The 57390-nt window shown below is 66.5% G+C and carries 56 protein-coding genes (2 of these 56 only partly in view); 42 read left to right on the forward strand and 14 right to left on the reverse strand.

Features of this window, described 5'->3' with window-relative positions; translation table 11 throughout:
• Nucleotides 1-573, forward strand: the 3' portion of a protein-coding gene (locus tag J2S45_RS04265) for an FtsK/SpoIIIE family DNA translocase (protein ID WP_307634643.1). 2004 nt of this gene lie to the left of the window's left edge; the window shows 573 of its 2577 coding nt (coding positions 2005-2577); its start codon lies off the left edge, out of view; it ends in the stop codon at nt 571-573.
• Nucleotides 574-588: 15 nt separating this feature from the next.
• Here J2S45_RS04265 and J2S45_RS04270 read toward each other — a convergent pair whose 3' ends face one another.
• Nucleotides 589-1647: a CapA family protein gene (locus J2S45_RS04270; protein ID WP_307634644.1), complete on the reverse strand. Its 1059-nt coding sequence runs from the start codon at nt 1645-1647 to the stop codon at nt 589-591.
• A gap of 4 nt (nt 1648-1651) precedes the next feature.
• Here J2S45_RS04270 and pgsA point away from each other — a divergent pair, with 4 nt between their 5' ends.
• The 8 genes from pgsA to miaA all read left to right on the forward strand — a co-directional run bounded on the left by pgsA (nt 1652) and on the right by miaA (nt 8050).
• Entirely contained in the window at nt 1652-2467 is an 816-nt protein-coding gene (gene pgsA, locus J2S45_RS04275; protein ID WP_307634645.1) for a CDP-diacylglycerol--glycerol-3-phosphate 3-phosphatidyltransferase, read from the forward strand.
• Nucleotides 2454-2939 carry a CinA family protein gene (locus J2S45_RS04280; protein WP_270974233.1) on the forward strand — a complete coding sequence of 162 codons (486 nt, stop codon included), beginning with the start codon at nt 2454-2456 and terminating at the stop codon, nt 2937-2939. The genes pgsA and J2S45_RS04280 overlap by 14 nt, the downstream gene beginning before the upstream one ends.
• A 110-nt stretch (nt 2940-3049) precedes the next feature.
• Entirely contained in the window at nt 3050-3421 is a 372-nt protein-coding gene (locus J2S45_RS04285; protein ID WP_270974235.1) for a helix-turn-helix domain-containing protein, read from the forward strand.
• Nucleotides 3418-3630 (forward strand): DUF3046 domain-containing protein, encoded by a 213-nt coding sequence (locus J2S45_RS04290; protein ID WP_270974237.1) that lies wholly within the window; start codon nt 3418-3420, stop codon nt 3628-3630. Before J2S45_RS04285 ends, J2S45_RS04290 begins: the two co-directional genes overlap by 4 nt.
• Before the next feature lie 308 nt (nt 3631-3938).
• Nucleotides 3939-4985, forward strand: a complete 1047-nt coding sequence (recA, locus tag J2S45_RS04295) for a recombinase RecA (RefSeq protein ID WP_270974239.1) — start codon at nt 3939-3941, stop codon at nt 4983-4985.
• A complete protein-coding gene (locus J2S45_RS04300; protein ID WP_270974240.1) occupies nt 4985-5530 on the forward strand; it encodes a regulatory protein RecX in 546 nt (181 codons plus the stop codon). The genes recA and J2S45_RS04300 overlap by 1 nt, the downstream gene beginning before the upstream one ends.
• A gap of 61 nt (nt 5531-5591) precedes the next feature.
• Nucleotides 5592-7121, forward strand: a complete 1530-nt coding sequence (miaB, locus tag J2S45_RS04305) for a tRNA (N6-isopentenyl adenosine(37)-C2)-methylthiotransferase MiaB (RefSeq protein WP_307634646.1) — start codon at nt 5592-5594, stop codon at nt 7119-7121.
• Nucleotides 7118-8050 (forward strand): tRNA (adenosine(37)-N6)-dimethylallyltransferase MiaA, encoded by a 933-nt coding sequence (gene miaA / locus J2S45_RS04310; protein ID WP_307634647.1) that lies wholly within the window; start codon nt 7118-7120, stop codon nt 8048-8050. Before miaB ends, miaA begins: the two co-directional genes overlap by 4 nt.
• On the opposite strand, the gene J2S45_RS04315 is transcribed toward miaA, so the two are convergent.
• Nucleotides 8011-8622 carry a class I SAM-dependent methyltransferase gene (locus tag J2S45_RS04315; RefSeq protein WP_270974244.1) on the reverse strand — a complete coding sequence of 204 codons (612 nt, stop codon included), beginning with the start codon at nt 8620-8622 and terminating at the stop codon, nt 8011-8013. The genes miaA and J2S45_RS04315 overlap by 40 nt on opposite strands.
• Nucleotides 8623-8704: 82 nt before the next feature.
• Here J2S45_RS04315 and hflX point away from each other — a divergent pair, with 82 nt between their 5' ends.
• Together hflX and J2S45_RS04325 are read left to right on the forward strand one after the other, a co-directional pair.
• The gene (gene hflX, locus J2S45_RS04320; protein WP_407702502.1) at nt 8705-10144 is read left to right on the forward strand and encodes a GTPase HflX; all 1440 of its coding nucleotides are present in this window, start codon (nt 8705-8707) and stop codon (nt 10142-10144) included.
• Nucleotides 10141-12087 (forward strand): ATP-dependent DNA helicase, encoded by a 1947-nt coding sequence (locus J2S45_RS04325; RefSeq protein ID WP_307634648.1) that lies wholly within the window; start codon nt 10141-10143, stop codon nt 12085-12087. The genes hflX and J2S45_RS04325 overlap by 4 nt, the downstream gene beginning before the upstream one ends.
• Here the strand turns inward: J2S45_RS04325 and lexA are convergent.
• Nucleotides 12065-12757 carry a transcriptional repressor LexA gene (gene lexA / locus J2S45_RS04330; protein WP_270974250.1) on the reverse strand — a complete coding sequence of 231 codons (693 nt, stop codon included), beginning with the start codon at nt 12755-12757 and terminating at the stop codon, nt 12065-12067. The two genes, J2S45_RS04325 and lexA, sit on opposite strands and share 23 nt — an antisense overlap.
• A gap of 189 nt (nt 12758-12946) precedes the next feature.
• Here lexA and J2S45_RS04335 point away from each other — a divergent pair, with 189 nt between their 5' ends.
• Nucleotides 12947-13546: a LysM peptidoglycan-binding domain-containing protein gene (locus tag J2S45_RS04335; protein WP_270974252.1), complete on the forward strand. Its 600-nt coding sequence runs from the start codon at nt 12947-12949 to the stop codon at nt 13544-13546.
• Nucleotides 13547-13724: 178 nt separating this feature from the next.
• Entirely contained in the window at nt 13725-14171 is a 447-nt protein-coding gene (gene nrdR, locus J2S45_RS04340) for a transcriptional regulator NrdR (RefSeq protein WP_270974254.1), read from the forward strand.
• Nucleotides 14172-14183: 12 nt separating this feature from the next.
• On the opposite strand, the gene J2S45_RS04345 is transcribed toward nrdR, so the two are convergent.
• The 3 genes from J2S45_RS04345 to J2S45_RS04355 all read right to left on the reverse strand — a co-directional run bounded on the left by J2S45_RS04345 (nt 14184) and on the right by J2S45_RS04355 (nt 19566).
• On the reverse strand, nt 14184-16061 hold the full coding sequence (locus J2S45_RS04345; protein ID WP_296931066.1) for an AMP-binding protein: 1878 nt from the start codon (nt 16059-16061) through the stop codon (nt 14184-14186).
• Nucleotides 16062-16123: 62 nt separating this feature from the next.
• Nucleotides 16124-17329 carry a phosphoglycerate dehydrogenase gene (serA, locus tag J2S45_RS04350; protein ID WP_296931098.1) on the reverse strand — a complete coding sequence of 402 codons (1206 nt, stop codon included), beginning with the start codon at nt 17327-17329 and terminating at the stop codon, nt 16124-16126.
• Nucleotides 17330-17343: 14 nt separating this feature from the next.
• Entirely contained in the window at nt 17344-19566 is a 2223-nt protein-coding gene (locus J2S45_RS04355; RefSeq protein WP_307634650.1) for a HelD family protein, read from the reverse strand.
• A 143-nt stretch (nt 19567-19709) separates the two neighbouring features.
• On the opposite strand from J2S45_RS04355, the gene J2S45_RS04360 reads away from it, so the two are divergent.
• Nucleotides 19710-20726, forward strand: a complete 1017-nt coding sequence (locus tag J2S45_RS04360; RefSeq protein ID WP_307634651.1) for a PAC2 family protein — start codon at nt 19710-19712, stop codon at nt 20724-20726.
• A gap of 4 nt (nt 20727-20730) precedes the next feature.
• Here the strand turns inward: J2S45_RS04360 and J2S45_RS04365 are convergent, their stop codons facing one another.
• A complete protein-coding gene (locus tag J2S45_RS04365) occupies nt 20731-21555 on the reverse strand; it encodes a spermidine synthase (protein WP_307634652.1) in 825 nt (274 codons plus the stop codon).
• 39 nt (nt 21556-21594) lie between these two features.
• Between J2S45_RS04365 and dinB the strand changes: the two genes are divergently transcribed.
• From dinB to dnaE, 23 genes are all read left to right on the forward strand, one after another.
• Nucleotides 21595-22869, forward strand: coding sequence for a DNA polymerase IV (dinB, locus tag J2S45_RS04370; protein WP_307634653.1), 1275 nt, complete (start codon nt 21595-21597; stop codon nt 22867-22869).
• Between the two features lie 28 nt (nt 22870-22897).
• Nucleotides 22898-23266 (forward strand): DUF3040 domain-containing protein, encoded by a 369-nt coding sequence (locus J2S45_RS04375; protein WP_270974268.1) that lies wholly within the window; start codon nt 22898-22900, stop codon nt 23264-23266.
• A gap of 242 nt (nt 23267-23508) precedes the next feature.
• A complete protein-coding gene (gene mraZ / locus J2S45_RS04380) occupies nt 23509-23940 on the forward strand; it encodes a division/cell wall cluster transcriptional repressor MraZ (RefSeq protein ID WP_270974270.1) in 432 nt (143 codons plus the stop codon).
• Nucleotides 23941-24022: 82 nt separating this feature from the next.
• Complete coding sequence (gene rsmH / locus J2S45_RS04385) at nt 24023-25027, forward strand: 16S rRNA (cytosine(1402)-N(4))-methyltransferase RsmH (RefSeq protein WP_270974272.1); 1005 nt, start codon at nt 24023-24025, stop codon at nt 25025-25027.
• Nucleotides 25024-25413, forward strand: coding sequence for a hypothetical protein (locus J2S45_RS04390; RefSeq protein WP_270974274.1), 390 nt, complete (start codon nt 25024-25026; stop codon nt 25411-25413). The genes rsmH and J2S45_RS04390 overlap by 4 nt, the downstream gene beginning before the upstream one ends.
• A gap of 8 nt (nt 25414-25421) precedes the next feature.
• A complete protein-coding gene (locus J2S45_RS04395; RefSeq protein ID WP_296931046.1) occupies nt 25422-27305 on the forward strand; it encodes a peptidoglycan D,D-transpeptidase FtsI family protein in 1884 nt (627 codons plus the stop codon).
• Between the two features lie 6 nt (nt 27306-27311).
• Nucleotides 27312-28802: a UDP-N-acetylmuramoyl-L-alanyl-D-glutamate--2,6-diaminopimelate ligase gene (locus tag J2S45_RS04400; RefSeq protein WP_296931043.1), complete on the forward strand. Its 1491-nt coding sequence runs from the start codon at nt 27312-27314 to the stop codon at nt 28800-28802.
• Nucleotides 28799-30196: a UDP-N-acetylmuramoyl-tripeptide--D-alanyl-D-alanine ligase gene (locus J2S45_RS04405; RefSeq protein WP_296931040.1), complete on the forward strand. Its 1398-nt coding sequence runs from the start codon at nt 28799-28801 to the stop codon at nt 30194-30196. Before J2S45_RS04400 ends, J2S45_RS04405 begins: the two co-directional genes overlap by 4 nt.
• Nucleotides 30197-31282: a phospho-N-acetylmuramoyl-pentapeptide-transferase gene (gene mraY, locus J2S45_RS04410; protein WP_307634654.1), complete on the forward strand. Its 1086-nt coding sequence runs from the start codon at nt 30197-30199 to the stop codon at nt 31280-31282.
• A complete protein-coding gene (gene murD / locus J2S45_RS04415) occupies nt 31279-32748 on the forward strand; it encodes a UDP-N-acetylmuramoyl-L-alanine--D-glutamate ligase (protein ID WP_307634655.1) in 1470 nt (489 codons plus the stop codon). The genes mraY and murD overlap by 4 nt, the downstream gene beginning before the upstream one ends.
• Nucleotides 32726-33964 (forward strand): FtsW/RodA/SpoVE family cell cycle protein, encoded by a 1239-nt coding sequence (locus J2S45_RS04420; RefSeq protein ID WP_307634656.1) that lies wholly within the window; start codon nt 32726-32728, stop codon nt 33962-33964. Before murD ends, J2S45_RS04420 begins: the two co-directional genes overlap by 23 nt.
• Nucleotides 33964-35073, forward strand: coding sequence for an undecaprenyldiphospho-muramoylpentapeptide beta-N-acetylglucosaminyltransferase (gene murG / locus J2S45_RS04425; RefSeq protein WP_307634657.1), 1110 nt, complete (start codon nt 33964-33966; stop codon nt 35071-35073). Before J2S45_RS04420 ends, murG begins: the two co-directional genes overlap by 1 nt.
• Nucleotides 35070-36401 (forward strand): UDP-N-acetylmuramate--L-alanine ligase, encoded by a 1332-nt coding sequence (gene murC / locus J2S45_RS04430; RefSeq protein WP_307634658.1) that lies wholly within the window; start codon nt 35070-35072, stop codon nt 36399-36401. Before murG ends, murC begins: the two co-directional genes overlap by 4 nt.
• Nucleotides 36398-37465, forward strand: a complete 1068-nt coding sequence (locus tag J2S45_RS04435) for a cell division protein FtsQ/DivIB (protein WP_307634659.1) — start codon at nt 36398-36400, stop codon at nt 37463-37465. Before murC ends, J2S45_RS04435 begins: the two co-directional genes overlap by 4 nt.
• Before the next feature lie 113 nt (nt 37466-37578).
• Nucleotides 37579-38769, forward strand: coding sequence for a cell division protein FtsZ (ftsZ, locus tag J2S45_RS04440; protein ID WP_270974297.1), 1191 nt, complete (start codon nt 37579-37581; stop codon nt 38767-38769).
• A 64-nt stretch (nt 38770-38833) separates the two neighbouring features.
• A complete protein-coding gene (locus tag J2S45_RS04445; RefSeq protein ID WP_307634660.1) occupies nt 38834-39613 on the forward strand; it encodes a polyphenol oxidase family protein in 780 nt (259 codons plus the stop codon).
• Between the two features lie 37 nt (nt 39614-39650).
• Nucleotides 39651-40064, forward strand: coding sequence for a cell division protein SepF (locus J2S45_RS04450; protein ID WP_296931011.1), 414 nt, complete (start codon nt 39651-39653; stop codon nt 40062-40064).
• Complete coding sequence (locus J2S45_RS04455) at nt 40064-40348, forward strand: YggT family protein (protein ID WP_296931008.1); 285 nt, start codon at nt 40064-40066, stop codon at nt 40346-40348. The genes J2S45_RS04450 and J2S45_RS04455 overlap by 1 nt, the downstream gene beginning before the upstream one ends.
• A 207-nt stretch (nt 40349-40555) precedes the next feature.
• Nucleotides 40556-41149, forward strand: coding sequence for a DivIVA domain-containing protein (locus J2S45_RS04460; protein ID WP_296931005.1), 594 nt, complete (start codon nt 40556-40558; stop codon nt 41147-41149).
• A gap of 54 nt (nt 41150-41203) precedes the next feature.
• On the forward strand, nt 41204-41665 hold the full coding sequence (gene lspA, locus J2S45_RS04465; RefSeq protein ID WP_307634661.1) for a signal peptidase II: 462 nt from the start codon (nt 41204-41206) through the stop codon (nt 41663-41665).
• The gene (locus J2S45_RS04470) at nt 41662-42591 is read left to right on the forward strand and encodes an RluA family pseudouridine synthase (RefSeq protein ID WP_307634662.1); all 930 of its coding nucleotides are present in this window, start codon (nt 41662-41664) and stop codon (nt 42589-42591) included. Before lspA ends, J2S45_RS04470 begins: the two co-directional genes overlap by 4 nt.
• Nucleotides 42588-43049 (forward strand): GNAT family N-acetyltransferase, encoded by a 462-nt coding sequence (locus tag J2S45_RS04475; RefSeq protein WP_307634663.1) that lies wholly within the window; start codon nt 42588-42590, stop codon nt 43047-43049. Before J2S45_RS04470 ends, J2S45_RS04475 begins: the two co-directional genes overlap by 4 nt.
• Before the next feature lie 82 nt (nt 43050-43131).
• Nucleotides 43132-46677, forward strand: coding sequence for a DNA polymerase III subunit alpha (dnaE, locus tag J2S45_RS04480; RefSeq protein ID WP_307634664.1), 3546 nt, complete (start codon nt 43132-43134; stop codon nt 46675-46677).
• 38 nt (nt 46678-46715) lie between these two features.
• On the opposite strand, the gene J2S45_RS04485 is transcribed toward dnaE, so the two are convergent.
• Genes J2S45_RS04485 through J2S45_RS04510 form a run of 6 tightly spaced genes read right to left on the reverse strand, consistent with a single transcriptional unit; the run spans nt 46716 to nt 50725 of the window.
• A complete protein-coding gene (locus tag J2S45_RS04485) occupies nt 46716-46925 on the reverse strand; it encodes an RNA-binding S4 domain-containing protein (protein WP_296930992.1) in 210 nt (69 codons plus the stop codon).
• A 40-nt stretch (nt 46926-46965) separates the two neighbouring features.
• A complete protein-coding gene (locus tag J2S45_RS04490; protein WP_307634665.1) occupies nt 46966-47511 on the reverse strand; it encodes a DedA family protein in 546 nt (181 codons plus the stop codon).
• Between the two features lie 18 nt (nt 47512-47529).
• Nucleotides 47530-47919, reverse strand: coding sequence for a Fur family transcriptional regulator (locus J2S45_RS04495; RefSeq protein ID WP_296930986.1), 390 nt, complete (start codon nt 47917-47919; stop codon nt 47530-47532).
• A 27-nt stretch (nt 47920-47946) separates the two neighbouring features.
• Nucleotides 47947-48870: a metal ABC transporter permease gene (locus tag J2S45_RS04500; RefSeq protein WP_407702503.1), complete on the reverse strand. Its 924-nt coding sequence runs from the start codon at nt 48868-48870 to the stop codon at nt 47947-47949.
• A gap of 8 nt (nt 48871-48878) precedes the next feature.
• Nucleotides 48879-49661 carry a metal ABC transporter ATP-binding protein gene (locus tag J2S45_RS04505; protein ID WP_307634667.1) on the reverse strand — a complete coding sequence of 261 codons (783 nt, stop codon included), beginning with the start codon at nt 49659-49661 and terminating at the stop codon, nt 48879-48881.
• Nucleotides 49658-50725: a metal ABC transporter substrate-binding protein gene (locus J2S45_RS04510; protein WP_307634668.1), complete on the reverse strand. Its 1068-nt coding sequence runs from the start codon at nt 50723-50725 to the stop codon at nt 49658-49660. The genes J2S45_RS04505 and J2S45_RS04510 overlap by 4 nt, the downstream gene beginning before the upstream one ends.
• 201 nt (nt 50726-50926) lie before the next feature.
• Between J2S45_RS04510 and J2S45_RS04515 the strand changes: the two genes are divergently transcribed.
• The 3 genes from J2S45_RS04515 to dusB are packed head-to-tail and all read left to right on the forward strand — an operon-like array spanning nt 50927 to nt 54794.
• On the forward strand, nt 50927-52321 hold the full coding sequence (locus tag J2S45_RS04515) for a glycine--tRNA ligase (protein WP_307634669.1): 1395 nt from the start codon (nt 50927-50929) through the stop codon (nt 52319-52321).
• Nucleotides 52321-53505, forward strand: a complete 1185-nt coding sequence (locus tag J2S45_RS04520; protein WP_307634670.1) for a YibE/F family protein — start codon at nt 52321-52323, stop codon at nt 53503-53505. Before J2S45_RS04515 ends, J2S45_RS04520 begins: the two co-directional genes overlap by 1 nt.
• A 59-nt stretch (nt 53506-53564) precedes the next feature.
• A complete protein-coding gene (gene dusB / locus J2S45_RS04525) occupies nt 53565-54794 on the forward strand; it encodes a tRNA dihydrouridine synthase DusB (protein WP_307635428.1) in 1230 nt (409 codons plus the stop codon).
• Between the two features lie 45 nt (nt 54795-54839).
• Here dusB and J2S45_RS04530 read toward each other — a convergent pair whose 3' ends face one another.
• Entirely contained in the window at nt 54840-55865 is a 1026-nt protein-coding gene (locus tag J2S45_RS04530) for a hypothetical protein (RefSeq protein WP_307634671.1), read from the reverse strand.
• A 47-nt stretch (nt 55866-55912) separates the two neighbouring features.
• Here J2S45_RS04530 and J2S45_RS04535 point away from each other — a divergent pair, with 47 nt between their 5' ends.
• A complete protein-coding gene (locus tag J2S45_RS04535) occupies nt 55913-57157 on the forward strand; it encodes a deoxyguanosinetriphosphate triphosphohydrolase (RefSeq protein WP_307634672.1) in 1245 nt (414 codons plus the stop codon).
• An 88-nt stretch (nt 57158-57245) separates the two neighbouring features.
• Nucleotides 57246-57390, forward strand: partial view of a DNA primase gene (dnaG, locus tag J2S45_RS04540; protein WP_307634673.1) — the beginning only. Its footprint extends 1793 nt past the window's final position; 145 of the gene's 1938 nt are visible here — the first part of the coding sequence; the start codon lies at nt 57246-57248; its stop codon lies beyond the right edge, outside the window.

The raw sequence follows: 57390 nt of genomic DNA on the forward strand, positions 1-57390 counted from the left end.
CCCGTCTACCGCGAGGACGTGATCCCGAAGGCCGAAAAGCGCGTCATCGACGAGGACATCGGAGACGACCTCGACATCCTTTTGCAGGCCGCCGAGCTGGTGGTCACCACCCAATTCGGCTCAACCTCCATGCTCCAGCGCAAGCTGCGTATCGGTTTCGCCAAGGCGGGGCGCATGATGGACCTGCTCGAAGCACGCGAGGTGGTCGGCCCCTCTGAGGGATCGAAGGCCCGCGAGGTGCTTGCCACCCCTGAGCAGCTGCCCACGGTGCTGGCAATGATCCGAGGCGAGGACGTCTCGCTGCGCGAGCCGGCACAGGGGGAGGACCGCTACGCTGACGCCGACTTCGGCGACGCGGACGTGGCACGCGAACCCGATGCCGAATCGCGTCCCTACGCCCACGGCAACGCCGGCGCGGGCGTGGACCTGGACGAGGGAGACGGCGAGGACATCGCCCCGACGGAGCGCACGGTGGTTTTGGACAACGACCGCTACGCCACCGATCCGCTCGCCTACGAGCCGCAGGAGGACGAACCCGACGAGGATGCCTGGCAGCTCACCGGACGCGACTGACGCTCATCTTCCGCACTACTCGCGCGAGTTCGTGACGGTGGCCCCGGTGACCTGCGGCGGGTCGGTCCGCTCAGGTCCGGAGGACTCCATGACGGGGTAAGTCACCTCGGCACGCGCGGCGATCTCCTGCTGCGACAGCCGTAGATCCTTGGGATACTCGCCCTCCGTCAGGGGCCGGAGCGGGCGCAGCTTCTCGCCGGCTAACCGGTCCTGGGTCACCGCCATCCAGTCGACGTCGACGACGCCCGCCCCGTCGTCGTTGGCCTCGATCGTGGCGGTAGTGAGCAGGCCCGTCGTCACGCGATAGCCGTGGTTCTCCACCGTCTGACCCGAGACCTGGTTGCCCATCGAGTAGACCACCCACATGCCGTTACCCCGTGGGCCACCAGGAAGCTTGGCGAGCGGCTCGGGGACGTGAGAGTGGTTTCCGAAGATGAGGTCGACCTCGCCGGAGTCGGCGAGCAGTGTGGCGATGTCGACCTGTTCGTCGATCGGCTCCGAGACGTATTCGGTTCCCCAATGCATGGACACGACGACGATGTCGGCGCCGAGCTCCCGCGCCCGCTTCGCGTCCTCCACGATGGTCTGTACGGGCGAGCCGAGGGAGCCGACCACGTTCCACGAATAGGGGTGATCGGCCGGGATCGGGATGCCGTTGGTCAGCGTGGTGGCGGCGATGTGGGCGATCTTGACGGTGTGGTGGCGTCCCTGCACGGTGTAGAACTGGATCTGCCCCGCCTCCTCCTCGGTGCGCGCAGCTCCGGCCCAGCCGAGCCCGGCGTCCGTGAGTGCCTCGATCGTGGTCTCGACCCCGCCGAAGCCCCGATCCATCGTGTGGTTCGTGGCGAACGCGCAGCCGTCGTAGCCGACGTCGGCGAGCGACTTAGCCAGGTCGTGCGGCGCGCCGAAGTTGGGATAGTTGGAGGGCATCTGATCGGCGCCGATGATGGGGATCTCAAGTGCGCAGATGGCCACGTCCGCATTCGCGATGTAGTCCCTGATCGGCTCGTAATACGGGGTGTAGTCGTAGGTTTGCCCACCGATGCGGGCTGCCTCGTTGACCGATAGGTGCAACAGGATGTCCCCGCTTGAGCTGACGGTGAAGCGCTCCGGCTCGGCCGTCGGGGTTGGCGTCGGTGTCGGGGTCGGCGTTGCCGAGGGCGCGGGGGTCGGAGTCGGCGTGGACGGCGCGGTGCTGGCTGCGCCGCAGGCGGCAAGGGCGAATGTGAGCGCAACCGCGAAAAGTGAGATGGGCTTGTTCAACGCAACCTCCAGCGAGCGTCATTCGGGAAACATGGACATGATCTACAGTAGAGGAGTGGGAGAAAAAGCTCAGGTACCTTTGGTCAATATCGCAAATGCGCTGACGGTGCTCCGGCTTGTGCTGGTGCCTGTCTTCATTTGGGCGTTTTCCGACCCCACGCCGCAGCGTAGCTGGCTGGCCTGGGCGATCTTTGCGCTGGCGGCCTTCACCGACAAGCTTGACGGGCACCTCGCCCGAAGCCGCGGCCTGATCACGAACTTCGGTAAACTCGCCGACTCGATCGCGGACAAGTTCCTCATCATTTCCGCCCTGGCCATGCTCTCGGCGCACGGGATCTTGTGGTGGTGGGTGACGATCGTGTTTATCGTGCGCGAGGTTGGCATCACGGTCATGCGCATGGTCGTGGTGAAGAAGAAGGTGATGGCAGCAGGACGCGGCGGCAAGATCAAGATGATGGCCCAGTCGATCGGGGCGGGCATGCTCATCATCCCGTGGCACTCCTTCCTGGCCTCGGGGCCGGCTACCGCGGTGATGTGGCTGGCCTACGCGCTGATTGCAGTGGCGCTGGTCTTCGCCCTGACATCGGCGGCGGACTACATGCGGGAGGCGCGGCGCATTGTCCACGACTGACGCCTTCACACGGCTCCCAGCCCTCCTCGGCTCGCTGACGGAGCGGGGCGAGACTATCGCCGTCGCCGAATCCCTGACGGGGGGACGCGTGGCCTCCGCCATCGTCTCGGTGCCGGGCGCGTCGGCGTGCTTCCGCGGCGGCGTCGTGGCCTACGCCACCCAGGCGAAGGCCGTGATCCTCGGGGTCAGCCCGCGGCGGCTGGAGGAGACGGGGCCGGTGGACGGCGTCGTCGCCGAACAGATGGCCGCGGGCGTGGCGAAGCTGTTCGACGCCGATTACGGCGTGGCGACCACGGGGGTCGCCGGGCCGGGAAGCGCTGACGGGCACGAGGCCGGTACTGTCTGGATCGGGATCCACACGCCGCGGGGCGCGACGTCGGCGCAATTCCACTTCCCGGGCAACCGTGACCAGGTGCGAAATGCGGCCGTGTCCGCCGCTTTGGGGCTTATCGAAAACACATGCGAAAAGTAAAGGGAACTCCAACGAGCCTCTCAGGGAACTTCCAGCTTCACGTGGGAATATATTCTCACGAAGCGAAGTTAGCCATAGGTGAAGAGGCTACTAGCAGAATGAGAGTAGACATGATGAATGAAGCCACCCGCACCGAGACCGTCCTGTTCCGCCGTGAACTCGGAGACGTTCTGCGGGATTATCGCCAGCGTCAGGGGCGCACCCTGCGCGAGGTGTCGTCCGGCGCGCGAGTCTCCCTCGGTTACCTGTCGGAAGTTGAGCGCGGGCAGAAGGAGGCATCCTCGGAGCTGCTGCACTCGATTTGCCGCGCACTGAACGTCCCGATGAGCCACGTGCTACGCCTCGTCGCCGATCGTATCGACGTGGCGGAGGGGCGCACCCCTCCGATGATGCGCAAGATCCAGGCGGCGCGCGCTGCCGGCGTGCGCATCCCGGACACCGCCGAGGCTCTCCTCGCCGGTGAACTCGCCCACACCCGATGAAGCATAGCGAATTCTGGGAGGCTGTCGACCGGGCGTTCCCCGATGGACGCGGTCTGGCACTCGCACAGGATCTGGTGCTGCCCGAGCTGGGGTCGCGGTCGGCGGTGGAGGCGATCGCGGACATGGATCCGCAAGAGGTCTGGCACGCCTTGCGCGTGGCGATGGATCTTCCGGATTCCTGCGAGTATCTGCATCGGAAAAGCAAATAGCCACTAAAGAGGGGCGGACCTGCGGGTTCGCCCCTCTTTAGTTGCGCCCGGAGCGGCGGGAGGCTTGGCGGGCAAGTAGCGGGTGGTGGTGCGCGACACGCGGGTCGGCTTGTCATATCGAACGCATGTTCGGCTAAAGTTATCCACGGCAACGCTTTGCGCGCATGAAGCTCCAGTTTTGGCTCATGCGTCAAGAGAATGTCGGAGGTCGGGCATATCGTTGCTGGTATGGCGCTCGGAGAGGGCGTACACCGAAAATGACCTGCTCTATCCGCCGGCCGTGACGGCCCCAATACGTGAGGAAACAGATGGCAAAGAAAGAAACAGCCGACCGCGAGAAGGCACTCGAGACCGCGCTCGGACAGATCGATCGTCAGTTTGGTAAGGGATCGGCGATGCGTCTCGGGGATGCTCCGAACGTGCGCGTGAAGGTGATCCCCACCGGATCCCTAGCCCTTGATATCGCTCTAGGCATCGGCGGACTCCCGCGCGGGCGCATCGTCGAGATCTACGGCCCGGAGTCCTCGGGCAAGACCACCGTGGCACTACATGCCGTGGCCTCCGCCCAGGCGGCCGGCGGCATCGCGGCTTTCATCGACGCCGAGCACGCGCTTGATCCGGAATACGCCAAGAAGCTCGGCGTGGACACGGACGCGCTCATCGTCTCCCAGCCCGACACGGGCGAGCAGGCGCTCGAGATCGCGGACATGCTCATCCGCTCTGGCGCACTGGACATCATCGTGGTCGATTCCGTGGCGGCGCTCGTTCCCAAGGCGGAGATTGAAGGCGACATGGGCGATTCTCACGTCGGCCTCCAGGCCCGCCTCATGTCCCAGGCGCTGCGCAAACTTACCGGAGCGCTGTCCGCCTCGGGCACCACAGCCATCTTCATCAACCAGCTGCGTGAGAAGATTGGCGTCTTCTACGGCAATCCTGAGACCACCACGGGCGGGCGGGCCCTCAAGTTCTACTCCTCGGTGCGCCTCGATGTGCGTCGCATCGAAACGCTGAAGGAAGGCTCCACGCCGGTGGGTAACCGCACCCGCGTCAAAGTCGTGAAAAACAAGATGGCCCCGCCCTTCAAGCAGGCGGAGTTTGACATCCTCTACGGCCAGGGCATCTCGAAGGAGGGCGGCATTATCGACATGGCGGCCGACTCCGGGGTGATCCGCAAGTCCGGCTCGTGGTACACCTACGAAGGCGACCAACTCGGCCAGGGCAAGGAGAAGGTCCGCCAGTTCCTGAAGGACAACCCGGAGATTGCCGACGAGATCGAGCACAAGGTCAAGGCTCAGCTCGGTATCGGCGAGTTTGCGCAGTCCCAGGAGGAGGAGCCGGCCGAGGGCGAGGAGTAGTGGTCGACTACTCGGACAATCCCCGCCCGCGCGGGCGGGGCGACTACGCGAAGCGCCGGGCCGCGCGGGCGGCGGCCCGCAGTGAGGAGGAATGGCACACCTACGCCCGCAACCTCTGCTACCGGCTGCTCGGGGCGCAGGAGCGCTCCGCCCACCAGCTACGCGAAGCGATGGCGCGCAACCTCGTCCCCGATGAGATCGCGCAGGCCACCCTTCAGGCTTTCCTGGAGGCCAACCTCGTGAACGACGAGCGCTTCGCGGAGATGTACGTGCGCTCGAAGTTCACGGGCAAGGTCACCACCAGGCGGGTCCTCACCCAGGAATTGCGCGCCAAGGGCGTGGAGGGGGAGGAGGCGGAGCGGGCGCTTGCCCAGATCTCCGAAGACGACGAGCTGGAGGCCGCCGTCGCCTTTGCGGTGAAGAAGGCGGCGGCGATGGCGGGCCTGGAGGAGGACAAGAAGCGTCGGCGCATCTATGGCGCGCTCGGCCGGCGTGGCTTCTCCCCAGAGCACATTCGCCGGGCCATCGAGGCGGCACTGGACTAGGTGCGCCATCTCGCAGGCCTGAGCGATGGGAGCGCGGCCGTTTGCGATTAGACTGGCGTCGATGACTGAACAGAAGACTTACGCGGTGCGCACCCTCGGGTGCCAGATGAATGTCCACGATTCCGAACGCCTCGCCGGCCTGCTCGACGCGGCCGGCTACGTTCCCGTGTCCGAGGTACCCGAGAAGGCGGCGCGCGCCACCGACGCCGGGGATGAAGGCGCTGACGTGCTGGTGATCAACACCTGCTCGGTGCGTGAGAACGCCGCGAACAGACTGTTCGGCAACCTCGGCCAGCTGGCGGCTGTCAAGCGCGAGCGCCCACAGATGCAGATCGCCGTGGGCGGTTGCCTCGCCCAACAGTTGCGTGGAGGAATTGTGGAGAAGGCGCCGTGGGTCGACGTCGTGCTCGGCACCCACAACCTTGACGTGCTACCGGCGCTCCTCGAACGCGCCCGGCACAACCGGGAGGCCGCCGTGGAGATTGAGGAATCGCTCAAGGTCTTTCCCTCCACGCTACCCACTCATCGGGAGTCGGCCTATGCCGCCTGGGTCTCCATCTCCGTGGGGTGCAACAACACCTGCACGTTCTGCATCGTGCCGCACCTGCGCGGCAAAGAGCGTGACCGGCGACCGGGCGAGATCCTCTCCGAGGTCGAGGCGGTTGTTGCGCAGGGCGCCATCGAAGTGACACTCCTCGGCCAGAACGTCAACTCCTACGGTGTGGGTTTTGGCGATCGCGGCGCGTTCGCCAAACTCCTGCGTGCCACGGGCGAGATCGAGGGCCTGGAACGCGTGCGCTTCACCTCGCCGCACCCGGCAGCGTTCACCGACGACGTCATCGACGCAATGGCGCAAACGCCCAACGTCATGCCCTCGCTACACATGCCCCTCCAGTCCGGGTCGGACCGGATCCTGCGGGCCATGCGCCGCTCCTACCGTTCCGAGCGCTTCCTCGGCATTCTCGATCGGGTGCGGGCCCAGATTCCGCACGCCGCCATCACCACCGACATCATCGTGGGCTTCCCAGGCGAGACGGAGGAGGACTTCCAGGCCACCCTTGACGTCGTCGAGGCCTCCCGCTTCACCTCCGCCTTCACCTTCATCTACTCGCCGCGCCCCGGCACACCGGCCGCCGACATGGCCGACCAGGTGCCCGAGGACGTGGCCAAGGACCGGCTCAACCGGCTCCTGGCCCTCCAGGAGCGTATCAGCGCCGAAGATGCGAAGAGCCTCGAGGGCACCACCGTCGAGGTCCTCATCTCCGAGGGGGCGGGCCGCAAGGACGGCGTCACCGAACGCGTGACCGGCCGCGCCGAGGACAACCGGCTCGTCCATGTCGCCCTGCCGGAGAACCTGCCCGATGCCGAGCGCCCGCGGCCGGGGGACTGCGTGCGTGCCACGATCACCCACGGGGCTCCCCACCACCTGCTCGCAGATTCGGCGCTGACGGGCTCCACGTTCTCTATTCGCCGCACGCGCGCCGGGGACGCCTGGGAGCGCGGGGCCAAGCGCCGCGCCCAGCTGGCGCAGGAGGCGGCGGGCCTTGCGCCCGTCGGGCTTGGCCTTCCGACCATCCGCCCGCGCTCGTGATCGTCGCGGTTGTGGGGCCGACGGCGTCCGGCAAGAGCGCGCTTTCGCTCGAGCTGGCCGAGCTACTCGGCGGCCCCGACCGAGTGGAGATCATCTCGGCTGACGCCATGCAGCTTTACCGCGGCATGGACATCGGCACGGCAAAGCTTGCCCTCGCCGAGCGCCGCGGCATCGCACACCACCAGCTCGACGTTCTCGACGTGGCCGACGTGGCCTCCGTGGCCGCCTACCAGCGCCAAGCGCGCCACGACCTCGAGGCTATTCGGGACCGGGGAAAGATTCCCATCGTGGTGGGCGGCTCGGGTCTGTACGTCTCCGGCCTCCTCGATGAGCTTGACTTTCCGGGCACCGACCCCGCCATCCGCGCCGAACTCGAGCACATTCACGCCGAGCGCGGCCTGGACCCGCTCGTCGAGGAGCTGCGACGGCGCGACCCCGCTAGCGCCGCGACCATCAATCTGCTCAACCCACGCCGCGTCATCCGCGCCCTCGAGGTGGCGCGCATGACGGGCGGGTCCTACACGCCCGTCTTCCCGCGCCACACGAGCCACTACGACGACGTCGTCATGCTCGGGGTGCGACGCGAGCGGCAGGTGCTCAACGACGCGATCGGGCAGCGGGCGGCGGCCATGTTTGCCGGCGGTCTCCTGGAGGAGACTCGCGGCCTTCTCGAACGCGGTTTGCGTGACGGACAAACGGCCCGCAAGGCGACGGGCTACGCGGAGGCGATCGCCGTCATCGACGGGAAGATGGGCGTAAGTGAGGCGATCGAGTCGGTCGCCAAGGCCACCCGTCGCCTGGCAAAGAAACAACGCACCTGGTTCGGGCGCGACCCTCGTATCGCGTGGGTCGACGTCGACGGCGACGTGCACGATGCGGCGGGCCGCGCTTACGACGCGATTGCCGGGCGCACCTCGAGCACCCGGTAGCCCTTCTGCGAGCCGAGCTTCGAGGCCGGGAAGCCCTGGCCGGTCAGCCACGCGGCGAGGGAATCCGCACCAAGGTTGCGCTGGACCACCAGGTAGGCCACCCCGGCGGGGTTCAGGCGCGAGAGCCACGTGCTCAGCAGCCCGTGGAGAGCCTCCTTGCCGATCCGGATAGGCGGGTTCGACCACAGCAGGTCGACGCCTGCGACGTCGGCGTCGTCGACGCCCTCGGCAACGCGGACGTTGGAAAGCCCCGCGTCCGCCGCATTCTTCGCGGTGAGGAGGCGTGCCCGCTCGTTGACGTCGACGCCGACCACCGTCGCGTCGGGGTAGGCGCGGGCGAGCGCGAGAGTGAGCGGGCCCCAACCGCAGCCGAGATCGACCACGTTGGATCCGCGGGCGAGCTCGGGCAGGGGCGCCTTATGCAGCAGCACGGCGGTGCCCTTGTCGAGGCCCTGTGGCGAAAAGATCCCCGCAGTGGTGCTCACGCGATAGTCTTCACCCAAAAGGCGCACGTCGATCTGACGCACCGAAGAATCAGAGGTGGGATGGGAAGAAAAATAGTGCTCGCTCACGGCCCTACGATACCGCGACCGGAGCGCGTTTCCCATTTTCTTCGGAGCTGATAGACAATAGTAGTAACGCAAGGAGAGACTCATTAACCACAACGACTTCATATCCCAGAAGGCAATGACGCTTCAAGAAGATCCGGCCTACGGCGGCCGCTGGGCGGGCGATTCGCTGGATCGCGAGGAGCGCTCGTCGTTGAGGCGCGTTGAGGGGCTGTCCACCGAACTGACCGACGTCACCGAGGTCGAATACCGCCGCCTTCGCCTAGAGCGCGTGATCCTCATCGGTGTGGTGGAGGACGACATGAAGGCTGGTGAGGAATCGCTGCGGGAGCTCGCAGCGCTCGCCACCACGGCCGGATCCCAGGTTCTCGACGGCGTGCTACAGCGCCGCCCGCACCCCGACCCGGCCACCTACTTCGGATCGGGCAAAGCGCGCGAGCTGGCCGAACTCGTGGCGGCCACCGGCGCGGACACCGTCATCGCTGACTCCGAGCTGAGTCCGTCCCAGCGGCGCGCGCTGGAGGACATCGTCAAGGTCAAGGTCATCGACCGCACCACACTCATCCTCGACATCTTCGCCCAACACGCCAAGCAACGCGAGGGCAAAGCCCAGGTTGAACTCGCCCAGCTCGAATACCTCCTGCCACGGCTGCGCGGATGGGGCGAATCGATGTCTCGGCAGGCCGGCGGCCGCGTGGTCGGCGGCGAAGGCATCGGATCGCGCGGTCCGGGCGAGACGAAGATCGAACTCGACCGCCGGCGCATCCGGCGGCGCATGGCCAAGTTGCGCAAAGAGATCGCCCAGATGGGCAACGCGCGCCAGACCAAGCGCGCCTCACGGCGCAAGAACCGCACGCCGTCCGTCGTCGTGGTCGGCTATACGAACGCGGGCAAGTCCTCGCTGTTGAACGTGCTCACCGACGCCTCGGTGCTCGTGGAGGACGCGCTGTTCGCCACGCTCGACCCGACGGTGCGGCGGGCGCTGACGCGCGATGGGCGCCAGTACACGCTCACCGACACGGTCGGTTTCGTGCGCAACCTACCCACCCAGCTCGTGGAGGCCTTCCGCTCAACCCTCGAGGAAGTGGCCGACGCCGACGTGTTGCTCCACGTTGTCGACGCCTCCCACGAAGACCCGGTTGGCCAGGTGACGGCCGTCCATGAGGTGCTCGCCGGCGTCGCCGGCGCGCTCGATGTGCCCGAGCTTATCGTGGCGTCCAAAGCCGATATCGCTGACCCTGTTGCGTTGGCCACCCTGCGCAGCCGATTCCCGGACTCGGTGCTGGTCTCGGCGGTGACGGGAGAGGGCATCGAGAAGCTGCGCACCCGTATCGAGGAGCTACTTCCGCACCCGCAGGTGGCCATCGACGTCGTCATTCCCTACGACCGCGGTGACCTCGTCAACCGCATCCACGAAGATGGCGAGATCCTGCATGAGTCCCACGAGCCGACCGGCACCCGCATCGTGGCGCGGGTCAATCCGGACGTGAGCGCGGCTGTGGACGCCCTGGGTGGACGCCCGTGAGCCAGCCGAAGCCGCGCGAGGTGCTCGCCCACCTTGTGGCGAGCATCGGGGGCAAGCCGCGCGAGGGCCAGGCGAAGATGGTCGACGCCGTCTACGACGCGCTGATGGAGGAGTCCCATCTCATGATCGAGGCGGGCACCGGCACCGGCAAGTCGTTCGGCTACCTCCTTCCGGCGATGATGTGGTCGGCGGAGACGGGCAAGCGCGCCACAATCTCCACCGCCACGCTTCCCCTCCAGCGCCAGATCATCACCCAGGACGCGCCCGCCGTCGCGAAAGCCATCCAGGAGACGATGGGATCGCACGTGGAGGTCGCCCTGCTCAAGGGCTGGAACAACTACGCCTGTCTTCGCAAGGTCGACGGCGGCTTCCCGGAAGAGGACGCGCTGCTCTCGCGCGCCGAAGGCGAGCTGGGAGCGACGGCGACGGGCGAGGAGGTGGTACGCGCCCGCCAGTGGGCGCTGTCCACCGATACCGGCGACCGCGACGACCTCGTGCCGGGCGTGTCCGACCGGGCGTGGAACCAGATCTCGATCCAGAAGCGCGAATGCATCGGGGAGCACTGCCCCATGCGGCAAGAATGCTTTGCGCGCCTGGCAAGGGCGAGGGCGGAGGACGCCGACATTGTGGTGACCAACCACGCCCTGCTCGGCATCCAAGCCTTCGGCACGCCGGTGTTGCCCGAGTCCGACGCCTACATCGTCGACGAGGCCCACGACCTCATCGACCGGGTGACCGGGCAACTTACCCGCGCGCTTGCCGGCTACGAGCTGCGCGGTGTGGCGCGCCTGCTGCGCACCGCCGGGCTCGACGACGAGGGGTTGGGCGACGTCGCCGAGGAGCTCGCCGAGGTGCTGTCAGAGCTCAAGGAGGGCCGGCTCACGCGCATCAGCGCCGAGCTCTCCGACACGATCGCCCGCATCATGGGCAAAGTGCAGACGGCGGGCGGGGAGGTCGCCTCCCTCTCCAGCGCCAACGAGGAGGCGAACGCGACCAAGACTGTGCTGCGCTCGCGGCTGACGGCCCTGGTGGACCTGTGCGCCGACCTGCTCTCCGACGCCGTGGCGGAGGGTCGGTTCGTGGCCTGGGTCAGCGAGTTCAATGACCAGCGCGCGCTCTACCTCGCCCCGCTTGACGTTTCGGGGGCGATCGCCTCGGGGCTGTTCGAGGACACGCCGGTGGTGCTGACCTCGGCGACGTTACAGGTGGGCGGCAGCTTCGACGCGATGGCCGGCCGAGTCGGCTTTACCTATCCCAGTCAGGGGCAATGGACCGGCCTCGACGTCGGCACGCCGTTTGACGAGCTACACCAGGGCATCCTGTACGTGGCCGAACACCTGCGCGCGCCGGGTCGCGACGGCTACGGCGAGGAGCACCTCCAGGAGATCGTGGACCTCATCGAGGCCGCCAATGGCGGGGCGCTGTGCCTGTTCACCTCGCGGGCCGGGGCGACGCGGGCGGCCGAGTACGTGCGCGAGCACCTGGATCTGCCCGTGGCGTGCCAGGGCGAGGATCAGCTACCCACGCTCCTCGAGCAGTTCGCGCAGGATCTGCGGGCGAGTCTGTTTGGCACGCTGTCGCTGTGGCAGGGCGTGGACGTGCCGGGGTCGACCTGCCGGTTGGTTATCATCGACCGCATCCCATTTCCTCGCCCCGACGATCCCCTCATCCAGGCGCGCACCCAGGCGGCCGGGCAGGCGGGGTACAACCCCTTCATGAGCGTCTCGGCCACCCACGCCGCATTGCTGCTGGCCCAGGGCGCCGGACGACTGTTGCGCCGGTGCGACGACCGGGGAGTGGTGGCCGTGCTCGATTCCCGGCTGCGTACGGCGCGCTATTCGGGATTCCTGCTTGCCTCGCTTCCGCAGATGTGGCGGACGACCGACCGGGCTGTGGTGCTCGCCGCGCTCACGCGGCTGGCTACAGGGCTCGAAGAACAGTGACCACCTTGCCCAGGATTTGGGCCTGATCACCGGGGATGGGTGCGTAGTTGGTGTTGCGGGGCAGGAGCCACACGTGCCCGTCCTTGCGTGAGAGTGTCTTGACCGTAGCCTCCCCGTCGATCATTGCCGCGACGATCTCACCGTTCTCAGCCACGGGCTGGCGGCGAACGACCACCCAGTCTCCGTCGCAGATCGCGGCGTCGATCATGGAATCGCCCGAGACGGAGAGCATGAACAGGTCGCCGTCTCCCGTGAGCTGACGGGGCAGGGGGAAGACATCCTCGACGTGCTGCTCGGCGAGGATCGGACCGCCGGCCGCGATGCGGCCCACGGCGGGGACGTTGACGGGAGCGGTGATGGCGACGTCGGAGTCGTCGAGGCGGTAGCTGGCGGTGCCGGGGACGCGGGTGCTCGTGGGGATCGCGGGTGCTGGCGGCTCGAAGCTGGCCAGCTCCAGGCCGCGATCCGTGACCTCGATGGTGCGGGGCCGGCGGGGATCGCGCGCGATGAGGTTCTCGTGCTCGAGCAGGTCGAGCTGGTACTTGACCGACGAGGACGACTTCAGGCCGACGATCTGGCCGATCTCTCGCACGGTGGGCGGAAAGCCGCGTTCGGCGATCGCCGAGCAGATGGCGCGCAAAATGGCGAGTTGGCGATCCGAGATGCTCATGGCTCCCCCTAAGCTCCAAAAATTTTTGTCGGAGCGGCCTGATTGACTTTCTTCTACAGGTTATCGGGTGAGCTAAGCGAGTTCAAACACCTGTTCTAATGCGTGTCGAACAAAAGTTCTAGACGCGGCGAGGCGAATCCGGTAGCATTCAAACAGATGTTCGACGAACGTATGTTCGAGGAGGAAGATATGACTGCACTTCAATCCGACGCTAACGTCGCTGTGCGCCCGGCACTTCGGGCGGTTCGTGCCGGTGAGCGGAAGGCTGGTGAGCGGAAGGCCGCGGTGCGTCCTGACCGGCCGGCGGAGGCATCTCGACTTCTTCGTGCCGTTCCCACTCCCGGGTCGGCCGACGTGGGGTTCGTCCGGCCGTCTCGCCCGGTCCGCCAGATCCGCCAGGTAGCCCGTACGAGTGCGTCGCGCGCGGCGGGAAGCGGGCGTCCCGTGCGCATCGCGCGTTCGGCGCAGGCGGGTACGTGGGCGGCCCGGCAGGATCGTGCTACGCGCGCTGTCGTCGTCCGCCGCCAGCGCATCATCCTCGCCCTCGGCATCGCGGCGGCGGCGATCTTCGCCTTCGCGCTGGGCATCTTTCTCTACGCGGCGCTTGGCCTTGGTCTCCAGGCGGGCGGCGTCACCACGGTCATGGCGGGGGATTCACTGTGGTCAATCGCCAGCGCGATGGGTACCGGCCTGCCCACGGAGCGGGTGGTCCATGACATCATGGCCCTCAACGCGCTTGACGGCACACACATCGCGGCCGGCTCGCAGCTCCTGTTGCCGTCCTACTGATCCTGTAGGTACGCATCATGTGTCATCGCCGGGCGCTTCGAACGGCGGGGTGTGCGACCCAGAGCCGCTTTCAGCGATCGTCATTGCGGGTTCGACCTGCCGCTATCGTGGTCCGTTGCTGGCCTGAAAGGTACCTTGGTCTTGCCGATCCTTCGGTGCGGGCGGTAGTTTTATGAACATGTTCTGTCCTTTTTGTCACTATGAAGACTCCCGCGTCATCGACACCCGCACATCCGACGACGGTCAGCTCATCCGGCGGCGCCGTGAATGCCCGCAGTGTGGGCGTAGGTTCTCTACCACGGAGACAGCCACCCTCATGGTGATCAAACGGTCGGGCGCCACCGAGCCGTTCTCGCGGGACAAGGTGATCAAGGGCGTCGGGCGGGCCTGCCAGGGCAGGCCCGTGACCAGCGATCAGCTCGCCGTCCTGGCCCAGAAGGTGGAGGAGACGATTCGCGCCTCCGGGGTGGCCCAGATCGACTCACAGGATGTCGGCCTCGCCATCCTCGAGCCGCTGCGCGAACTCGACAAGGTGGCCTACCTACGCTTCGCCTCCGTGTATTCGAACTTCGAGTCGTTGGAGGACTTCGAGCAGACGATCGCCGAACTCAAGGCCGGCAAGTAGAAGGCCCGGCGACTACTCCCGCGCCTGGCGTTCCTCGCCGGGAGTCTGGTGTTCCTCGCCGGGGGTTTCAGCTTCGGCGTCGTTGGCGGCCGCGGCGCCGGCGGCTCGGGCCGCGGCGCGCTCCTTGACGGAGGTCACATATTCGTCCAGCCGTTCGGCGCTCTTCGCCGTCGCCTCCGATACCCGCTCACGCCACTGACCCGAGACAAGCTCGAGGTTGGCAAGGCGCTCGGTTACCTTCTTGCGCATGACCTTGCCCAGTTGCGAGCGGGGAAGTTCGTCGAAGATAGCGATAGACTTGGGCATCGCGTAGTGGGAAAGCTTGTCTTCGGTCCACGCCCGTACTGCGTCCAGGTCTACGCTGGCCCCCGGCTCGAGCACGAGCGCGGCGACCACAGACTCGGAGAAGGTGTCGGTGGGCATGCCGACCACCGCCACGTCAACCACGCCCGGCATGTCGCGCACGGCCGACTCCACCTGTGAGGGGTAGACGTTGAAGCCGGAGTTAATGATCATCTCCTTGCGCCGGTCGGCCATGACGAGGAAGCCATCGTCCCAGCGCCCGAGGTCGCCGGTGAACAGCCAGCCGTCCGTGAGAGCGGCCGCCGTCTCCTCCGGGTTCTTGTAGTAACCCTGAAAGATCTGCGGGCCGCGCACCGCCAGTTCTCCGATCTCCCCGTCCGGGACCTCGACCGAGTGGTCTTCGGGGTCCACGATCTTGACCTCCGTAGAGGGGAAGGGCAGGCCGAGGGTGGAGGGGCGGCGTCGTTCGGACAGGGGAGACCCCGCAATCACGGGCGAAGCCTCCGTCATCCCGTAACCCTCGATCATGAGGCCAGCGCGGGCCTCCCAGCGTTGGGCGAGTTCCGGGTCGAGGGGCATCGCGCCGCAGACGGAGTAACGGATGGTGGACAGGTCGGCGGACTTGCCGGCGTCGATCGCGTCGAGCATCCGGGTAAACATCGGCGGCACGCCCCCAAAGAACGTCATGGGGTGGCGCCGGTGGGCGGCGAAAAGAATGTCGACGTCGAAGGATGGGGTCATGGCCTGGGTTGCGGCGAGGTTGACGCACGTGAGCATCGACAGCTGCAACCCGAAAGCGTGGAAGAAGGGAAGCACGGCGCCCACCGTCTCCTGACCGTAAGTGAGGTCTCTGAGCCACGCCTCGATCTGTTTCGTATTCGACACGAGGGCGCGGTGGCTGAGCGCCACCGCCTTCGGCGTGCCCGTGGTGCCGCCCGTCATGAGCAGGACGGCGATGTCGTCGAGCTGCGGGCCGGCGACCCTACTGAGGTCTAAAGGGGCGTTGTGGCGGACCTGGTTGTCCCACGAATGCACCCCGTCAGGCACGCGCCCGCGCAGCTTGTTGCGCTGAGCCCTGGCGGCCTTGAGTGGCATCTTGAGGAGGAACTGGGACGAGGCGGGAAGGGCTTTGGTGAGGTTGACGGCGAGGTAGGTGCGATCCTTGAAGTCGCCGTCGGCCAACAGCTTCTCCAGCGTCTGCTCCCAGCCGATCACCACTGTCGAGCCCACCAGGTCGATTTGGGTATCGATCTGGGCGGCGGGGGCAAGCGGGTTGTGCTCGGCGACCGTCACCCCGAGGAACTGCGCCGCGTAGAAGGCGACGTAGTGCTGGGGGCAGTTGGGTAAAACCACCGAGATGACGTCGCCCTTGCGCACGCCGCACATGGTCAGCACCTGGGCGGCGCGGCGTACCTCGTCGAAGACCTCCGCGTAGGTGAACTCCCGGGCGAGGAAGTCAATCGCGACCCGGTCGGGGAAGTCCCGCGTGGCGTTGACGAGTAGCTGGTCGATCGTGGTGGTGACGGGTTCGATCGTCGTCGCCACGCCGTCGGCGTAATAGGAGTGGGCGCGTGCCATCTGGTCCATCGGTGCTCCTTCCGTTTCGGGATAATGGTACCGCGCGAGGCGCGCCAGTGACTCGACTAACTCTATTCTCGCGTCAAGAGGCGCAGGCGGATGTGAGCCTTGGCGTGCTCGAGTCGCTCGAGGACGGCGGCTGGAACCTCGGAGGCGATGTCGGTGACCATGTATCCGTATTCGCCCTGGGTGGCCAACGACTGGAAGGTGACGTTGACGCCCTCGTCGGCGAAGAGCCGGTTGACGTCGGCCAGAGCGCCAGGCGTATTCCAGTGGTACCAAGCCACCCGGTGCAGAGCGGGGGCGGACGGGGCCGTGGCGATGTTGGGGGTGTTGACGGACAGCTCCGTCGAGCCCTTGCGCCAGTAGTTGAGAAGCTTGCCGGTGACGAACCCGCCGATCGACTCCTGAGCCTCGAGGGTAGAGCCGCCGATGTGCGGGGTGAGGATGACGTTGTCGAGGCCGACGAGCACGGAGGAGAACGGGTCTCCGTTCTTCAGCGGCTCGCTGGGGAAGACGTCGACGGCGGCGCCAGCTACCCGGCCGGACAGGATGGCCTCGCGCAGGGCGTCGAGGTCCATGACGTGGCCACGGGCGAGGTTGAGCAGGATGGCTCCGTCCTTGAGCTTGGCGAATTTCTCCGCGTCGAAGTAACCCGTGTTGGAGGGGCGCCCGTCGATGTGGAGGGAGACGACGTCGGAGGTGGCGAGCAGCTCGTCGAGGGAGACCTTGGTGGCGTTGCCCAGCGCGAGGCGCTCGGCGATGTCGTGGAAGATGACCTTCATACCGAGGGCCTCCGCGACCACGGACAGCTGGGAACCGATCGAGCCGTAGCCGATGATGCCCAGCGTCTTGCCGCGCACCTCGTGGGCGCCGGCGGCGGTCTTTTGCCACACGCCCTTGTGGAGGGCCGCGTTCTTCGAGGGGATGCGGCGCACCAGCAAGATGAGCTCGCCGATCGCCATCTCCACCACGGAGCGGGTGTTGGAATAGGGGGCGTTGAAGACCGCCACGCCGTGGTCGGAGGCCGCCTCGAGGTCGATCTGGTTGGTGCCGATGCAGTAGGCGCCGATCGCGGTCAGCCGCGGGCAGGCCTCGATCACCTCACGGGTGATGTTCGTCTTGGAGCGGATGCCGACCATGTCGAAGTTCTGCAGACGCTCGATGAGGTCGTCAGTGGCCAGAGAGCCGGGCACGCGTTCGACCTCGATCCCGTAGCGCCCGTAGGCTTCGTCAGCAACCTCGTGTGGATTCTCAAGAAGCAGGACCCGTGCCACCATGTACTCTTTCGCTAGAAACCCTTCGGAAGTGGGCCGCGCGTCAGGACGTCGAGTCGCCTCGTGGGGCGCGTCATGGCGACGTAGAGGTCGCCCGGCCCGTCTCCCAGAATGGCTTCCGGCTCCACCAGCACGACGACGTCGTACTCCAGACCCTTCGACATCCCCGCGGTCAACACATGTATTCTCGCCGATATCTCGAAACCGTGCCGATCGAGCGTCCAGTCCTTGAGACGCGACGTGGATTCGAGCAGGGTCCCGACGCGCTCGAGGTCATCTTTCGCGACGACGACGCCGACCGACCCGCGCTCCATCCCGAAGTCCTCATCGAGTTCGCGGCAGGCTCGGGCGACGAGCTCGATCAGCTCCTCGTCCGCGCCGCGGTGGTAGGCGAGTGCCCCATCGAGGTCGCGCGCGGCACGCATGTAGCCGACGGGATGGCCCTGAGCGGCCATGACCTCGGCGGCCTTCGACAAGATGGTGGCGGGCGTGCGGTAGGAGATGGTGAGCTTTTCCACCCGGTGATGGTTCGCGAGCGGGCCGAGCGCGTCCTCCCAGCCGCCCTCGGGGGCGCCGGAGGGGCGCTGGTCGAGGTCGCCGACGATCGTCATGGAGCGGGAGGGGTTGCGCCGCTCGATCATCCGCCACTGCATGGGGGACAGCTCTTGGGCTTCGTCGATGACGACGTGCCCGTAGGTCCACGTCCGGTCGCGCGCGGCGCGCTCGGCGAGGGTGTCGCCCGAGTCGGACTCGGCGACCCGGCGCGTCATCATGTCGGAGCTGACGATGCCCCCGCCTAGGCCCATCGCGGACATGGTGGAGCTGACGTACTCGCTGAGTCGGCGCTCCTCGGCTTCCTTGGCCGCCTTGGCGTGCCGTTCGGCGTCGGAGGCAAACTCGCCCAGGTGCTCGGCCAGCTCGTCGATGATCGGGATGTCGGCCGGGGTCAGGCCGCTGCCGCGCTCGCGGCGTAGCGCGGCTCGATCGGCGGGGCTCAACTGCGGGGCGACCCGTTCGAGGAGCTCGGGAAAGTGGTAGAGGCGCTCGAGTAGGGTCACCGGTGAGGAGGGCAGCCAGCGCAGGTTGATCTCGCGCCGGGCGTCGATGGACTCGGCGATGTCGGAGATGAGCCAGTCTGCATCCTCCACGGTGGTCTCCAACGCGGCGGCAAGCTGTTCGGCGAGGACTGTGACGAGGCGGCGGGCGTAGACCTCGCGCGCCTGGTTGTGCGGCTTGCCGGAGCGGCGGGCGCGGCGCTGGGCGTCCTCGACCATCTGCGGCGTCAGCGTGAGCCTCTTGCCATCCACCGCGAAGGACACCGGCTTTCGCAGGGGCTTTTGAAGGATCTGGCGCACCGCCCGCTTGGCGATGTCAGCCCACACCCGCCGGCCCTTGATCTGTGCCACCTCGACCGGCTCGCTCGCCGTGGGGCTGACCCCGGGCAACAGCTCCTCGATGGTCGTGGAGACGACGTCGGACTCGCCCAGCGAGGGCAGCACCTGATCGATGTAGCGCAGGAAGATCGGGGAGGGGCCGATGATGAGCACCCCGGAGCGGGACAGGCGCTCGCGGTGGGTGTAGAGCAGGTAGGCGGCGCGGTGCAGGGCTACCGCCGTCTTGCCGGTACCCGGCCCGCCCTGGACCACGAGCACGCCGGCGTCCGCGGAGCGGATCACCCGGTCCTGCTCGGCCTGGATGGTACCCACGATGTCGCCCATCTTGCCGTCGCGCGCCTGGGCCATGGCGGCCATGAGCGCGCCCTCGCCCGTGAGGTTGAGCTCGGAGGAGGTGGCCTGGTCGAGCAGTTCGTCCTCGACGCTCGTCACCTCCCGCATCCTGGTTTGGATGTGGCGGCGGCGCACCACGGTGCCCGGCTGGGCGGCGGTGGCCTGGTAGAACGGTTCGGACTGCGGGGCGCGCCAGTCTGTGAGGACGATGTGGCGTCCCTCGTCGCGAAGCGTCATGCGCCCGATGTGCGTCATCGCGCCGTCGTTGTGGTCGAGGCGGCCCATGACGAGGCGGTTTTCGACGTTGCGTAGCCGTAGCAGGTTGTCCTCGTAGTGGCTGGCAAAGGAGTCGCGCTCGGAAACCGCTCCGGGCGTGCCACGCCCGCCCTGGGCGCGCACCCGGGCGAGCTGCCCGCGATAGTACTCGCGCTGGCGGTCGAGCGCCGCGTAGGCGACGTCGACGAAGCCCTGCTCCTCGGCGATGGCCCGTTCGATGGCGGATTTGTGCACTGGATACCCCCAAGCTTTTAAGGCCTTCGATTATTCCCCTTTTCTGAACAAGATGCACGTTCGGCCGTCAGCTGAGCCGCCACGCGCGGAATATTTCGCGGCGGGCGGCGCGTTGTGAGAATGTAGGAAGAGGAGGATTGATCGTGGCACATTTCTACACACTTGAGCCAGGCATCGAAAACCTGCGCGTGCGGACGCTGGTGCTCAACCTCGTCGACCCGCTCATCGACGCCGGCAACACCGCCCAAGCCATCGATGCGACCATCAAGACGCTCGACGCGGAGCAGATCGGCTCCTTCGATCCCGATCCTCTCTTCGACTATCGCGCCCAGCGCCCTATCGTCAGCTACTCCGACGGCCGCATTGTCGGTATGGCCATGCCGCACGTCGCCCTCATGCTCGTCACCGATGTGCACGGGGAGTCCTTCCTTTACCTCGAGGGCCTCGAGCCTGACTTCAGGTGGAACGCGATGGCCGAGGACATCCTGGAGATCGTGGAGCGCTTCGGAGTGCAGAGCGTGTACTCGTTTGCCGCGATGCCAGCCCCCGTGCCGCACACGCGGCCGGTGGACATGCTCATCCGCACCACCGAGTCCGCCGGTAAACACCCGGTGGTTGAGGGTTTCGCCGAGCACTACGCCGAGCTGTCCGACGTCTTCGAGCACGCCGCGGCCGCGCGTTGCGTGCCGGTGATCAACATCCGAGTACGCGTTCCGTTCTACCTGGTGCGCGGGGAGAGCCCGTTCATCGCGGGCGCGCTCGCGGCTATCAAGATGTTGGCCGCACGCGGCGGACCGACCTTCCCGTTGGGCGACCTCGAACAGCTTGAGGATTCACAGCGCGGCGCAATGGAAGAGATGCGCGTGGAGGGCTCCGACTTCGATCAGCTTGTTCGCAAGCTGGAGGCGGACTACGACGCCTCCGACGTCGGCTTCGTCACCAACGACGAGTCTCTGCCCGTCATCCCCTCTTCGGAGGAAATCGGCGACGCCGTGGAGCAGTTCCTCGCCTCCCACGAATCCTCCCCGCTCGATCGGGTGCAGAAAACCAAGGTCGAACAGCGCGGCTTCGCCTCGGATTTGCGCCGCCTCGGCAAGGGCTTTCGCGGGGGATTCGGCCGGCTCTCGCGCGACGACGAGTCCGAGGGTGGCGAAAAGTAGCTCGTTAGCCTCGTAGGGGCGAGGCCGGCGGCCAGCCGACGTCGGCGTCGTGAAGCAGGGGTGCGCCGGCTGCCGACTCCTCCAGCCGCGCCTGCCCCACCACCACCGTTGGCAGGGGCAGGCGGCGCACGGCGCGGGACATGGTTTCGAGCGGGAGCGGGGCCTGGGAGGCGAGCAGGATGACGTTGCCGAAGCGGTGGCCCTTGACGATGGCGGGATCGGCGATCGCCGCGATATGGGCGAAGCTGATGCGGAGCGCGCGCACCTCGCGATAGACGGGGGCCAGGCCCGCTTCGCCGGCGATGTTGAGCGCGTACAGGCCCCCGTCCGCCAGCAGGCGTGCGGCATCCGCGTGGGCCTCCACCGTGGTGAGGTGGCGGGGGATGCGGCCGGCGGCGAAGGCGTCGCGCACGATGAGGTGCCACGATCCGCTATTGGTGTCGAGCGTCACGCGCGCGTCCTCAGCGCGGATGCGTAGCCGCGGCGCTGAGGGCAGGTCGATCCACTCGCGCACGAGCGTGGCGAGTTCGGGGTCGATCTCGATGGCCAGTTGGCGTGAGCCGGGCCGTTCGGCGTCGATCGCACGCGCGAGCGCGCAGCCCGCCCCGCCCAGGTGGAGGGCGCGGACGGGCCCGTCGATCATCGCATCGAGCGCGATGCGGATGTGCTGCATGTATTCGAACTCGAGGTGGGCGGGATCGAGCGGGTCGATGGCGGAGGACTCCACGCCGTCCACGTACAGGGTGAGCAGGCCGTCGCGCTCGACGATATCCACGCTCGACATGGAGGTCTGGACGCGCGTGAGTCCTGCGTTTGATTTGCGGGCCATGGCCACAGTCTAGACTCATCCTTGAAGGAGGGGAGGGACATGTCACGGGCACCGCGCTCGCCGGAGGCGAAGAAAGATTGGGGTAGCGACGATTCGCAGACCCCAATCCTTCACGTGGACATGGACGCCTTTTTCGTTTCGGTCGAATTGCTGACCAAGCCTGAGCTGGTGGGCAAGCCGGTGGCGGTGGGCGGCCAGGAACGCGGGGTCATCTCCGCGGCCTCGTATGAGGCCAGGCGTTCCGGGGTGAACTCGGCCCTGCCTGTGGCTCGCGCAAAGCGACTGTGTCCGGACCTCATCATTCTGCCCCACTCCAAAGGGCTCTACGGCGAGGTTTCCGCCCGCATCAAGGCAATCTTTGCCGAGTTCACCCCGCTGGTCGAGCCGCTCTCGGTGGACGAGGCCTTCCTCGACGTGTCCGGCGCCCGCAAGATCTTCGGCTCCCCGCTGACCATCGCCACCGAGCTGCGCCGGCGCATCTACGACCAGGAGCGCCTGACGGCCTCCGTAGGGGTGGCCGCCACCAAGCACGTGGCTAAGATCGCATCGGCCCAGGCAAAACCAGACGGGCTCCTCCTCATCCCGAAGGACCAGACGCTCCCCTTCCTCCATGGCCTGCCGGTCGGCGCGCTGTGGGGAGTGGGCGACAAGACGCGCGAGAGGCTCGAGCGCAAGGGTATTGCCACCATCGGCGACCTCGCGGCCCTCGGTGAGGCGCGCCTGCGCGGCCTGCTCGGGCAGGCCGCCGGCTCGCAGCTGTACGCCCTGGCCATGGGCAGTGACCCGCGCAAGGTGACTCCGCAGCGCAAGGAGAAGTCGATTAGCCGAGAGCAGACCTACTTCGAACCCCTCGCTACCAGGGCGGAGGGGGAGAGGGCTCTGCTTGAGCTTTCTCACGACGTCGCCCGCCGGCTTCGCCGCGCCGGCGTCGTGTCGTGGACTATCGGGATTAAGGTGCGCTCGGCCGCTGACTTCTCCACCGTCTCGCGCACCCTCACCCTCGGGGCGCCTACCGCGCTCGCCGCGGATGTTTTCGGCGCTGCGCGGCGGCTCTTTGAGGCCGCAGGGGTGCCCGACGGCGGGATCCGGTTGCTCGGGGTCCGGGCCGAGAACCTCGCTGGGCTCGAGGAGGGAATTCAGCTCGCGATCGGCGACGACGGCCGGCGTGGGAGGGCCGAAGCTGCGATGGACTCGGTTCGCTCTCGCTTCGGGGAGGGTGCGCTGGGTCCGGCGTCGTTGGTGGAGCGGGACGGACGGGCGCCGAGTTATCCGAGCGGCGAAAGCGTCGAGCGTTCGGGGGAGCGGATTTGGTAGGATGAATAGACCGATCAAGGGAGAAACCATGGCTCTTTCTGACTACGAACGCAGGATGCTCGAGCAGCTCGAGGCGCAGCTCGTCGACGACGATCCGCGGCTCGCGCAGTCCTTGGCGTCCAAGGAAAGGGAGGCCACCCAGACCTCCCTGTCTCCCAAGCACCTGGTGATCGGTCTCATCGTGGCCGTGCTGGGTCTGCTCGTGGTGCTCGGCGGAGTGGCGAGCGAGCTTGTGCCCCTGGGGGTGGCGGGCGTCGTCGTCGTGTTCGCGGGTTTGTGGTATCTGTCGGCGGGGATGACGAAGGTTTCTGGCGAGGCTAAGCCGCGCAAGCAGGCGGGGAGGTCGGACTTCATGGAAAGGCAGATGGAGCAGTGGCGTAAGCGCCAGGAGGGATAGCCCTCCACTTTCCACCACATGCGGCTTCGGCCGCATTTTCTTTGCCCCCACGCGCCCGAAATAGCGGCTTTGTCGGGTGTCTCGGCGTCGTCCGTGCCTCCGCATCGGGCCGCCTCCGAGAAAAGCCCTCCACCTGATCTTTCGCCGGTACATCCGCAAAAGATCGACACAGTGGTGCGTCATACGCTTGCATGGGGAGCAAAGTGGGGTAAAGTGGAGCCAACGGGAAAAAGGGGGTGTAGATGTTCCTTGGCACGTACGAACCGCGTTTGGACGACAAGGGCCGTCTGATCCTCCCTGCGAAGTTTCGAGATCAGCTCCAGGGCGGGCTCGTCATGACGCGTGGACAGGAACACTGCCTGTACATCTTTCCCATGTCGGAGTTCGAAAACATTCTTGACAACCTCCGCCAGGCGCCGATGACCTCGAGGGATGCACGCAACTACACCCGCGTCTTCCTCTCCGGGGCCAACGACCAGATCCCTGACAAGCAGGGCCGGGTGACCATCCCCGCCACGCTTCGCCAGTACGCCAGCCTCGACCGCGAGGTGGCGGTGATTGGATCCGGCACGCGCGTCGAGGTGTGGGACCTAGACAAGTGGAATTCGTACCTCGAATCGAACGAATCCGAGTTTGCGGATCGAGAAGACGAGCTCATCCCCGGGCTCATCTAACGGCCGGCCCTCCACCGGCGTCCTGCGGCAATTCCCCAGCTTCAGGGCGGCGGTGGGGGACCACGACACGAAAGGAACGGCAGTGGCTGACGCTTCCAACAACGCACTGCATGTGCCGGTCCTGACCCGTACCTGCCTCGACCTGCTTGCCCCGGCGCTGGAGAGCGGCGTCCTCATCGACGCCACGCTCGGCATGGGTGGACATAGTGAAGCTTTCCTCACCCGCTTTCCCAACATCTTCGTGGTCGGCATCGACCGCGACCCGGCGGCCATCCGCCTCGCCTCCGAGCGCCTCGCGCGTTTCGCGGGGCGCTTCACCGCCGTCCACACCACCTACGACGACGTGGACCTCGTCGCGTCCGAGTACGGTCAGGACGGCAAGGTTGAGGCCATCCTCATGGATCTGGGCGTGTCCTCCCTCCAGCTCGACGAGCAGGAGCGTGGCTTTTCCTATTCCGTCGACGCTCCGCTCGACATGCGGATGGATACCGACGCTCCGCGCACGGCCGCGAGCATCCTGGCAACCGAATCGAAGACCGAGATCGCGCGGATCCTGCGCGTCTACGGCGAGGAGAAGTTCGCCGGGCGGATCGCCGAGGCGATCGTGCGCCGTCGTGAGAGGGAACCGATTACCCGCACCGGCGAGCTGGCGCAGCTGGTGCGCGAGTCAATTCCCGCTCCCGCGCGCCGCACGGGAGGCAACCCTGCCAAGCGCACCTTTCAGGCTCTGCGCATCGCCGTCAACGGGGAGCTCGACTCGCTACGCCTCGCGCTTCCGCGAGCGATCGAGTCGCTCAAGGTTGGCGGCCGGCTCGCGGTGGAGTCCTACCAGTCGCTGGAGGATCGCCTCGTCAAGGACGCCTTCGCTGCGGGCACCGCGTCGACGACGCCGGCGGGCCTCCCGATCGAGCTCGAGGGTCACGGCCCCTACCTGGCGTCGCTCACTCGTGGTGCGATCAAGGCCGACGAGGCCGAGATTGCCGCGAATCCGCGAAGCGCCTCCGTCCGCCTGCGCGCCGTCGAACGCGTTGCGCCCACGCCTTCCCACCTTGTAAGCCCAGACCACCACCGGAGAGAAAACTCATGAGCATCGCCGCCGATCGCCAGCGCCTCAGCGCGCCCTCCTCTCGTCCCGTCATTGAGATGCCGGGACTGTCCGTGGTCCCCACGCCGGCACCGGCCCGAGGCTTTTGGAGCGTGGTGCTCGTGTGCCTCTTGCTGTTGGTGGCTTCGTTCAGCGTCGCATTTCACCTCAACACGCGCATGGTGCAGGGCGCATACGAGATCAAAAACATTAGTGTGGAATTGAATGAGGCCGCGGCGCGCGAGGCAACCTTGAAGAAGGACGTCATCGCCGTTGCGACCCCGCAACAATTGCGCGCTCGCGCCGAGGGGCTCGGTTTGGTCCCCGCCGTCGGCGCGCAACACATCGACCTTGAAACCGGGGTGATCACCGCTCCGGCCCAAGACTAGGGGACGCCATGTCACAGGACCAATCGGTCGCGTCCGCCGTACGCGCCGGCATTCGGCGCGGACTCGGATCCGGGAAGGGACCCGATCGCGCGGCACGCAAGGTGACCAACCGCCGGATGCGGGCGACCGCGGTGGTTGTGATGGTTCTCGCCGCTATCCTCGGCCTGCGCCTCGTCTACCTCCAGGTGGTCCAGGCCTCCACGCTTGCCGAGACGGCTCGCGAGTTCCGGTGGCGCACCTACCCGCTGGAGGCCAAGCGCGGCGACATTGTGGACGCCAACGGCGCGGTCCTCGCCACCTCCCTTGAGCGCTACAACGTGCGCGCCGACCAGACCGAGATCGCCGATTTTGTCACGCGCGACGACGAGGGCAACATCACCGGCGCGGGTGCGGCCGCCGCGGCCAAGATCCTTGCGCCCCTGCTCAAGGCCGACCCGGCTGAGCTGGGTGGTCTTCTGCTCGGGGGCGAGACGAAGTCGAAGTGGCAGCTCATCGCCTCTGACATCTCCCCGGAGGAGTGGCGCGAGATCAACGCGCTCGGCATCCGCGGCATCTACCCCGAGCGTTTCATGCAGCGCCAGTACCCCAACGGAACGACGGCCGGCACCGTGGTGGGTTACCTGGGCCAGACGGAGGAGTCGGACACCCCGAGCGGGCGGGCCGGTATCGAGCAGCAGTACGACACCCTGCTTTCCGGCACACCGGGAATGCTTCAATACGAGGTGGCGGCCGGCGGGGCCGTGTTCCCCAACTCCGAGCGTCGCGAGACTCCCGCCGTCGACGGCGGCTCGGTTCACCTCACGATCGACGCGGATCTGCAAAAGGCTACCGAGGACGCCCTCAACAAGGTGGTGGCCGAGCAGAGGGCCGAGTGGGGCACCGCCGTCGTCATCGAGGTGGGTACGGGACGCGTGCTCGCTCTCGCCGATTCGAACTCGCCCGATCCGGCCAACCTGTCGGCCTCCGACCCGGCGGACTGGAACTCGCGCGCCGTCTCCGCGGTTGTCGAGCCCGGATCCACTGGCAAGGTCGTCACGTATTCGGCCGCCATCAACGAAGGCACCATCACCCCGCTCGATCTCTTCCTCGTCTCTACCCCGATGCAGATGCCGAACGGGGAGGTCATCCGGGATAACGACGACCACCCGGCGGAGCGGCTGACGGTGGCCGGCACGCTCGCCAAGTCCTACAACACGGGCCTTATCCAGATTGGCGACACGCTCGAGGACGCGGTGCGTTACCGGTACATGACGGACTTCGGCCTGGGCTCGCGAACCGGTATCGAGCTGCCTGGCGAAAGCGGCGGCGTCGTCTACCCCTACGAGGACTGGGGCGGGCGCACACACTACACCACGATGTTCGGCCAGGCCTGGAGCGCCACCACGCTTCAGCTCGGGCAGATGATGAGCGTCATCGCAAACAAGGGGGTCTACATCCCCCTTCACATCGTCGATGGGGTGCAGAGCGTGGACGGCGAATACACGGCGACCGCCGTCGGGGAGTCCCGACAGGTCATTACGGAGGAATCCGCGCACACGATGCTTGACATGATGCAGGCGGTCACCGACCCGTATTCGACCGGCTGGCTGGCGCGCGAGGAGGGCTACAACGTGGCGGGCAAGACGGGCACGGCCCAGGTTCCGGACGCCACCGGAGCGCTCACCAAACGCGCCGGAACGTTCGTGGGCACGATCCCGGCGGAGGACCCGAAGATCATCTTCGCCTCCATCGTCTACAACGCGGCTGGTGCCGGCTATGGCGGCGATACGGCGGCGGCCGTCTTCAGCGGTACCGCCCAGTTTGCCATGCGCCAGATGAAGGTCGCCCCCTCGCAGGTTCCGCTCGTGCGCTTGCCGTGGACCGAGGCGGAACTGAATCAATCGAAGCAGTAGGGAAGAATGATGGCTCCTTCGCACACCTCGCTCGCCGATATCGCTGAGCTTTTGCATATCGCCCCCGTGGACGGATCGATCACGGGGGTATGCGCCGACAACCGGAGGGTCCGCCCGGGCGACCTATTCGTGGCGATCCACGGCGCCAGCGTCCACGCCGCCCGCTTCGCGCGTTCGGCCGTCGAGGCCGGGGCCGCCGCCGTGCTCACCGACGCCGAGGGGGCGGCCATCGCGGGCGACGTCGGGGTGCCCGTACTCGTCGTGGAGGACCCCGCGCGAGTCGCCGGACTTGTCGCCTCGTACTGTTATGGTCGCCCGGATGAGAAGCTCACCACCTTCGCCGTGACCGGTACGAACGGCAAGACCTCGACGGCCTACATGATCGACGACGCGCTGGTCCACCTCGGGCGGACCACCGGGCTCATCGGCACGGTTGAGGTTCGGATCGCGGGAGAGGCGGTGCCGGCGCAGCTGACCACGCCCCAGCCGGTCGACCTGCAGCGCATGCTCGCCAGGCTGGTTGAGCGCGGGGGCACCGACCTGGTCATGGAGACGTCCTCTCATGCCCTCGCCCAGGGGCGCACGGAGCCGATCCGCTTTGACGTGGCGGGATTTACGAACCTCACCCAAGACCACCTCGACTACCACAAGACGCTCGAAGAGTATTTCCGGGCCAAGGCGGTGCTCTTCGACTCGGACCACTGCGAGCGCGGCGTCATCACGGTCGACGACGAGTGGGGGCGGCGCCTGTACCGGGAGGTCAGCGAGCGTCGTCCCGGGGCGGCCGTGTCGCTGTCCGTGCGCGGCAACGACGCCGATTGGCGGGTCGCCTCGACGCTCGACGGGGGCGTGCAGACCATCCAACTCACCGGGCCCGCCGGAACCTTGGACACCTTCACCAGCCTGCCGGGCAGCTTCAACGTGGCCAACGCCGCGTTGGCGGCCGTGATGGTGATGGAGTCCGGCGTGAGCGCGCAGGCGCTGGCGAGCGCGCTCGGCGAGGACGGCATCAGCCCGACCATCCCGGGCCGCATGGAGGTGGTGGGGGAGCACCCCTACACGGTGGTCGACTTCGCCCACAACACTGACGCCCTTGTCAAGGCGATGACCTCGCTGCGTGCGGCGCGCGGCGGTCGGCTCGTCGTCATCACCGGCTCGGCGGGCGATCGCGACCGGGGTAAGCGCCCGAAAATGGCTGCCGCCGTCGCGGAGCACGCCGACTATCTGGTTATCACCGACGACGACCCGCACTCGGAGGATCCGGCACAGATCCGCCGCGATCTCATCGCGGGGATCCCTCAGGGCTTCGACTACGTCGAGATCGCAGATCGTGAGCAGGCCATCATCACCACGATCATGGCCTGCGGCAGCGATGACACTATTCTTATTGCAGGGCGCGGGCACGAGACCATCCAAGAGGTCGCGGACCGCGCTATCAGTATTGATGACCGCGTGGTGGCGCGGACGGCACTGACGCAGCGTATGGAGGGCGAATGATTGCGATCTCGATCGAACAGGCGGCGGCGGATGCGGGCGGTCGCACCCGCGCGCCGGCGGCGGATGACCAGGTAACCGCGGTCGTCTCCGACACGCGTCAGATCCGCGGCGGGGAACTCTTCGTGGCGATCGCAGGGGAACGCGTGGACGGATCGACGCTGGCGGGAAGCGCGATCGAGGCGGGCGCGAGCGCGGTCATGAGCGTCGACCCGGATCTCGCCCTCGCCTCCGGAGTACCCGCCGATCGGCTCATCGTCGTCGACGACGTTCTTGACGCTCTTGGCTCCCTCGCCCGTGAGAGCCTGCGCCGGGCGCGCGAGGCTAACCCGCGCCTGCGGGTGGTGGCCGTCACCGGCTCGGTGGGCAAGACCACGACGAAAGACCTGCTCGCCTCGCTACTGGCCATCCGCGGTCCGATCATCGCCCCGCCCGGATCGTTCAACAATGAGCTCGGCCTGCCGCTGACCGTGTTGCGCGCCGACGCCGACACGGCCACGCTCGTGCTCGAGATGGGCGCCGACCGCATGGGCAATATCGACTACCTGACCTCCATTGCGCCGCCGGATGTGGGCCTCGTCCTCATCGTCGCCCGGGCCCACCTGGGCCACTTTGGCGGCATCGAGAACGTGGCCAAGGCCAAGTCCGAGATGGTGACCGGCGTGCGCGAGGGCGGCACGGTTATCCTCAACGCGCTCGACGACCGGGTGCGCGCCATGGCGGAACTGACCGACAATGACGTGCTCTTCTTCGGCGACCCCGAGCTACCGGGCGTCTACGCCGAGGACGTCACCGTGGACGACGCCGGCCGGGCCTCCTTCGTGCTCGTGACCTCGACGGGCCGAGCGGCGGTGACCCTCGCCCTGGTGGGCGAGCACCACGTGGCCAACGCGCTTGCGGCCGCGGCCGTGGCCGACGTCTTCGGGATCGGCGTGGAGGAGATTGCGCGAGTCCTGTCCGTCACCGGGGCCGCCAGCCCGCACCGCATGTCCGTCTGCGAACGCGGCGGCATTCTCATCATCGACGACTCCTACAACGCCAACCCCGATTCGATGCGGGCCGGCCTCGACGCGCTCGAAAGGCTCGGCGAGGGCCGGCGCAAGGTCGCCGTGCTGGGCTCCATGCTCGAACTCGGCGAGGCCTCACAGGCTGAACACGAGGCGATCGGGCGTTACGCCGCGGCCCGCTCGGTCGACGTCGTGATCGGCGTCGGGGAGGAAACCGGCGCCCTGACGCGCGCTGCGGCGGAGGAAGGAATCCAGACCGAGAGCGCATCATCTGAGGGTGCGCTCGACGTGGCTACCACGATCCTGCGGGAAGGTGACGTAGTCTTGCTGAAGGGTTCGAATGGTTCGGGCGTGTGGCGCGTGGCTGACGCGCTGGTGGGAGAGGACTAAATGCTCGCAATTCTCATCTCGGTAGCAACAGCGCTCCTCGTGTCGCTGCTTGGCACGCCGGTGCTGGTGCGTTTCCTGCGCAAGCGCCAGTATGGGCAGTTCATCCGCGAGGATGGGCCAACCACCCACCTGGTCAAGCGCGGCACGCCCACGATGGGCGGCGTCGTCATCATCTTCGCCACCATTGTCGGCTACGCGATGGCCAACATCGCCACTGGGCGCGGCCCGAACGCCTCCGGCATCCTCCTGCTTGCCCTCATGGCCGGCATGGGCCTCATCGGCTTCCTCGACGACTTCGCCAAGATCCGCAACGAGCGTTCCCTCGGCCTGACCCCGATGGCGAAGATCGTCGGCCAGGCGGTCGTGGGTATTTCGTTTGCGGTCGCGGCGCTGCAGTTCCGCAACGACTACCATCGCACACCGGGCAGCACCCGGATTTCCTTCGTGCGCGATACGAACATCAACCTCGCCCACCTAGGTGCGGTCGCGGGCCTGATTCTGTTCATCATCTGGGCCAACTTTCTCATCACCGCGTGGTCGAACGCCGTCAACCTCACCGACGGCCTGGACGGGCTCGCGGCCGGCGCCTGCGCGATCGCCTTTGCCGGCTACGCCTTCGTCACGATCTGGCAGTCCTACCAGACCTGCACCTCGGTGGTAAACCCCGCCGCGGGCTGCTACGACGTGCGCGACCCCCGCGACCTGGCGATCGTTGCCGCGGCGATCGTAGGCGCCTGCCTTGGCTTCCTGTGGCACAACACCTCCCCGGCCGCGATCTTCATGGGGGACACCGGATCGCTCGCGCTCGGCGGCGCCTTCGCGGGGTTGACGATCCTCACTCAGACCGAGATCCTCGGCGTCTTGCTCGGCGGGCTGTTCGTCGTCATCGTCATGTCGGACGTGATCCAAATCGGGGTCTTCAAGGCCACGGGCAGACGCGTGTTCCGAATGGCCCCGCTCCACCACCACTTCGAGCTCAAGGGCTGGAAGGAGGTGACGATCGTGGTGCGCTTCTGGCTCATCCAGGCGCTCATGGTCGCCTGCGGAATCGGTATCTTCTACGCAGAATGGTTGGCACGCCAATGACTCGCACGATTCCAGGCGCGGCGCAGTTCGCGTCCACACGCGTGGCGGTACTCGGCCTGGGGGTCTCCGGCCGGGCCTGCCTTGACGCTCTGATGCAGCACACGCAGGCGATCCTGTCCGCGTGGGATGGCAAGGCTGGTGCCCGTGAGCCATACTCTCACCTCGACGGCGCTGCCGAGCCCGACCCGGTCGCACTGTGTGAGTCCCTGCTCGCCTGGCGCCCCGACCTCGTCATCATCGCCCCCGGCTTCCGTCAGGTTGGCCCCGAGTGGCAGGCGCTGGCCGCGGCCGGCGTTCCGGTGTGGTCCGAGATCGAGCTGGCCTGGCACCTGCGCGCCGCCAACGACGGCGTCTTCGCTCCTTGGCTGTGCATCACCGGTACGAACGGCAAGACGACCACCGTGACCATGACCGAGGCTATCCTGCGGGCGAGCGGGCTGCGAGCGCTCGCCGTGGGAAACGTCGGAACCCCCGCCGTCACGGCCGTCAGCGACACGAGCGACGACGCGCCCGAGGCCTTCGCCTTCGAGCTGTCCTCCTTCCAGCTTTCTGCCACCTACTCGATGGAGCCGACCGCGGCGGTGTGCCTCAACATCGCCGACGACCACCTCGAGTGGCACGGCAACTTCGAGGAGTACCGTAAGGCCAAGGCCAGGATCTACACCCACGCGCGCGTGGCCTGCCTCTATCCGGTGGGAGACGCGACAGTCCAGGGGATGGTCGACGATGCCGACGTGATGGAGGGGGCTCGCGCAATCGGGCTATCGATGGGGGTGCCCTCCGTTGGCCAGCTGGGTTTCGTGGACGCGCAGGCAGTCGACCGAGCCTTCATACCCGGGCGCCACACGCACGCGGAGGCGCTTTTCGAGGTGGCCGACATCGCCCACCTCGCGCCCGAGGGAGCTGCCCTTCCCGTTCACATTGCCAAGGACGCGCTCGCCGCGGCCGCCCTCGCCAGGTCCGTTGGGGTGACACCGGAGGCGGTTCGCACGGGACTGCGCGGCTTCGAGGGCGGCCACCATCGTATCGAGACGGTGGCGCATGTCGATGGCGTGTCCTACGTGGACGACTCGAAGGCCACCAACGCCCACGCCGCCGAGGCCTCGGTACGCGCACTGGAGAACGCCGTGTGGATCGTCGGCGGGCTGGCCAAGGGCGTGCGCTTCGAGCAGCTCGTTGGCAAGGTCAAGGATCACCTGCGCGCAGTCGTTGTGATCGGGCGAGACCAGGAACCGTGGCGCTCCGCACTTGCCGGCCTCGACTCGCCGGTTCACTACGTGGCACCGGATTCGACGACGCCGATGGAGGACGCCGTCGCCGCGGCCGCCGCCTTCGCCATCCCGGGCGATACCGTGATCTTGGCGCCGGCGTGCGCCTCCCAGGACCAGTTCATCTCCTACGCCGAGCGTGGGCAGAAGTTCGCGGCGGCGGTCGCGAGGCTGGATGGTCACGATGGCGACGCTTGAGGGCGGCGTGCTCTCCGAGCGTGAGCTTGCCCGCCGTAACGACATCCTGCGGGCCTTGGCGGTCATCATGCTCGCCACGGCCTGCCTCACAGTTCTCGGCGTCGTCATGGTCTACTCATCCACGGCGCCGAGTTCCATCCGGGCGGTCGACGTCAACCCGGATCTGACGCTCTTTTCCGTGGCGACCCGCCAGGCGTTGACCACGCTCGTCGGCGTGGTGGGCCTGGTTGTCATGGCGCTCATCCCGTACCAGGTCACGCGGAGATTCGTGCACGTCTTCCTCGGCCTCGGCTTCGCGTTGCAGCTCGGCGTACTCGTCCAGGGCGGGGGTGTGTCCGGAAACAACAACTGGCTCTCCCTTGGCTCGATCACGATCCAGCCCTCGGAGTTCATCAAGCTGGCGCTCGTGTTGTGGCTCGCCCACATGCTCTCCCGCCTCCAGCTATCCGAGATCGAGAACCTGCGCACGCTGTGGATCCCCGCGCTGGGATTCCTCGGCGCCGCGGGGCTGGTGGTCGCGGGCGGGGACGTGGGCACAGGGTTGATCTACATCCTCATTGGCGCCGGACTGTTCTTCCTGGCGGGGTTGCGGATCAAGCACCTGAGTGTGGTGGCGATCTTCGGCGCGCTCGGTGTGAGCATCCTGGTGGCGGCCAACCCCTCTCGTCTGCGACGCATCGCGGAGTTCTTTACCAACCTGTTCACGCTGCCGGACACGCATGAGCCCACCCAGTCGGACTTCTCGCAGTTCGCCTTCGGCACCGGCGGACTCACCGGCGCGGGAATCGGCGCGGGCAAGGAAAAGTGGCGCGACCTGTCCGAGGCCCACACCGACTTCATCTTCGCCGTCATCGGCGAAGAGCTCGGCCTGCTGGGGACTTTGACTGTTATCGCCCTGTTCCTTGCGCTTGGCTGGGGGCTGGTGGAGATCTGCCGAAAGCACCCCGCCAGGTACGCCCAGCTCATGGCGGCGGGTGCGGCGCTGTGGCTGTGCGGGCAGGCGCTGGCGAATATGTTCGTGGTCACGGGCCTCCTGCCCGTCTTCGGCGTGCCGCTACCGTTCATCTCCATGGGCGGATCGTCCATGCTCGCCACCCTCGCGATGGTCGGGTGTGTCATCTCCGCCGCGCTCGCCGTCCCCGGCGTTCGGGAGAGCTGGCGGGTTCGCGGTAGGCTTGTGCAACGTATACGAACCCTAGTGAGGAGCGAGCGATAATGGCAATCGTACTTGCGGGAGGGGGAACGGCCGGCCACGTCAACCCTTTGCTGGCGACGGCCAGTGCGATCACCAAGGAGCATCCGGGCACCCAGGTGGTCGCCGTCGGCACCGAGGCCGGGCTGGAAACCACCCTCGTCCCGGCCGCCGGGCTGGAGCTCGAGACGATCCCGCGCGTACCGCTGCCGCGCAAGCCCTCGGCGGACATGGCAAGGTTTCCCATGAACTTCAAGGCGGCGATCGCGGCTGCCGGCGAGGTGCTCGACCGGCACGAGGCCGAGGCCGTCATAGGCTTCGGCGGCTACGTCTCAACCCCCGTCTACCTCGCGGCCCGCAAGCGCAAGGTCCCGGTCGTCGTTCATGAGGGCAACGCCCGACCGGGCATGGCCAATAGGCTAGGCGCGCGCTTTGCGGCGACTGTTGCCCTCACCTTTCCCTCAACGCCGCTACGCGCGGCGAAAGGCATCACGGTCAGCGTGGGCTTGCCTCTCAGGCGCGAGATTGAGCGGCTGTCGGCGCGCCCCGGTGGGAGGCGCGCCGGGCGTGAGGAGGCCGCCGCGCGCTTCGGACTCGACCCGGATCAGCCGATCATGCTGGTGACGGGCGGCTCATCCGGCGCCCAGCACCTCAACGAGGTCTTCGCCGAGTCTGCCTGCGACATCCGCGCGGCCGGCATCCAGGTCATACACATCACGGGCCAGGGCAAGGGCGACGACGTCCGAGCCGCCGCGCCCGACGCCGGCTACGTCGTCCTCGACTACCTGTCCGACATGGAGAGCGCCTACGCGGTGGCAGACCTCGCGGTCTCCCGCGCGGGTGCCGGGATGGTGGCCGAGCTGTCGGCGCTCGGCATCCCGGCGGTGTTTGTGCCGCTTCCCGTGGGCAACGGCGAGCAGGCCCTCAACGCGCGCGACGTGGTCAGCGCCGGCGGGGCGATCCTCATCGATAACAAGGCCCTGACGCCCGCCAAGGTTCGCTCCGACGTCCTCCCACTTTTCGACGGTGATCGCCTCGAGACGATGGCGCAGCGCTCGACGGGCGTGTCACCGTTGAACGCGGCCAGCCGCCTGGCGAGCATCGCGATGCACGTGGCGGAGGGGGAGCGATGATGTATCACCTTATCGGCGCGGGAGGCGCGGGCATGAGCGTGGTCGGCGAGCTTCTGCTTGAGCGCGGCGAGACCGTGACCGGCTCGGATCGCCAGGATTCGGCCAACCTCGAACGTCTGAAGGCCGCGGGCGCCACCGTCTACGTCGGCCATGACGCGGCGAACGTCGACCCGACCGCCACCGTGGTCCTGTCTACCGCAATCAAGGCAGACAACCCCGAGCTGCGCATCGCCACGGAGCGCGGCCAGCAGGTCATCCACCGCAGCCAGGCGCTCGCCATCGCGGCGGCGGACAAGGACTTTGTGGCTGTTGCGGGCGCGCACGGGAAGACGACGACGTCGGGCATGCTCGCCGTGGCGCTGTCCGAATTGGGGCGTGATCCTTCGCGGGCGATCGGGGGGCGGCTCGCCGGCGGGGCATCCGGCGCGCATTTGGGGCGCGGCTCGATGTTTATTGCCGAGGCTGACGAGTCCGACGGGTCTTTCCTCAACTACCGCCCGCGCGTGGCGCTGGTGACGAACGTGGAGCCTGACCACCTCGACCACTACGGCTCGAAGGAGGCCTTCTTCGAGGCCTTCGTGGAGTTTGCCCACCGGATTGGGTTCGGGGGCCTGCTCGTGGCGTGCGCGGACAGCGACGGCGCCCTTGAGCTGGCTGAACGTGCCCGGTCGGAGGGCATCCGGGCATGGACCTACGGGCGCGGCGAGGGGCTGGAGAATCACGCCCACGTGGAGGACACGGACTCGGGTGCGCGGATCACGTTCCGCGGCAAGCCGATTGACCTGCACCTTGCCGTCCCGGGCAAGCACAACATTCTTAACGCTACCGGCGCATTGCTCGTCGGCGTGGAGCTTGGTGAGGAGCCGGCGCAGATGGCGGCGGCCCTGGCCACATTCCGCGGGACCGGGCGGCGCTTTGAGCTTCGCGGCGAGGTGGCGGGTCGGCGCGTGATCGACGATTACGCACACCACCCCACGGAGGTGCGCGCCACGCTCGAGACGGCCCGCCAGCAGACGACGGCGGGTGTGCGGGTGCTCTTCCAGCCCCACCTCTATTCGCGCACGCAGATCTTCGCCGAGGAGTTCGCTCGCGCGCTCGCACTTGCGGACTCGGTGGTGGTCACATCGGTCTACGCCGCGCGTGAGGTGCCCTCGGACGGCGCTGAGGCGAACGTCATCACCGACCAGCTACCGGGCTCGGAGCTGGTGACCGACCGCGTGGAGGCCGCGCGCCGCATCGCCGCGCTCTCCGAGCCGGGCGACATCATCTTGACGATGGGTGCGGGGGACGTGACGGAGCTGGCTGACGTCGTGCTCGAGGCGCTATGAGAGCACCTCGGCAACCGAAGAAGCCGCGCAAGCTCACCGGTGGCGCCCGCGAGCGTGACAGCGGTGGGGAGCTTCGCCAGCCGCCCCCGCGCGCGGAGGACTACATCCCCACGGCGCCGATGGTTCCGCTCGAGCTTGAGGATGAGGATCATGGCTCGGAGGAAAGCTATCTCGAGAGCCAAGCGTACGGCCGGGAGGAATCAGAGAAGGGTGACGGCGTGCCACTCTCCGGCTCCGAGGTCGGGCGGGGGCCGGGAAGGCTGAGCCTCCTGACGCAGTCCGCGCGTGCCGCGGGCGCCGAACTGGGCAGGCGGCTCGCCTCCCGGCGTTCGGATCAGGGCGACCTTCAAGCGCGTCGGACCGAGCGCAAGCGCGAGGCGCGCCGCCTCCGCCTCAAGAGGCTGGGGATCGGCGCGAGCGTCGTTGCGCTCCTGGCTCTGGCCGGGTGGGTCGCATTCGCCTCTCCGCTCCTGCGCTACGAGTATTCGGCCGACCAGATCGGCGGATACGCGGCCAACTCGATCGTCGACAAGACCGAGCTCGAGCAGCTGGTGGCAAGCCACGACGGCCAGAACCTCCTCCTGCTCGACGCGGACGCGTTGGCGGGCGACATTCGGGACATCCCGGAGATCGCCAGCGCGACGGTGACGAAGGACTACCGCCACCGCCTGCGCATCGAGATCACCGAGTCGGTGCCCGTGGCCTGTCTCGGCCCCAAGGACCAGTGCAGCGCGGTGGCGGCGGACGGGACGGAGCTGAGCGTGCCGGCCGAACTCGCTGCCAGCCTGCCCCGGATCAGTCACAGCGACGGGCTCGACCCGGCACAGGCGATCTCGGACGGACTTGGGGTGCTGAGCACGCTCGATCAGGGTGTGCTCGGGCAGGTCACCGAGGCGTCGGTCGCCAAGGGTAACCTGGTCACGCTCCACCTCACGCAGGGGCGCACGGTCTTCTGGGGCGGCCTCGAGAGGGGCGAATTCAAGGCCCAGGTGCTCGCCGTGCTCCTGACCCAGACGGCCAGCTACTTCGACGTTTCCGTGCCGGACGCGCCTGTGAGCCGATGAATCTGGCAACACACCCGCGTGGTCATTGAATTTGGCTTCCCAGATCTCTACCTTTTTCGCGAGGTTGGAGACAGAAAACTTCAAGTACAACTTGAAGTTCGGAAGGAAAACACATGTACGCTCTGAACAACTCTGCAAGCATCAAGGTTGTTGGTGTCGGCGGAGGCGGCGTCAACGCCGTCGATCGCATGATCCAGGATGGTCTTGCCGGCGTCGATTTCATCGCCGTTAACACCGACAGCCAGTCCCTGGCCAAGTCTGAGGCCGAAACCAAGATCGACATCGGGCGCGACGTCTCGAACGGCCTGGGGGCCGGCGCGGACCCGACCGTGGGTAAGCGCGCGGCTGAGGAAAACCTCGACGTGGTGGTCTCCACCCTCGAGGGAGCGGACATGGTGTTCGTCACCGCGGGCGAGGGCGGCGGAACCGGCACCGGCGCCGCACCCGTTATCGCCCGCGCCGCCCGCGAACAGGGCGCGCTCACCGTGGGCGTGGTCACCCGCCCGTTCTCCTTCGAGGGACTCCAGCGTTCGCGCAACGCCAACGACGGGATTCGTGAGCTGCGCGACGCCGTCGACACCCTCATCGTTATCCCGAATGACCGTCTGCTCGAGGTCACCGAGGAGGACCTGTCCATCATCGAGGCCTACCGTCTCGCCGATGAGGTGCTCCAAAACGGCGTGAAGGGCATCTCCGACCTCATCACGATGCCGGGTGTGGTCAACGTCGACTTCGCGGACGTGAAGACGATCATGAAGGACGCCGGAACCGCGATCATGGGCATCGGCACCGCCAACGGCCCCGACCGCGCGCTGCGCGCCACCGAGAACGCCATCTCCTCCCCGCTGCTTGAGGCGCGCATCGACGGCGCCCACGGCGTGCTCCTTGCCTTCACCTCCTCCACCGACCTTGGCCTGCGCGAGCAGTCCGAGGCGGCGCAGATGGTCAAGGAGGCCGTGGACCCGAATGCGAACATCATCATCGGCATCATCGTCGACGAGTCGCTGGGCGACGACGTGCGTGTGACCGTCATCGCTGCCGGCTTCGACGAGACCGACGACGTGTTGCGCGACCCCGCCGCACCCGTGCAGCAGGCGGCACCCACGGTTCCGGCTACGCCGGTGGTTCCCGCCGCGCCAACCGATGAGCGCACGCCCGGCCAGGCATATCAGCAAGAGCAGCCTGTTCCCACGGCCCACCGCCCCGCGGTGAGCGGAACTCCGCTCGAGGTGCCGGTGATCGACGAGCCGAAGCGCCAGCGCCCGGACCTGGACATTCCGCCCTTCCTCTTCGGCGACGAGTAGAGCCTTCCTCCAACCTGTCCCCGGCGCGCTCATGCGCACCGGGGATTTTTGGCACAATGGGAACGTGTCTTCTTCATCCCTCATCGATTGGTTCCACGGTCCGCTCCCGCCCGGCGTTCGGGCGGGTTTCACCAGCGTCCGAGGAGGGTCCTCGACGGGGGAGTACGCCTCCCTCAACCTGGGCTTCCACGTGGGCGACGACCGCGGGGCCGTGGAGGCTAACCGAAAGAGATTCGAGGGGAGCATCGGCCAATCGGTCGCCTGGATGAACCAGGTTCACGCCGACCACATCGCCGACTTTCGCGACTCGCGCCTCGAGGCGGGTTTTCTCAACGTCGGCGATGCGGACGCGATCGTCGTCGGCCGCGGGCAAGCGGCCGCCGTTATGGTCGCCGACTGCGTGCCGCTCATCCTGGTGGCGGCGAGCGGGGAGCGCGGCGCCGTCGTCCACGTCGGGCGAGCAGGCCTCGACCTCGGCATCGGCCCGGCCACCGTTGAGCGCCTCGGTGAGGACGTTATCGCGATCCTGGGTCCCTCAATCTGCGGGCGCTGCTACGAGGTCAGCTCACAACTGGCCGACGAGGTCGGTGGGCGCTGGCCGGCAAGCCGCGCCACGACGTCGTGGGGAACGCCCGCGCTGGATATCCCGGCGGGCCTGGAGACCCAGCTGCGGGAGTGCGGCGTGAGTGAGATTCACCGCTCGCCCGTATGCACCTACGAGTCTGCGGAGCACTATTCGCACCGGCGCGCCACGCACGCCCGAACCCAGACGGGCCGCTTCGTCGGAGTGCTCCAGATCGTGCGACACACCGGCGTCGTTCGCGGAAATAGCCGGTTTCTCTAATAGTTTAGAAGACAGCCAACGCGAGAGAGGTGCACCCATGGGATTGTTTGACAAGATTGCGGCAAAGGCGATGCCGGAGGACGACTACGAGGACGTCGACTACGGCGAGTACGAGGACTACGAGGACGAGGCGCACGATGATTACGAGAGCGTGAGCCCGATCCGACCCGTGGCCCAAGCACCCGAAGTCGCCCGCATCGTGACGGTGTGGGTCGCCACATTCCGCGACGCCGCGGACTTCGCTACGGAGTTCCGCAACGGCCTTCCCGTGGTGCTCAACCTTTCGGAGGCGGCAGACGACGAGCGCAAGCGTATCGTGGACTTCGCCTACGGGCTGACCTTCGGCCTCGAGGGCTCCTTTAGCAGCATCTCCGACGACGTCTTCCTCCTGACCCCGAAGTCGGTCAAGATCGACTCGTACGGCACGGAAGCCACGCGCGCCTTCTCCTGATGGGTATCGTCGGGCTACTCCTTTTCTGGGCCTGCCAGTTCTACATCCTGGTTCTCATCGGGCGGGTAGTGCTGGACTTCGTCCAGATCCTCTCGCGGGACTGGTACCCCACGGGTGGGCTTGTCGTGGTGGCCAACTTGGTCTACAAGCTGACCGACCCGCCGCTGAAATTCCTCGGCCGGTTTATCCCCCCGCTCAACCTCGGCGGGGTCAGCCTCGACCTGGGCTTTATTGTCCTGTTTATCGCTGTTCAGGTGATCCAGCGTTTCGCCTACCTGCTCTAGGTGCGCCCGTGACTTTCGTCTGTGGTGTGGGCGTTTCTCGGGGTGCCAGAGCCGCGAATTGTGACGTGATAAACGGTGAAGGTGTGTCAATACTCAATTAACCGCTAGGTATAAGTCGCGTTGGTCTAGTAGTCTAAACCGGGACGAGGGTTTATACCTGAGGTATACCTCCCGCAACTATCATTAATAAACTACGAGGTGAAGAACATGGCTCAGCTAACCGAGCACGATGTCGTCAATATGCGCTTCAACGAACCGAAGCGTGCCGAGGATGGCTTCGATAAGGACCAGGTCGATTTCTTCCTCGACGAGGTCGCCGAAACCATCGCGACCCTGACGAAGGAGAAGGCTGAGCTCGAGGCCCAGCTGCAGACGGCAAAGGCTCGCATCACCGAGCTCGAGAACCAGCTAGGCCTTTCCACTCCGCAGGCTGACCAGGCTGCGCCGTCGGACGCCACCTCCACCGCCCAGTTCGCTCAGGTCCAGCCGGCGGCCAGCGAGGTCACGGATGCCACCTCGATGCTTGCCCTCGCCCAGCGCCTTCACGACGAGCACGTGGCCAACGGCAAGGCCGAGGAGGAGCGGATCATCACCGAGGCGAACGCCGAGCGCACCCGCATCATCACCGAGGCGGAGGACATCCACAACCGCACGCTCACCAAGCTGGAGGAGGAGCGCTCGCTGCTCGAGCGCAAGATCTCCGAGCTGCGCGAGTTCGAGCGTGACTACCGCACGCGTCTGCGTAGCTACCTCGAGTCGCTGCTGCAGAATGTCGAGATGCAGAACAACTCCAACCAGTAGTTCTTGTCATGGGTGAGGAGGGCGCGTGGGTGTCCTCCTTTCCTTGTGTGTGCGATGAAGAAGATTCTTCCTTTTACTCTTGGCCTTGTCACCATTGCCATCGACCAGCTGGTCAAGCAGTGGGCGCTCGGCGCGCTCGGTGGCGGGGAGCGGATCGAGCTGCTCGGTAGCGTCCTGTCTTTGCGCCTCGTGTTTAATTCGGGTGCCGCATTCTCCTTGGGCAACTCGATGACGTGGGTGATCACGGCGATCGCCGTCGTCGTCAGCATCGGTCTGCCCTTTCTCATTGCGCGCAGCGCGCGCGTGCCCGCTATCATCCTCGGCTTTGTCTGGGGTGGAGCCGTGGGCAACCTGCTGGATCGGCTCTTCCGCGCGCCGGGATTCCCGGAGGGGCACGTGGTGGACATGATCGACTACAACGGCTACTTCGTGGGCAACGTGGCCGACATCGCGCTGGTGGCGGGCGTGGCGGCGCTCTTGTTCTACGAATTCTTCCACGCGGAGAAGGAGCAGTGAAGACCTACCTCGTTCCGGACGGGTTGGCGGGCGGTCGCGTGGACGCAACGCTCGCCACGATCACCGGCCTGTCACGTGCCAAGTGCGCCGAACTGGTCGAAGGCGGCCAGGTGCGCTTGGATGGCGCCCGGCCCAAGAACTCGACCAGGGTGGCCGCGGGGAGTGTGCTGGAGGTGGAGCTACCGGGCGAGGAACCGGTAGTGCGCGAGACGCCGGTGGACGGCATGGGCGTGATCTTCGAAGATGAGGACATCATCGTTGTCGACAAGCCCGCTGGTGTGGCCGCGCACGCCTCCCAGAATTTTGACGGCCCGAACGTGCTCGGGGCGCTACTCGCTTCGGGGGTGCGCTTGACGACGTCGGGCCCGCAGGAGCGTCAAGGAATCGTCCACCGCCTCGACGTGGGCACGTCGGGGGCGATGGTGGTGGCCAAGTCCGAACGCGCCTACTCTGGACTCAAGCACGCCTTCCGCGAGCGGCGGGTGAAGAAGATCTACCACGCGCTCGTCCAGGGCCTTCCGGATCCGATGTCCGGCACGGTTGACGCGCCGATTGGGCGCGACATGCGCCACCAGTGGAAGATGGGGATTCGCGCGGACGGCAAGCACGCGATCACGCACTACGACGTCGTCGAATCGATGGCGGGTGCCGCGCTTGTCGAGGTCCACTTGGAGACCGGGCGCACGCACCAGATCCGTGTCCACATGTCCGCCATCAAGCACCCCTGCCTGGGCGATGTCATGTACGGCGCCGATCCGGTGCAGGCGGAGAAGCTGGGGTTGGAACGCCAGTGGCTCCACGCGGTGCGTCTCGGTTTTGAACACCCGACGACCGGGCACTACATTGAATTTGAATCACAGTATCCTGCGGATCTCGAACACGCTTTGGAAATTGTCCGCGAGGGAATGTATGAGGTGCGGCCGTGAACGTGTGGGAAGTGAGCACTGAGGAGGAACTCGAGCGATGCTTCGCCATCCGCCTCGCGGTCTTCGTTGACGAGCAGAACGTGGCCGCAGAAAACGAGATCGACGCGCTCGATCTCGATCCGTCCACGCGCCACGTGCTCGCCGAGGTCGACGGTCGCGACGCCGGCACGGCGCGCCTCCTCGTGGACGGGCCGGGGCGCGTGCACGTGGGCCGCATGGCGGTACACGCGTGGACTCGGGGGACTGGGGTCGGGCGCGCGGTCATGATGAAGATTCACGAGATGGCGCTTGACTATGCCGTGGACGGCGTCACCCGATCCGAGCTGTCGGCGCAGGAAGCCGCGATGGGCTTTTACCGCAGCCTCGGTTACGAGGTGAAGAACGGGCAGCGTTACCTGGACGAGGGCATCTGGCATCAGGACATGATCCTCGATCTGCGACGCGCCGACGTGAGGTAGTTTTGCGCGTCTTCCTAGGATGAGCGCGGGCTTGCTCCGACGTCACAGTTTTTTGTCGGAGACCCTCGCTAGACTACATCCCATGGCTAAGAACTTCGCTCACCTCCACGTCCACACCGACTATTCGTTGCTCGATGGGGCTGCGAAGATTGACCGCCTGGTCAAGGAGGTGGCGGCGCTCGGCCAGCCCGCCGTGGCCATCACGGATCACGGAAACCTGCACGGCGCCTACGAACTGTACAAGGCGGCGAACAAGGCCGGGATCAAGCCGATCATCGGCCTGGAGGCTTACATGACGCCGGGCACCTCCCGCCATGATAAGACCCGCGTGTTTTGGGGTACGGAGGCTCAGCGGAGGGACGACGTGTCGGCGCGCGGCTCCTACACGCACATGACTTTGCTGGCGGAGACCACGGAGGGCATGCATAACCTCTTCCGCATGCAGTCGCTCGCCTCGATCGAGGGCACGCTGGGCAAGGCGGCGCGTATTGATCGGGAGCTGCTTGAAAAGTACCACCACGGGCTCATCGGCACCGCCGGATGCCCGTCGGGGGAGATCCAGACCAGGCTCCGGCTGGGCCAGTTCGATGAGGCGCTGAAGGCGGCGGGTGAGTTCCAGGATATCTTTGGCAAGGAGAGCTTTTACTTTGAGCTTATGGATCACGGCCTGGACATCGAGCGCCGGGTCAAAGACGATCTTCTCGCGATCGCCCGCAAGATTGACGCGCCGCTATTGGCTACCAACGATTCTCATTACGTCACCCAGGATCAGTCAACGGTTCAGGACGCGATGCTGGCCTTGAACTCGGGCTCCACGCTCATGGATCCGGATCGCTTCCGCTTCGAGGGCACGGGCTACTACATCCGCACCACGGAAGACATGTGGAATTCCTTCGGTCACCTCCAGGGTGCCTGCGAGAACACGCTGGCGATCGTGGAGCGTTGCAACGTCCACTTTGACACCACGGCGGACGGCGTGAACTACATGCCGAAGTTCCCGGTGCCCAGCGGTGAGGATGAAAAGTCGTGGTTTGTGCGCGAGGTCAATGAGGGCCTCCACCGGCGCTACGGGGAAGTCATTCCGGATGACGTGCGCAAGCGGGCGGACTATGAGATGGACGTGATCTTGCAGATGGACTTCCCGGGATACTTCCTCGTGGTCTCGGACTACATTCGTTGGGCGCGCCGCAACGGGATCCGGGTGGGCCCGGGGCGAGGATCCGGAGCAGGCTCGATGGTGGCCTACGCGCTTGAGATCACACAGCTCGATCCGATCAAGCACGATTTGCTGTTTGAGAGGTTCTTGAACCCCGAGCGCATCTCGATGCCCGATCTTGATATCGACTTCGACGATAGCAGGCGGGACGAGGTGATCGAGTACGTCGAGGAGAAGTACGGCAAGGACAAGGTCTCCCAGGTGGTCACCTTCGGCACGATCAAGGCCAAGCAGTCCCTCAAGGATGCGTCCCGGGTGCTCGGCTATCCCTACGAGATGGGCGATCGGCTGACAAAGGCGATGCCGCCGTCGGTGATGGGCAAGGACATCCCGGTCAACGAACTGTTTAACAAGGACAATCCGCGCTACGCGGAGGCGGGGGAGATCCGCGAACTGATCGAGAACGATCCGGACTGCAAGAAGGTCTACGATCTCGCCTGCGGGCTGGAGGGGATGACACGCCAGACGGGCATGCACGCCTGCGCGGTCATCATGTCCTCCAAGACGTTGACCGATGTTATCCCCGTCATGATGCGTCAGCAGGACGGGGCCATCCTCACCCAGTTCGAGTACCCCGAATGTGAGGAGCTGGGCCTGATCAAGATGGACTTCCTTGGCCTGTCAAACCTCACGGTGATCGAGGCGGCGCTGGCGAACATCCGGGTGAACGGCAAGGAAGCGCCGGATATTGACAACATCCCGCTTGACGATCCCAAGACGTACGATCTGCTTGCCCGCGGCGATACGCTCGGCATCTTCCAGCTCGATGGAGCGGGCATGCGCACCCTGCTTCGGCAGATGAAGATGGACAGCTTCGCTGATATCTCCGCCGTCTCTGCCCTCTACCGCCCGGGCCCCATGGGCGCGAACTCGCACACGAACTACGCGTTGCGCAAGAACGGTCTGCAGGAGAAGACCCCGATCCATCCCGAGCTGGAGGAGGCACTCGAGGATATCCTCGGAGTTACCCATGGCCTGATTGTCTTCCAGGAGCAGGTGATGCGTATCGCCCAGAAGCTCGCCGGTTTCACGCTCGGCCAGGCAGATATCCTGCGCAAGGCGATGGGTAAGAAGAAAGCTGAGGTGCTACAGCAGCAATTCGCCAGCTTCTCCCAGGGCATGCTTGACAACGGCTTCTCCCAGGACTCCATCGACACCCTGTGGAACATCCTGCTGCCCTTCTCCTCCTACGCCTTCAACAAGTCGCATTCGGAGGCATACGCGCTGGTCTCCTACCAGACGGCCTACCTCAAGGCACACTTCCCTGCCGAGTTTATGGCGGCGCTGCTCACCTCGAAGATGTCGGATAAGACGAAGGTGGCCACCTACCTTGCCGAATGCCGCCGCATGGGGATCAACGTGCTCGTGCCGGACGTCAACAGCTCGTTGGCGGACTACACGGCGGTGGGCGAAGAGATCCGCGTGGGTCTGAGGGCCGTTCGCAACGTGGGAACAAACGTGGTGGAGGGTATCATCAAGGCTCGCGAGGAGAAGGGCCCCTTCACCTCGTTCCAGGACTTCCTCGACAAGATCCCGCTCTCTGCCTGCAACAAGCGTTCGATCGAGTGCCTCGTCAAGGCGGGAGGCTTTGACTCGCTGGGGGAGTGCCGCCGGGCGCTCGTGGCCGTGGTGGAGGAGGCAATCGACGCCGTGATCCCGATCAAGCGCAACGAAGCCGCCGGCCAGTTCGATCTCTTTGGGGATCTGGGCCTAGGGGTTCGCGAGGGTTTCGAGGTCACCATCCCGGACATCCCCGAGTGGGACAAGCGCGAGAAGCTTAACTTTGAGCGCGAAATGCTCGGCTTGTACGTCTCTGATCATCCGCTGTCCGGCATGGAGAACTTCCTCAATCGAGCGGCGGACACCACCGTGGTCGACCTCCTTGAGTCGGACAACGTCCGTGACGGGCAGACGGTGACGATCGCGGGCATCATCTCGGCAGTCCAGACGAAGATCACGAAGAAGTCGGGTAAGGCGTGGGCGATCGCCACGATCGAGGACCGCACGGGGCCGATCGACGTCAACTTCTTTCCGGCCACCTATCAGCAGGTCTCTTCGATGCTGATCCCGGACTCGGTTGTTATCGTCGAGGCGCGGGCGCAGGTGGAGGACGAGGGGCCCGTCAAGCTGTCCGCCAGATCAATGAAGTTGCCGCCGGCGGGGGAGATCGAGATCGACTACCCGATCGACATCGCGATCGACGAGTACGCATGCAACGCCATGAACGTCGATCATCTCGCCCAGATCCTGTCCCGCTACCCGGGCAATTCGCCGGTACGCCTGCACGTATGGTGCGCCACCCGGAAAAAGATGGTGGTGGTCGAGGTGGCCAGCCAGTACTGGGTGTCCCCCGAGCCTTCGCTTTACACGGAGCTCAAGGTGCTACTGGGTCGGGACTGCGTCCTGTCGTGACGGGAGCGTAGGGCTCCTCTCCTCTTCGACGAGGTTAGCTAATCCTCGACGACCCTGACGCGGTAGCCGCCGGCCTCCACCACGTCGTCGGCGGAGAGCTTGTGGTGGCGGCGGGTTTCGACCGCGCCGTTGACAAGGACCTCGCCGGCGGCGATGAGCTCGCTGGCATGACCGCCCGTCTCCACAAGGTTTGCTAGCTTGAGGAACTGGCTGAGCTTGATGGGCAGGCGCACGGGTATTTCTTCCATGACACTATGGTGTCTCACGAGCGGCTCTGGCGCAATCGCGTCAGTCGATGGTCGCGTGTGCGGCGGGCTCATTGTGGGTGCGCCGCCAGAGCACAATGCCGACGACGAGGACGAGCAGCGCTAGGAGCGCCCACGGCGATCCCGTGGCCGCCCGGAAGGTCGCGGCCCAGACGGCCCAGCCGATCGTCGTGTAGATGAGAGCCCAGGCCAGCGCGCCCGGGATGCTCGCCACGAAGTAGCGTAGCCACGGCATGGCGATCACTCCGGCGGAGAGCTGGATGAGGGTCTGGAGGCCGACCGTGAGGAAAGAGAGCGGAATCATTGGCCAGCCGCGCCGGCGCAGCACGGCGATGGTGCGCTGGGTGGAGTCGGCGTGTATCTTGTCGTATACACGCAGTCGCCAGCCGGCGTCGGGCCGCCCGCGCGTCATGATGAAGGAGCCCATGTAGCGCCCGATCCAGTAGATCGCCTGCGAGCGAGAGAACGCGCCGAAGAGGAAGAAAAGGTAGACGAACGCGACCGGGCCACTTTGGACGAATCCTGCTATCGCGTCGAAGATCTGCACGAGGTCTACTTTACGCGACACTCAGCAAAATAGGAAAGCCTAACGTTCGGCGTTGGCGGCGCAATTGGCGCACAGGCCGTAGATTTCGATGTCGTGGGAGACGTCTGTGAAGCCGTTGTCCTTAGCGACACTCTTGGTCAGCTCCTCGAGCTGGGGGATGAAAAGCTCCACGGTTTTCCCACAGTTGCGACACAGGAGGTGATGATGATGGCCGTCGTCGGCGCAGTGGCGGAAGAGCTGGACGTCGCTGCCTTCCTGGCGCAACACGTCAACGGTTCCCTGCTCGGCGAGGGCCTGAAGGTTGCGGTAGACCGTGGCCAGTCCGACCTTCTCGCCACGCTCGAGGAGGAGCTCATGGATGCGCTGGGCCGGCAAGAACTCCTCAGTCTCAGAGAGCAAAGTGGCAAGGGCGTTGCGTTGCCGTGTCATTCTCATAGGAAACCTCCACCTTTCATCTTAGCGTAAGTGCGCTTGCTCGCAGGGCGCATCTGTGCCACCGACCTCCACGTCGGGCACGTGGTGGGGGTGAGGGTGGCGGTGGACGTCGCGCCGAAGTGCCCTCATGACCAGCGGCCGGAGCGCGACGACGACGGCGTACAGCGCCACGGCTAGCACGACGATGGTGGCGCCGGGGGACCAGGGCTTGATGTAGGTGACCACCAGCCCGGTGACGGCGACGACGACCCCGATCGCCATCGCTGCCCGCATCGTGGCCTTGAACGAACGCGAGATGGACTGGGCGATGGCCACCGGGATTACCATCAGCGCGGAGACGAGGAGGGCCCCGACGATCCGCATGGCGAGGGCGACGGTGAGCGCCGCCGTCACGGAGATGAGAATGGACAGCAACCCGGTGGGTAGCCCCGAGGCGCGGGCGAATTCCTCATCGTGGCACAGTGCGAAGAGCGCTGGGCGTAGTCCGATACCGACGGCAAGAATGAGGATTGTCAACCCGATCGTGAGGTAGGTGTCGGTCTGGGTCACGGTGGAGATCGAGCCGAAGAGGTAGGCGTTGAGGTTCGACGTGGTGCCACCCGCAATGCCGATGAGGAGCACGCCTCCGGCGATACCGCCGTAAAAGAGCATGGCGAGCGCGACGTCGCCGGAGGCGTGGCCGCGCGTGCGCATCCACTCGATGAGGAGCACGCCGATCACGGAGGCGAGGATAGCGCCCGGGACGGCCCACGCGTCCTTGTCGATCGCGCCGGCCGCGCTGGCGGCCAGCCAGCCGAGCGCAACGCCAGTCAGGGCCACGTGCCCGATCCCGTCTCCAAGAAGGGTCAGGCGGCGCTGGACGAGGTAGGTGCCCACCACCGGGGCGGCGAGCCCGACGAGCACCGCGACGATGAGTGCGCGCTGCATGAAGGTGGAGGAGAGCATATCGACGATCACAGGGGGCCTCCCATCCATGGGGATCGGTAATGTGGGGCGTCATCCCCGTGGCGGTGGACGTGGTCGTGCCCGGGCAGGGCGTGGTGGCCCGAGCCGTGCAGGTCGCTCACGTCGGCGGTGTGCTCGAGTACCCGCCCGGCGTCGAGGATGAGGGCCTCGTCGACCAGCTCGCGATACTCATGGACCTCGTGAAGGACGAGGATGATCGTCTTACCCCTGACCTTCTGTGTCGACAGCGTTGCGAGGATGGTCTCGCGGGAGGAGGAGTCGACGCCGGCGAAGGGCTCGTCGAGGATGATGAGGTCCGGGTCGCGCACAAGCGCGCGGGCTGTGAGGATGCGCTGTTGCTGGCCGCCGGAGAAGGTCTGGACCGACTCGTCGGCGCGCTCGGCCAGCCCGACCGTCTCGAGCGCGGCCATCGCTGCGTCGCGACCGCCGCGCCGGGGGCGCAGCCGGCTGCCGTAGACGAGGCCGCCCATGACGGTCTCGAGGGCGGTTGCGGGGACGCCGGAGGTCGCCGTCGTGCGCTGGGGAGCAAAGCCGATACGGGCCCAGTCAACCTTGCGTCGGGAGGCGAGGTTCGTGCCAAAAAGCGTGATCGTGCCGGCGGATGTCGGGATGGCCCCGACCAGTGCACGCACGAGCGTGGACTTGCCGGAGCCATTCGCGCCAAGTACGGCGAGGGTGCGACCCTGCGCGAGTTCAAAGTCAATCCCCAAGAGGATGTGAGCGGACCCGAGCTGAACGTGCAGGCCACTCGCGCTTACCGCTGTTGTCATGAACACCCCATGGAGCTACGAAGCAGGCTGATGTCCTGCTTCAACACGTCGATGTAGTCCATGTTAGGGTCACGCTGGGTTGCGGCGGGGTCGAGGACGTCGACCTTGAGACCAAGGTCATCGCCGATGGCCTTAGCTGTCTTCGTCTCGCCGTCCGAGGTGGCGAAGACCGTGTTGATGTCGTGTTCTGTGACGATGTCCTGGATCTCGCGGATGCGCGCCGGGGAGGGCTCAATCTCCGGGTCGAAACCGGCGATTCCGATCTGGTTCAGCCCTGCCTCGAGGGCTAGGTAGGAGAATGCCTTGTGGGAGACGAGGAAGGAATCGGTGCGGCACTGGGTGGCGTCGATGCCCTTCAGCTCGTCGACGAGGGCCTGCAGGTCGGCCTTGACGGCCTTCGCGTTGGCCTCGTATGTGGCCCTGTTCGCCTCGTCGAGACCGGCGAGCTTCTCGGCAACCGTGTCCGCGGCAAGGATCATGCGGGCCGGGTCGGTCCAGAAGTGCGGGTCGTGGGTGCCGTGGTCGTGGCCGTCGCCCTCTTCGTGGTCGTGAGCTTCGTGGTCGTGAGCCTCGGCGTCGTGGTCGGCGTGGTCGGCGTCGTGGTCGGCGTGGTCGGCGTCGTGGTCTGCGTGGTCGTGATCTTCGCCGTCGTGCGGGTCGGTGCCGAGCGCGTCGAAGGGCAGGAGATTTACGGATTCGCCGATGTTTACGGCGGAGACGCCGGAGGCCGTGATCGCGTCGTCGATGGCGGGGGAGAGCTTGGCGATGTAGAGGACGAGGTCCGACTGGGACAGCTCGGCGACCTCCTTCGGCGAGAGCTCGACGCCGTGGGCATCGGAGCCCGGCGGGGTCAGGTCCGTGATTGCCACGTGGTCGGCCCCGATCCGCTCGGCCAGGTAGCTCAGCGGGTAGAACGACGTCGTGACCTTGAGCGCTCCGGCGGAGGAGGCGCTACTGGAGGAAGCGACGCTGCTGGGGGAGCCGGCACCGTTGGAGCCGGACGAACATGCGCCGAGCGCGAGGGCGCCGGCGAAGAAAAGGGGAGCGATTTTTGACAGCTTCATGGATAGCATTATCAACCCACTTGAGAATGACAGTCAATATCTGGTGATGCCTTACACAAGGGCGGACTCCGTGCAAACGCGGCGCGCATCATAGAATGCAAGCGAACCTTTGTCTGGCCACCGGGTTTCCGGTGAACCGCGGCAGCCAGCCGCGGATAGTGATCCACGCCATCCGGGTGTGGCTAAGAAAGGAGCGCAACAGTGGCCAAGCAGGCACCTTCGCGTCTCGATCAAGCAATTTCCCTCGCGAAGCGGCGCGGCTTCGTCTTCCCCTCGGGAGAAATCTACGGCGGCACGCGTTCCGCGTGGGACTACGGGCCGCTCGGCGTCGAGCTTAAGGAAAACGTCAAGCGCCAGTGGTGGAAGCGCAACGTGCAGGGTCGCGCCGACGTCGTCGGTCTGGATTCGTCCATCATCCTCCCGCGTCAGGTCTGGCACGCCTCCGGCCACGTGGACACGTTCTCCGACCCCCTCGTCGAGTGCCTCGAGTGCCACAAGCGCCTGCGCGAGGACGAGCTCATCGAGCAGTACGCCGCCAAGCACGAGGTGGCCGAAGCCGACGTGACGATGGACGACGTGGTGTGCCCCAACTGCGGTAACCGCGGCAAGTGGACCGAGCCGCGCGCGTTCTCCGGCATGCTTAAGACCTTCCTCGGCCCCGTCGACGACGAGGCCGGGCTTCACTACCTGCGCCCCGAGACCGCCCAGGGAATCTTCGTTAACTTCAACAACGTCATGACGTCGGCGCGCATGAAGCCCCCGTTCGGCATCGCCCAGACTGGTAAGTCCTTCCGCAACGAGATCACCCCGGGCAACTTCATCTTCCGCACCCGCGAGTTCGAGCAAATGGAGATCGAGTTCTTCGTCAAGCCGGGCGAGGACGAGGAATGGCACCAAAAGTGGATCGATGAGCGCCTCGCCTTCTACATCGACCTCGGTATCGACCCGGCCAACCTGCGCCTCTACGAGCACCCGCAGGAGAAGCTCTCCCACTACTCCAAGCGCACGGTGGACATCGAATACCGCTTCGGCTTCCCCAACTCCGAGTTCGGCGAGCTTGAAGGCATCGCCAACCGCACCGACTTCGACCTCACCGCGCACTCGGAGGCCTCCGGCAAGAAGCTGGAGTACTTCGACCAGCAGACCGGTGAACGCTACACCCCCTACGTCATCGAGCCCTCCGCGGGCCTGACCCGCTCGCTCATGGCCTTCCTCGTGGAGGCCTACGCCGAGGACGAGGCACCCAACACGAAGGGAGGGGTGGACAAGCGGGTGGTGCTCAAGCTCGACCCGCGCCTGGCCCCGGTGAAGGCGGCCATCCTTCCGCTCTCGCGCAAGGAGGAGCTGACCTCGGTGGCGAAGGACGTCGCCGCGCAGCTGCGCAAGTACTGGAACATCGACTACGACGACGCCGGAGCGGTCGGCCGCCGCTATCGCCGCCAGGATGAGATCGGCACGCCCTACTGCGTGACGATTGACTTCGACACCCTGGAGGACAAGGCCGTGACGGTGCGCGAGCGCGACTCGATGGAGCAGGTGCGCATCCCGCTGGAGGAGGTCAAGACGTTCCTGTCCGAGAAGCTGGCTGGCTGTTAGTGAGCGAGTCTCACGATGAGGTGGGCCACGTGCACTCGCACGCGGCCCACCTTCGGATGGGTCCGGGCCAGAGGCGTAAGGTCCGCACGATCCTCGCCGCGATCGTCGTGCCGCTGGCGATCGCCACGATCATTGGGTTGGTGGTGCTATGGCCACGCGGGCAGACCCCGGTTGGTTCGGTCCAGCTTAACTACGCGGGCTCGACGACGGCGGTGGGCACCGTCACGTCGATTGGCCAGGCCGATGAGTTGGGCCAGTACCAGGTGAGGATGTCGGTGGACGGGGTGGAGGTCCCGGTCCACGTGCCCTTCGAGATCGTGGGCAACGGGCTCGACGTCGGGGACACAATCAAGGCTCTCTTCAGCCCCGGATCCGCGGAGGGCGGCTCGCCGTACATTTTTGTGGACTTCGTTCGCGACGTTCCGCTGGGGGCGCTGGTGGCCCTTTACGTCATCGTGGTGGTGGCCGTGGCGCGGTGGAAGGGATTTGCCGCGCTGCTGGGTCTTTCCGCCTCGCTGGCGGTGGTGGGCGCCTTTATGCTCCCGGCCCTCATGGTGGGAACGGCGCCGCTGGCGGTCATCGTGGTGGGGGCAAGCGCGATGATGTTCGCCTCCATCTACTTCGCCCACGGGGTTTCCATCCGCACCACGACGGCGGTAATCGGCACCTTCGCCGGGCTCCTCATCACCGGGGTGCTGGCGGCGGCGTCGGTGACAGCAAACAATCTCACGGGCACGCTCTCCGACGACGCGATCTCACTGGCCGGGCAGCTGACTTACCTCAATATGAGCGACATTTTGCTGTGCGGGATCATCCTCGCCGGCCTGGGCGCGCTCAACGACGTGACGATCACGCAGGTGTCAACGGTGTGGGAGCTCCAGGCCGCCAACGAGGCTGCGAGCCGCACGAAGGTGTTCCGGCAGGCCATGGTGATTGGCCGGGACCACATCGCCTCCACGGTCTACACCCTCGCCTTCGCCTACGTCGGCACATCGTTGCCGCTGCTCATGAGCGCGGCTCTCGTGGACCGCGGGGTGCTTGACCTGTTCACGGTGGGCCAGATTGCTGAGGAGATCGTCCGCACCCTGGTGGCATCCATCGGCCTTGTTCTCGCCATCCCGATGACGACGGCGATCGCCACAGTCCTCGCCCCGATCGCGCCTTCACGGAAGGTGGCTTCGTGACGTTCCCGCCAGCCCCCGCTCGCGCCACCGCGCCGCAACGCGGCACGCCCGCCGTGCAGATCGGCGGCCTGGGCCTGGGCACCCCGCTCATGCTCGCCCCGATGGCGGGCGTGACCAACCCGCCCTTCAGGCAGCTGTGCCGCGAGTTCGGCGAGGCGGCGCTGGCCGATCTCACGGACGGTTTCGGTGCGGACATCGTCGCGAATCCCGGCGGCACTCCCGGGGCCGGGCACGCTCCCGGAACATTTGCGCCGGCCGGCCTGTACGTCTGCGAGATGATCACCTCACGGGCGCTCGTGGAGCAAACCCCCGAGACGATGCGGATGATCCAACCCGACATGGGTGACCCGGTGCGCTCGATCCAGATCTACGGGGTAGGCCCGGCCACCGTGGCGGAGGCGGTTCGGCTCGTCGTCGGCAACGGATACGCCGACCACATCGACCTCAACTTCGGCTGCCCCGTGCCCAAGGTGACCCGCAAGGGCGGCGGTTCGGCGCTACCCTGGAAACACGACCTGTTCGAGGCGATCGTGAGCGCGGCCGTCCGCGCGGCCGACCAGACCTCCGGCGGCCGGGTGCCCGTCACGGCGAAGGTGCGCATCGGCATCGACGAGGACCACGAAACCTTCCGTGACGCGGCACGAATCTGCGAAGACGCCGGGATCGCGGCCCTGACCCTTCACGCCCGCACCACCGCCCAGCACTACTCGGGCACGGCCCGCTGGGAAGTGATCGGCGACCTGGTGCGCGAATCGTCCCTGCCGGTGTTCGGCAACGGTGACGTGTTCGAGGCGCAGGACGCGGCGGCGATGATGAGGCAGACGGGCGCGGTCGGCGTCGTCGTCGGGCGCGGATGCCAAGGCCGGCCGTGGCTGTTCTACGACCTCGTGGCCGCCATGCACGGATCGGATCGGCGAATGCGACCGAACCTGGCGCAGGTGTGCCAGATCATCATGCGCCACGCCGCGCTCGCGGTGGACCACTTCGGCGAGGAGCGCCGGGCCATGCGGGAGATGCGCAAGCACGTGGGCTGGTACATGCGTGGCTTCGCCGTGGGCGGGCAGCTACGCCGCGACCTGGGACTCGTGAACACGCTGGAGGAGCTGGGCCTCCGGCTCAGCCAGCTCGACCTCACCCAGGGCTACCCGGAGGCAGCGAGCGGCCCGCGCGGCCGCGCCGGCGGGGAAAAGCAACCGCATCTGCCCGAATTCTGGCTCGATTCCCATGTTCTCTCCCCGGAGCAGAAGGCGCGCCTTCACGAGGCTGAGCTCGGCATCTCCGGGGGCTGACACTCCGCGCCGCCCTCGAGCAGGCTAGCGCTCAGGGCTAGCAGGCTAGCGCCGCAACCAGGCTGCCTCCCCGGGCGGGACGACGAGGTTGCCGTTTTCCTCGGGAAGCTCGATGAGGGAGGAGACGAGCACTCGCCCGTCGTTGGGCACGACATAAGGATAGGGCCCGAAGTTGAGCAACATGCTCACCTTGTCGGTGACCAGCCAGATGAATCCGTCCTGCGCCTTGTCGGTCGAGATGAGGATGGAGGAGCGGTGCAACGAGAGCGAGTCGCGCAGGCGCAGCGCGTGGCGCACCGACGGAGAACGACCCGGGATGTTCTGCTCGAAGTGGAGGAAGCCGGGGTAGAAGCACGCGGCGAGCAAAATGGCGCCCTCCGACAGGCGACCCGCACGGTTCTCGAGCGTGGCAAACGAGCAGTCCCAGGAAGGGATCGCGCCGGCGATCTCGAAGAACTGTAGCTTTTCGGAGACCTGATCGGAGAAGACATCGGGGGCGTAGGCGTCAGGGGTGGAGATTTGGAAACGCACCACGTCGAAGTAGTCCTCGAGGGCGTGGGCGCTGGCAGCCTCAAAGGTGGGGGCCGAGATGGCGGCGGAGACGATCGCGTCCGTGTGGGATTCAACGTAGGCGAGTAGCTCGCGGGTGTCCCAGCCGGCGTGGATGTGCGCGCCGGCGTCGGTGAGCGGCTCCTCGTCGGTGAGGTCGATCGTGCCCAGCTCCACGCCGAAGGCGCCGTGGGCGAACCACTGGTCGAGGATCTCATACCGGCCCTCGGCGAGGGCGGGGGCGCGGGAGACGACATTGGCGCCGACGTGGGGTAGCAGCCGCACGCCTCGCCGCGTGGCCGCGCGCGTGACCTTCTCGATGTAGGTCGGGTCGGCGTCGGCGAGCATCGCGGGCAGGGACATGACGTTCATGCCGAAACGGGCGCACTCGGAGATGAGGCCGAGGGCGACGTCAGTATTGTGGACTTCCTGCGGGGTCGCGTGGTACCACAGGTGGTGACGAGCCCACGGGCCAGGTACCTGCGGCGCGCGATACAGCGGCGAGGTTGACGGTGAACCCATAGATGCAATCACGTGTCCCATTGTGCCACAGCGGGTAAGGTGAGGGAGTGAGTTATTCTTCAACAGATACCCAGCGATGGGCACACGAGCCATCGAAGAATCCGTCCCGGACCGACTTCGAGCGCGACCGCGCCCGCGTTCTCCATTCTTCAGCTCTTCGCCGGCTCGGCGCGAAGACCCAGGTGGTCGGCCCCGAATCCAACGACTTCATCCGCACCCGCCTCACCCATTCCCTCGAGGTTGCCCAGGTGGGGCGGAGTCTGGCGAAGAACCTCGGCGCCGACCAAGACCTCGTGGAGGCGGCCTGCCTCTGCCACGACATCGGCCACCCACCCTTCGGGCACAACGGCGAGCGCACACTCAACGATATCTGCGCAGCCATCGGCGGTTTCGAGGGTAACGCCCAGACGCTGCGCGTCATCAGCCGTCTCGAACCCAAGCGTTTTCACGACGACGGCCGCCCGGCTGGTCTTAACCTCACGCGCGCCACGATCGACGCCACGATGAAGTATCCCTGGCCCCTTCACGGCGGCCCCGGCGGGGCGGAGAACCCCAAGTTCGGCTACTACGCCGACGATACGCCCGTTGTTGCGTGGGTGCGCGGGGATGAGGAGGGCAGGTGCGCCGAGGCGCAAATGATGGACCTGTCCGACGATATCGCCTACTCCGTTCACGACATCGAGGACGCGATCGTGCGCGGGAAGCTCAACCCCTCGGCGCTACGGGCGGATCGGACGCGGCAGGTCGACGACGTCGTCGCTTCAACCGTCCTGTGGTACGGCACAGCCGTCTCAGCCGACGAGCTGGTCGCGGCCTCCCAGCGCCTGTTTGCCATGCGCTCCTGGCCGACCCGCTACGAGGGAAGCCTGCGCGATTTGGCCCGGCTCAAGGACCTGACCTCGGATCTCATCGGCCGTTTTGTTTCGGCCGTGTGCGCGGCAAGTTTGGCCGCCACGGGCGGGGATCCTATCTTCCGTCACGGCGCCGATTTGACGGTCCCGCGCGAGACCCTGGCCGAGATCACGTTCCTCAAGGGGCTGGCGGTTCACTTCGTCATGGCTCCGCGCGAGTTCGAACCGGTCTACTACGAGCAGCGCACCCTCATCATGGATCTTGTCGACGCGATTATGGAGGACCCCGAGGAGCGCCTCGAGCGGCAGTTCCTCGACCAGTGGTGTCAGGCGGCGGGCGAGGAGGCGAAGCTGCGGGTCGTCGTCGACCAGGTCGCCTCGCTGACGGATCAGTCGGCGCGCCTGTGGCATGCCCGATTCTGCGGGATGCTCAGGCATTAGTTATCCACCGGGCGCTTGCCGGGGGCGATGGCCCCGGGTGTGGGGTTGACCGCGGCGGCGTCGTGCGCTTGCCGCTAAGATGGGGCTTGTGGCTGGGCTGATTAAACGGGAGAGTATCGATGAGGTGCGCTATCGCGCGCGCATCGAAGACGTCGTCGCCCAATACGTGACGCTCAAGAGCGCCGGGGTGGGCTCGATGAAGGGCCTGTGTCCGTTTCACGACGAGAAGACCC

Origin of the sequence: Trueperella abortisuis, from assembly GCF_030811095.1 — a bacterium.
GTDB lineage: Bacteria > Actinomycetota > Actinomycetes > Actinomycetales > Actinomycetaceae > Trueperella > Trueperella abortisuis.

Coding starts and splice junctions, on each gene's coding strand:
- J2S45_RS04390 (WP_270974274.1), top strand. CDS start 25,024: ATGAGCATCGCCGCCGATCGCCAGCGCCTCAGCGCGCCCTCCTCTCGT.
- J2S45_RS04285 (WP_270974235.1), top strand. CDS start 3,050: ATGATGAATGAAGCCACCCGCACCGAGACCGTCCTGTTCCGCCGTGAA.
- J2S45_RS04435 (WP_307634659.1), top strand. CDS start 36,398: ATGAGAGCACCTCGGCAACCGAAGAAGCCGCGCAAGCTCACCGGTGGC.
- J2S45_RS04375 (WP_270974268.1), top strand. CDS start 22,898: ATGGCTCTTTCTGACTACGAACGCAGGATGCTCGAGCAGCTCGAGGCG.
- J2S45_RS04460 (WP_296931005.1), top strand. CDS start 40,556: ATGGCTCAGCTAACCGAGCACGATGTCGTCAATATGCGCTTCAACGAA.
- murD (WP_307634655.1), top strand. CDS start 31,279: ATGACTCGCACGATTCCAGGCGCGGCGCAGTTCGCGTCCACACGCGTG.
- J2S45_RS04290 (WP_270974237.1), top strand. CDS start 3,418: ATGAAGCATAGCGAATTCTGGGAGGCTGTCGACCGGGCGTTCCCCGAT.
- J2S45_RS04500 (WP_407702503.1), bottom strand. CDS start 48,870: ATGCTCTCCTCCACCTTCATGCAGCGCGCACTCATCGTCGCGGTGCTC.
- J2S45_RS04450 (WP_296931011.1), top strand. CDS start 39,651: ATGGGATTGTTTGACAAGATTGCGGCAAAGGCGATGCCGGAGGACGAC.
- mraY (WP_307634654.1), top strand. CDS start 30,197: ATGCTCGCAATTCTCATCTCGGTAGCAACAGCGCTCCTCGTGTCGCTG.
- J2S45_RS04365 (WP_307634652.1), bottom strand. CDS start 21,555: ATGGCCCGCAAATCAAACGCAGGACTCACGCGCGTCCAGACCTCCATG.
- dnaE (WP_307634664.1), top strand. CDS start 43,132: ATGGCTAAGAACTTCGCTCACCTCCACGTCCACACCGACTATTCGTTG.
- J2S45_RS04345 (WP_296931066.1), bottom strand. CDS start 16,061: ATGGACCAGATGGCACGCGCCCACTCCTATTACGCCGACGGCGTGGCG.
- J2S45_RS04530 (WP_307634671.1), bottom strand. CDS start 55,865: ATGGGTTCACCGTCAACCTCGCCGCTGTATCGCGCGCCGCAGGTACCT.
- J2S45_RS04510 (WP_307634668.1), bottom strand. CDS start 50,725: ATGAAGCTGTCAAAAATCGCTCCCCTTTTCTTCGCCGGCGCCCTCGCG.
- J2S45_RS04505 (WP_307634667.1), bottom strand. CDS start 49,661: ATGACAACAGCGGTAAGCGCGAGTGGCCTGCACGTTCAGCTCGGGTCC.
- J2S45_RS04485 (WP_296930992.1), bottom strand. CDS start 46,925: ATGGAAGAAATACCCGTGCGCCTGCCCATCAAGCTCAGCCAGTTCCTC.
- lexA (WP_270974250.1), bottom strand. CDS start 12,757: ATGAGCATCTCGGATCGCCAACTCGCCATTTTGCGCGCCATCTGCTCG.
- nrdR (WP_270974254.1), top strand. CDS start 13,725: ATGTTCTGTCCTTTTTGTCACTATGAAGACTCCCGCGTCATCGACACC.
- J2S45_RS04420 (WP_307634656.1), top strand. CDS start 32,726: ATGGTCACGATGGCGACGCTTGAGGGCGGCGTGCTCTCCGAGCGTGAG.
- J2S45_RS04335 (WP_270974252.1), top strand. CDS start 12,947: ATGACTGCACTTCAATCCGACGCTAACGTCGCTGTGCGCCCGGCACTT.
- J2S45_RS04400 (WP_296931043.1), top strand. CDS start 27,312: ATGATGGCTCCTTCGCACACCTCGCTCGCCGATATCGCTGAGCTTTTG.
- J2S45_RS04395 (WP_296931046.1), top strand. CDS start 25,422: ATGTCACAGGACCAATCGGTCGCGTCCGCCGTACGCGCCGGCATTCGG.
- recA (WP_270974239.1), top strand. CDS start 3,939: ATGGCAAAGAAAGAAACAGCCGACCGCGAGAAGGCACTCGAGACCGCG.
- pgsA (WP_307634645.1), top strand. CDS start 1,652: ATGTCCCCGCTTGAGCTGACGGTGAAGCGCTCCGGCTCGGCCGTCGGG.
- lspA (WP_307634661.1), top strand. CDS start 41,204: ATGAAGAAGATTCTTCCTTTTACTCTTGGCCTTGTCACCATTGCCATC.
- J2S45_RS04455 (WP_296931008.1), top strand. CDS start 40,064: ATGGGTATCGTCGGGCTACTCCTTTTCTGGGCCTGCCAGTTCTACATC.
- murC (WP_307634658.1), top strand. CDS start 35,070: ATGATGTATCACCTTATCGGCGCGGGAGGCGCGGGCATGAGCGTGGTC.
- murG (WP_307634657.1), top strand. CDS start 33,964: ATGGCAATCGTACTTGCGGGAGGGGGAACGGCCGGCCACGTCAACCCT.
- ftsZ (WP_270974297.1), top strand. CDS start 37,579: ATGTACGCTCTGAACAACTCTGCAAGCATCAAGGTTGTTGGTGTCGGC.
- mraZ (WP_270974270.1), top strand. CDS start 23,509: ATGTTCCTTGGCACGTACGAACCGCGTTTGGACGACAAGGGCCGTCTG.
- J2S45_RS04495 (WP_296930986.1), bottom strand. CDS start 47,919: ATGACACGGCAACGCAACGCCCTTGCCACTTTGCTCTCTGAGACTGAG.
- J2S45_RS04405 (WP_296931040.1), top strand. CDS start 28,799: ATGATTGCGATCTCGATCGAACAGGCGGCGGCGGATGCGGGCGGTCGC.
- miaB (WP_307634646.1), top strand. CDS start 5,592: ATGACTGAACAGAAGACTTACGCGGTGCGCACCCTCGGGTGCCAGATG.
- dinB (WP_307634653.1), top strand. CDS start 21,595: ATGTCACGGGCACCGCGCTCGCCGGAGGCGAAGAAAGATTGGGGTAGC.